Below are 56,558 nucleotides of genomic sequence, written 5' to 3' on the forward strand. Positions count from 1 at the left end.
TGTCGAGCGTGCGATCGATGGAGAAGTCTAACGGCTCCTGCGACCGCAACATTTCAGGAAAGCGTTTTCGCCGCAGCGACGGCAATCAGGGTAAAGATCATGCTCCGCCGCTCAGTGCTTCGTTTCGCGAGAGATCGTAAGGCCAACGTTGCCGTCATCTTCGCGCTCGTGATGATCCCGACGATCTATCTGTTGGGCATGGCGCTCGACTACACGCAAGCCTTGCGCAAGCGCGAGCAGCTTGATGCAGCCGCGGACGCAGCTGCAATCGCGGCCGTGAGGCCGGCGATGCTGACGCAGACCGACTCCACCGTTGTCGAGGCGACCGCGAAGGCCGTGTTTGCGGCGAAGGCTAGTCTTGCCGGTCTGTCGTCAACGCCGGTCCCGACGGTCACAGTCACCGATTCCGGGCTGCAGCGGACCATCAAGGTTACATACAGCGCGCAGTCCATCAATAATTTTCCGCTCTTTCTCGGCAGCCAGACGTGGCCAGTCAACGGCTCGTCGACAGCGCGGGCCTCGAGCGCGCCCAACATGAATTTCTATCTGCTGCTGGACGACTCGCCGTCCATGGCGATTGCAGCGACCAGCAGCGCCATTACCGCCATGATCGCCGCCACAAGTAGCCAGCCTTCAGCCTCAAAGAGCTGCGCATTCGCCTGCCATGAAACAAATCCCAGCAAAGACAGCGGTGCGACCGCATCAACTGTAGACAACCTGAGCATCGCGCGTACGAACAACATTACGTTGCGTATCGATTTCGTGAAGGCTGCGGTCACGCAATTGCTGGCTGGGCCATGGACGTGCCCGCAGGCGGGTGTTTCAGGCGGCGTCATGCAGTGCATGGCGGCGCTCAACAACACGACCTACCAGGCGGCCCTCTACACCTTCGACACCGGCCTCAATGAGATCCAAAAGCTCACCACCCCGACCACCGCCGCCGGTCAGATTTCCAATATTCAGCTCATGACGGTTGATCACCAGAACTGCGTCACCACCACGAGCTGCAACACCGACTACGGAACGGACATCTCGGGCGCGCTCACGACGCTCGGAAAGGACGCCAGTTCCATCATGCCCAACCCCGGCGGTGGCACTAATCAATCGAATGACACCCCGCAGGAGGTGGTCTTCCTCATCACGGACGGGGTCGACGACAAGCTCGTCACGACCAGCACGAGCTGCGACGCGAACGCCACCTATCCGCTTCCGAAGGTCACCGTGAACAAAACTTCGTACTGGCGATGCCAGCAGCCACTCGATGCAACGATATGCACGACCATCAAGAACCGCGGCATTCGCATCGCGGTCCTCTACACCGAGTATTTGCAGCTGACGACGGATGGCTGGTACAACACCAGGATTTCACAGTTCAACAACCCATCCTCGTCGACGGGCACGATCGCACAACGGCTGAAATCCTGCGCATCGCCCGGTCTGTTCGCGGATGTTGACAGCAGCGACAAGATTCCGGATGCGCTGACGAAGCTGTTCCTCAATGTCGTGTCCGCCACGGCCAGCCTCGTGCAGTAGGGAAAGCACCATGAGCGAGCCGGAAGTCGCATCAACGAAGAGACGCAAGGGCTGCGTCGCCTTCCTCGCGGACAACAAGGGGGCCACGGCCGTCGAGTTCGCGCTCGTCGCTGCGCCGTTCCTCGCGCTCATCATCGCGCTCATTCAGACGTTTCTGGTGTTTTTCGCCCAGCAGTCTCTCGAAGCGGTCGTGCGCCAGTCGGCCCGTCTCATCGCGACCGGGCAGGTACAGAGTGCACAGATGACCCAGGCTGCATTCGCGCAGCAAGTGTGCAACCAGGTCGTCATATTCTTCGATTGCCAGGGCTTGATGGTCGACGTGCAGGTTGCCAATTCGTGGACGGCAGCAAACACGAGCACTCCCGCGCTGACGTTCGACAGCCAGGGCAAGGTCACGAATGTCTGGCAATTCAATCCCGGAACCGCCGGCGATATCGTCGTTCTCCGGGTCATATACGTATGGCCGGTCGTCCTGGGGCCGCTTGGTTTCAATCTGTCGAATCTTGCCAGCGGCGGTCGGGAGATCATGGGGTCTGCCGCTTTCCAGAACGAGCCGTCCTCTTAGGAGTTACTCATGATCGCCAGCCTGTCATCTCGCGCGCGGGACCTGTGCACCGACGTCAAAGCCGTGGCGGCGACGGAGTTCGCCATCGTGCTGCCGTTCATGCTGGTGCTCTACGTCGGCGGCGTCGAGCTCGGGAACGGGTTGGCGATGAACGTCAAGGTCAGCGAGACCGCGCACAGCCTCGCCGACATGGTGTCGCAGAATACGCAGGTCACGGACGCCCGGATGCAAGCCATCCTTGGGGCTGCGACGGCCATCATGGCGCCCTATCCGATCAAGAATGCCAGTGGCGCTTCGCTCATTACGATCACGGTATCCGAAGTTTCTACCGACAAAGACGGCAATGCGACGGTTCAATGGAGCGTGTCAAACAGCTCGTCGGCAGCAAGGACCGTCGGTCAGCAGATGACCTTGTCCTCATTCACCGCAGCCGACCCAAAAAATCCGACCAATGCCAACCTCTCGCTCATTCTGAGTGAGGTCTCCTATGACTACACGCCGAATCTGGGCTATTCGATCGCCGGGACCGTAAAGCTTTCCGACAGCTACTACCTGTTTCCACGCTGCTCGACGAATAGCCCCACCACGTCGACCTTTCCCTATTACGACGTCAAATATCCGGCCACGACCATTTGCACCTGCATCCAGCATGTGCAGGAAAAGAGCTGTTAGGTTCGCGCAGTGTCGTCGCCCGATATAGCGGTAACGTCGCTCCGGCCCCGGCGTTCGCGGCCGCTCAGAACTCGCCGTGCAGCCGTCCTGAAAACACCGACACCGGCCCGCGGTCGGCGTTGTAGGCGGGGTTGACGATGAGCTGGTAGTCGGCGGTGAAGGTCAGCGACTTGTTCAGTGCGAGCGCGTAGTAGGTCTCCAGCACGCGCTCGGTGCGGTAGTTGAGCTGGCCGTCGCCGATCAGGGGTCCCAATCCGCCGGCGGCGATGAAGTCGCGGTGATCCTGCGACAGGCCGTTGATGGCGCCGCCGATCGCGACGACGTCGTCGGGCCGGCCCCATTTGGTGCCCTTGACCGACACGCCACCGGACAGGCTGCGATCGATGTCGGTGAACGCCATGATCTCGTTGTGGCCGTCGTTCCAGCTCCAGCGGCCGAACACGCCGATATCGTCGGTGATCGCCTGCTCGAGATTGAAGGCGTAGCCGTATTTGATGCGGCCGCGGCGGGTCTGGGCGATGTCGAGATTGAGCGCGGGATTGTCCAGCGTCTCGCGATAGCTGCCGGAGAAGACACTGTTGACGAAGCCGAGCGTACGCAGCTTGCCGGGCTGGCCGAACAGCGAGTAACGCGTCTCCAGCTCGGCGACGTATTCGCCGCGCTTGGGGATGTTCATGTCGAAATTGTTCGAGTTCGACTCGGCATCCATCAGGAAGTAGCCGGCACGAAGCGCCCATTGTTTCTGGTTCAGTTCGGCGGTCGCGCCATAGCCGAGGCCAAGCTTGTCGGCCGCATAGTCGAAGGCGCCCGAGGCCCAGATCGACCAGTTCATGAAATCCTTGCGCGGGTCGTGCGCGTAGGCATTGCCGTCGAACACGTCGACGACCGAGAATTTGCCGACCTGCACCGTCAGGCGCGAGATGTCGACCTTGTCGGCCAGCTGAAGCTGGCCGCTGGCGAGTTCTTCCTGTTCGCCGCCGAAGCCAAAGGTCTGGCGTAAAAACAACCGCGAGGCGTTGAAATGCGGGTAGGGGAAGCCGGATTTCTGCGCCTCGCCATTCGTGAAGCCCGCGATGCCCGTCGTGTTGTTGAAGCCAAAACCTTGCAGCAGTTCGGGATTGAAATAGACTTCGCCGCCGTCCCAGAGACGCGCGTTGAGATAGAGCGAGTTGCTCCAGGTCTCCTGGTATTGCGGCGCCGGCGTCAGGCTGTTCGGCCCGCTATAGGGCGCTTGAAACGCCGGGTAGCCTTGCGCCACGAAGGTCGACTGGCCGTGGATTTCCCAGCGATCGGATTCGGTGTCCGTGATGCCTGATTTCGGATTGTAGGTCGGCATGCCCGGCCAATCGATCTTGCGATTGAGGCCGAGCCGGATGGTGTGCAGATCCATGGTCGAGGCGTAGTTCACCCCCGACGGGAAGCTGACACTGGCGTCGTCGAACTTGCGATAGAAATATTCGAGTCGCGCGGTCCAGTGCGGCGCGAAGGCATATTCGACGCCGGCGCCTGCAGCCCAGCCGAGCCGCGTATGCAGCCGACGGTCCTCGACATCGTTGATTGGCGTCGAGAGGAAGCGCTCACCCGCAAAGGCAAAACCGCCGGTCGCATAGAACAACCAGGCGCCGGTGGCGTAGCCGAGCCGCGCGCGCAGGCTCGCGAAATAGTCCCAGCGCTCCTCCGCGATCGACAGCGCGGTCGCCGCCGATGACACGACGTGGTTGGACGGCAGATAGTTCGGAAATGAAATGTCGCCTTCGACGCCGAGGAGCAGGCCCGAATTGAGCCGCCAGTTGTAGCCGGCCTGCACGCCGCCGGTCATGCCGTTGAAGACATTGTGGTCGGTGGCGACGGTGGGGTCGGTCAGCGTCGCGCTCGAAGTGCCATACGTGTAGCCGACATGCGCGCCGATATAGAGCCCCGTCCAGTCATAGACGGCCTTGAGCGCAGGCGCCTTGAGCGGCAGATCGGCCGCCTGGCTTACCGTGGGAAGTATCAGCATGCCCGAGGCGATCGCAGCGGCCGTGCGCAATAACCGATATCGGTGATCTCTCAACGTCAAAACGCACGCCCCCAAACGCCAATTGCCCCACCCGCCGCGATATCCCTGCCGATTCGTGGCGATTCTGTCATCAGGTGCTTCTCGTCCACTCGATCGAACGAGATGATCGCGGTGCGACGCGATTTCTTCCCAAGTCCCTGTGCCTGTTGTGAAGCTTATTGCGAATAATTCTCAATAGCAACAAGTGCAGAATGTCGCAGCGGATGGTTCGCATCCTTGTGTGACGGGACTGCAACAAACTCACGCGCCAAAAAAGGTGACCCCGCCCGGGGGGACAACCGGACGGGGTCGGGGCACGACACGGGGTGGATGAGGCGCCCGTGTCGGACGCAGGATCCACTCAGGGATTGGGCCTCAAGGACGTACGATCAGTAGCAAGTGCGGACGCGGCCGAGGTAATGGCCGAAGGCGTCATACTGGGCGACCCAGCCGCAGCGGTGATAGCCGTAGTAATAGGGGTCGTTGCTGGCGGCGATCGCAGTGCCGACGACGGCGGCGGTGGCGATGCCGGCGCCGACGCCCCAGCCCCAGCCGAGCGGCTTGGCCTGGGCGGTCGAGGTGGTGGACGCAACGCTGGCGGTAATAGTCAGGGCCGCAAGAGTAATGGCGGCAATCTTGGTCTTGATCGACATTTCAAACTCCATCCGGGGCGAGGCGGTCCGTTGTGGCCCGCGTGCTCAGTTGGACGGAGGCTTGTGCGTTCGGGTTCGAAGGCCGCCAAGCTGGCCCCGAAATCGGAAAGATAATCCAGTAATCTCAAAGGGATATGGGCTAGGCGAGGGGGCCTGATGCGAGCCTCTTCACGTCGAAGTTATCGACCTCAGTCAGCAGCTCGCAGAAGGCCCGTGCGCCCTGGTCGACGAGCTGCTCGCCTTTCTCGGCAGAGGCCAGCGTTGCGTTGCCGACGGCGCCGCTCGCGTGCAGGTCCTGCGCCTGCCAGGCGAACGGCGCAGGCCGCTGCGTCGACAGCCAGCGATATTGCTGCTCCATCGCGATGCTGCTCGAAGCAAAATCCGCGATCGCATCCTTGCGCACCTCCGACGGATAGCGCGCCAGCATGATCGAGGTCTCGACTGCGCCGCCATGGATGCCGTGCCGCACTTCGTCGGCGGGAAACAATTGCTCCGCGCCGGAGAGGCGCGACCACGACGTCGTCACCACGAACAATTTCTGATGTGCGCGCAGATCCTGCGCCACCAGCATCATCGCCGCGCTGTTGCCGCCATGGCTGGTGACGATGACGAGCTTTTTCAGGCCCGCGCGCGCGACGTCCTCGCCGATTCCCGTCCACCGCTTCAGTGCGGCCTCGGTCGGCAGCGTCTGCGTGCCCGGATAGTCGATATGCTCGGTGGAGATTCCGATCCGCTCGACCCCTAGAAACGTGACAGGAAGATTTTCGGGCGCGAGTTCGCGCACCCGCGCAAGATACGCTTCCGCGATCAGCACATCCGTCTCGAGCGGCAGATGCGGCCCGTGCTGCTCAGTCGCCGCGAGCGGCAAGACCGCAATCCAGCGCGCCGGTTCCGTTGGCGCCACTTCGCTCCAGCGGATGTCGGTCCAGTCACGGGAAGGTCTCATCGTGGTTTCTTTGCGCGAATTTGTAACGTAGTTTGGCGGTCTCGAGGGGACGTGGCCCGGCCGGCCGCGTCCCCGAAATTCTTGTGTTTTATCATGGTCCAGAACGATCGACGGAGTCCAATCATGCGCCCCATCCATCTGCGGCGAGCGTTAACGGCAGGCTTGATGGCCGCATGCATGTCGATCCTGCCGGCGCGGGCGGAGACCCTGGACAAGGTCTCCTTCGGCACCAACTGGGTCGCCGAGGCCGAGCATGGCGGCTTCTTCCAGGCAGTCGCCGACGGCACCTACAAGCGCTATGGGCTCGACGTCACCATCGTGCCCGGCGGGCCCAACGAGAACAACCGGATGCTGCTGATCGCGGGCAAGATCGATTTCTTCATGGCCGCCAACACGCTGATGTCGTTCGACGCCGTCACCAACAACGTGCCCGTCGTGACGATCGCCGCGATCTTCCAGAAGGATCCGCAGGTGATGCTGACGCAGCCGGATGCCAAGGTCGGCAAGATCGAGGATCTGAAGCCGCTGACGCTGTTCGTCTCCAAGGAGGGCATGACCAGCTATTTTCAGTGGCTGAAGTCCGAATACGGCTTCAGCGAGAAGAACGTCCGGCCCTACAACTTCAATCCGCAGCCCTTCATCGCCAATCCCAAGAGCGCGATGCAGGGCTATGTGACGTCGGAACCCTTTGCGGTGGAGAAGGCTGCGGGCTTCAAGCCCAACGTGCTGCTGCTCGCCGATTCCGGCTTCAACACCTACTCCACCCTGATCGAGACCCGCCGCGAAATCGTCGAGAAGAAGCCGGACCTCGTGCAGCGCTTCGTCGATGCCTCGATCGTCGGCTGGTACAACTACATCTATGGCGACAATTCCGCCGGCAACGCGATGATCAAGAAGCTCAACCCGGAAATGACCGACGAGCTGCTCGCCTACTCCGTGGCCAAGATGAAGGAGTACGGCATCGTCGATTCCGGAGAATCGCTGAAGAACGGCATCGGCGCCATGAGCGATGAGCGCTACACCTCTTTCTTCGACAAGATGGTCAAGGCCGGCGTAGTGCGCTCCGACATCGACTATCGCAAGTCCTACACGCTGCGTTTCGTCAACAAGGGCGTCGGCGTCGAGTTGCGTCCGGGCAAGCCGTAACGCATGCCGAGAGTGGTGCGAACCTTGGTGGTGTGGGGGTTCACGTCTCCCCGTTGGGGAGAGGTGGAAATCGCGGCGCCGCCAGACCAAACAACAGCCACCTGCCAATGATAGAGCGCACAGCCTCGTCCGGGAGCGATGTCGGGCTGACGGCGCTGGCCGTCAGTCTGCGCGGCGTGACGAAGGCCTATGACAACGATCTGATGGCGCTGGGGCCGTTCGACCTCGCCGTGCGCAAGGGTGAGTTCATCTCCTTGCTCGGGCCGTCCGGTTGCGGCAAGTCGACGGCGCTGCGGCTGATCGCGGGCCTGAGTCCGCCGAGCACGGGAACGGTGCGGGTCTCGCGCCATGAGGGTGTGGCGCGGCCCGGGCATGCGATCGGCTTCGTGTTCCAGGAGCCGACGCTGATGCCGTGGACCAGCGTGCGCGAGAACGTGCGGCTGCCGCTGAAGCTTGCAGGCGTCGCCAGGGCCGAGGCGAACGCGCGCGTGGATGAGGCTCTTGCCAGCGTAGGCCTTGCCGATTTCGCCGATGCATTCCCGCGTGAGCTTTCCGGCGGCATGAAGATGCGGGTCTCGCTGGCGCGCGCGCTCGTCACTGATCCCGACATCCTCTTGATGGACGAACCGTTCGCGGCGCTCGACGAGATCACGCGCTTTCGCCTCAACAACGATCTGCTCGCGCTGTGGCGGCGCTTGCGCAAGACCGTCATCTTCGTCACCCATTCGGTATTCGAATCCGTCTATCTCTCCCAGCGCGTCGTGGTGATGACGGCGCGGCCAGGCCGGATCGGCGCCGACATCAGGATCGAGACCGTCGAGCCGCGCGGAGAAGAGTTTCGCACCTCCACCGGCTATGCCGATTATTGCCGCAAGGTGTCGAGCGCGCTCGCGCCGTCCTATTCCGGGCAGTCGGTGCTATGAGCGCAGAGCCCGTCGTCCCGGCAAAGAATGGCGCCTTGCGCGCCGCGCGTTTCGCGCTTCCCCTCGTTGTCTTCGCGGCAGGTCTCATCGCCTGGGAGCTCGTGGTCCGTATCAAGCAGATCCCGCCTTATGTGCTGCCGGCGCCTTCGGCCGTGCTCCTGACGCTCATCAAGGACTGGGCCGTGCTGTCAGGGTCGCTTGTCACCACCTTGCTCACCACGCTCGAGGGATTTATCGCAGCCAGCCTCGGCGGCATCGCGCTGGCGCTGCTGTTCAACCAGTCGAAATGGGTGGAATATTCGCTGTTTCCCTATGCCGTCATCCTCCAGGTGACGCCGGTGATCGCGATCGCGCCGCTGTTGCTGATCTATCTCGACCAGGAAACCGCCGTCGTGGTCTGCGCCTTCATCGTCGCGTTCTTCCCGGTCCTCGCCAACACCACGCTCGGGCTGAATTCGGTCGACCGCAACCTCGCGGGCCTGTTCCAGCTCTATGGCGCCTCGAAGCCGCAAACCCTGCGTTTTCTTAAATTGCCCTCGGCCTTGCCCTATATTCTCGGCGGCCTGCGCATTGCCGGCGGTCTGTCGCTGATCGGCGCCGTTGTTGCCGAGATCGCGGCGGGAACGGCCGGGGCCGGATCGGGCCTTGCCTACCGGATCGCCGAATCCGGCTATCGTCTCAACATACCTCGCATGTTCGCGGCGCTGCTTCTGCTGTCGCTTGCCGGGATTGTCATCTATGGGGTGCTGGCGCTAATTTCCCACCTCGTTTTACGGCGCTGGCATGAAAGCGCTCTTGGAAAGGAAAACTGATGACGGCCGCTCCGATTTCGTCCGAGAAGATCGATCTTCTGATCTATGGGCCGGTGCGGCCGATCCTCGAAAACGGCTTCTCCGACCATTTCGTCGTGCACAAGGCCGAGACCCGCGCCGACCTCGAGCGCCTGACGCCTGCCGTCCGCGAAAAAATCCGCGGCATGGCCGTGACTTATCACACCGTGCGGGCCGACAAGGATTCGCTGTCGCATTTCCCGAAGCTGGAGATCGTGGCGAATTTTGGCGTCGGCTACGATCACGTCGACACGGCTTATGCGCGCGAGCACAATATTGTCGTCACCAACACGCCGGACGTTCTGACGGAAGAGGTCGCCGACGTTGCGATGGGCCTTCTGCTTGCCACCTTGCGCGAATTCATCCAGGCCGACCGCTATGTACGCTCCGGCCTCTGGACGACCCAGAACTATCCGTTGAGCGTCGGCTCGTTGCGCGATCGCAAGGTCGGCATCGTCGGCATGGGCCGGATCGGACAAGCGATCGCGCGTCGGATCGAAGCCTCGCTGGTGCCGGTCGTTTACCACTCGCGCAATCCGTCCAAGGAAGTTTCCTACAAGCACTATCCCGACCTGATCGAGATGGCGAAGGCCGTGGACACGCTCATGGTAATCGTGCCAGGCGGCGCCAGCACCAACAAGATGATCAACGCCGAGGTCTTGAAGGCGCTCGGCCCGCGCGGCGTGCTGGTCAACGTCGCGCGCGGCTCCGTGGTGGACGAGGCGGCGCTGGTCCAGGCGTTGAAATCGGGGACGATTCTTGCCGCCGGTCTCGACGTGTTCGCTGCCGAGCCGAACGTGCCGGATGAGCTCAAGACAATGCAGAATGTCATTCTGCTGCCACATATCGGGTCGGCATCCGTGGTAACGCGGAACGCAATGGACCAGCTCGTGGTCGACAATCTCAAGACCTGGTTTGCCGGCAAGCCGCCGATCACGCCGGTCGCGGAAACCCCGGTGAAGAGTCGCGGATGACATATCTTCGGGTCGTTGCGTGGGCAATCGTTGCGGCGCTCGTCGCCGTGACCGGTGTTGCGCAGGCGCAGGATACGACGACCCTGAAGAAGGACATGGTCGGGCAGTGGGAGCTGTCCACCACCGAGCGCAGCAAGACCTGCGTGGTGACGCTGAAGGGCGACGCGGCTGGGCAGGCCTCTAAGCTCGAGCTGGAGCCGGCCTGCAAGACCGCGCTGCCCTTCACCAAGGACATCACGGCCTGGAGCGTCAAGGGGCTCGACATCGTGCGGCTCCAGGATGCGACCGGCGAATCCGTGATCGACTTTACCGAGGTCGAGGCCGGCATCTTCGAAGGCTTGCGGCAAGGCGAGGGCGTCTACATCCTGCAAAATCTCGCCGCCGCCCGCTCGATGGCAAAGTCGATGGACCAGATGATCGGCGACTGGGCCATGGTGCGCGGCAACGGCCAGCCGGTCTGCACGCTCGTGCTGACCAACACCGAAGCGGGTGCGGACAATTTCCAGGTCTTCCTCAAGTCGAAATGCGACGCCGAGATCGCACAGTTCAACCCGACGCAATGGCGGCTCGAGCGCGGCCAGATCATCCTGATGTCGAAGGCCGGCGAAGCCTGGCAGTTCGAGGCCGACGACAACGCGCAATGGCGCCGCGTGCCCGACACGGCCGATCCCCTGATCCTGTTGCGGCAATAATTTTTTGTTCACGCATGTCGATCCGGCGTGAGCTGGATCGTCACTCCTATAGCGAGCCGGTTTGCGGCCAAAACGGCTGCTCCTCGCTCCAACGGGAGTTTTGTATGCGTTTCATGTACATCGTCACCTCCAGCCGGCCGATGTCCGCCCCGACCCCGGCGCTGATGGAGGCAATGCAGAAGATATCCGAGCGGGAGATCAAGGCCGGGCGGATGATCGACAATGGCGGTCTGATGCCGCTCGCGACAGGCGCGCGGGTGCGGATCGCCGACGGCGAACTCAGCGTCATCGACGGCCCCTTCGTCGAGGCCAAGGAGGTGATCGGCGGTTACGCCATCTTCGAGCTGCGTGACAAGGAGGAAGCGCTGGCCATGGCCAGGGAATTCATGCAGCTGCACCTCGATCACATGCCGGGCTGGGAAGGCACCTGCGAATTGCGGGCCTTCGCCACGCCCGACATGGAGGGGGCGTGCCAGGTCGACGCGCATTCCAAGGTGGCCGCTCACGCCTGATGGACACCACCGCTCATCCCGGTCGGCGGCGATGACGGCCGCCGATATCGATCGTGCGATCCACGCCACGATTCGCGCTACCTGGCGCATCGTGCAGCCGCGGCTGATCGCCACGTTGTCACGGATGCTGCGCGACGTGCCGCTGGCGGAGGAATTGACCCAGGACGCACTGGTCGCCGCGCTGGAAGCCTGGCCGCTGAGCGGCGTGCCGGACAACCCCGGCGCCTGGCTGGTTGCGACCGCCAAACGCCGTGCGCTCGACCATCTGCGTCGGGCCAGAATGCTCGCCCACAAGCACGAGATGCTGGCGCGCGATCTGATGCAGGAGCAGGAGGCCGTGCCCGATTTCGACACCGACCTCGACGACGACATCGGTGACGAATGGCTGCGGCTGATCTTCACGGCGTGTCATCCGCTGCTGCCGCGGCAGGCTCGCGCGGCGCTGGCGTTGCGCATGATTTGCGGCCTGACCACGGATGAGATCGCACGCGCCTTCCTGGTCACGGAGGCAACCATTTCCCAGCGCATCGTGCGTGCGAAGCGGATGCTCTCACGGTCGGGCCTTGCTTACGAGACGCCGAGCGGCGAGGACCTGTCCGCGCGACTCGCTTCGGTGCTCGAGGTTGTCTATCTCATCTTCAACGAGGGCTATGCGGCCTCACGCGGCGAGGAATGGCTGCGGCCTCAGCTTTGTGACGAGGCGCTGCGCATGGGGCGCGTGCTGGTCGGGCTGGCGCCGCTGGAACCGGAGGCGCACGGGCTCATGGCGCTGATGGAGCTGAACGCCGCGCGAATGCGCGCCCGCGTCGGCGCCGATGGCGAGCCTATCCTGCTCATGGACCAGGACCGCGCGCTCTGGGATCGGCTCCAGATCCACCGCGGTCTTTCGGCGCTCGGTCGTGCGCGCGAACTCGGCGGTGGCGGGAAATTCTACACGCTGCAGGCCGCGATCGTCGCCTGTCACGCCACGGCGGAGACGGCCTCGGCGACCGACTGGCGACGCATCGCGGGGCTCTATGGACAGCTCGCGGCGCTGGTGCGCTCGCCCGTGATCGAGCTCAACCGGGCAGTCGCGCTCGGCATGGCCGAGGGGCCGCAGGCCGGTCTCGATCTCGTGGACCTGATCGCGGACGAGCCGGTGCTTAAGTCGTATCACCATCTGCAGGCCGTCCGCGGCGACCTCCTGCAAAAACTCGGCCGCATCACCGAGGCGCGGCTGTCGTTCGAGGCGGCCGCGCGTCTCGCCACCAACGCGCGCGAGCGGGCGATGATGGGGCGACGCGCAGCAGCCATGGCCGATCTCGACGGCGCGGCCTGAGGCGTACCGGAGCCGGCGCGGCGCCGTTGTCGTTGGCGCGCGACATGACCGCGTGCGTAGGAACCAGCCGGGTGGATTGGCCGTTGGCATCACGGCGAAAGACCGTGGTGGGAATTTTGCGATGGCCAAGCGCGTGCTCGCGATCGGCATCGAGCCCGGCAGTGCGGATTACAGCGCATTCCCGCAGCTCACGCCCGAGCTCGTGCGCAAGTATATCGACGCGCAGTTCCTGCGCCTCACCGATCTCGGCTACGACGTCACGAGTTGCCTGATCGATCTCGACGAGACTGCGGAGGCGGCGGTCACGTCAGCCCTGCGCGAGGCGAGCTTTGACTGCGTGGTGATCGGCGCAGGACTGCGCGAGCCGAAGGAGCGCCTGCTCTTGTTCGAGAGGGTGCTCAACCTCGTGCACCAGCTCGCGCCGAACGCTGCGATCTGCTTCAACACCAACCCGGGCGACACGGCCGAAGCCGTGCAGCGCTGGATCGCGTTATGAAGGCGGGCTGCCTCACTTCGGCACGGGCGAACCGTGGACCGCGATCGCCTGCTGATCGCCATCTTGGCCAACCGCGTCGCGGGCATGTGCAGAGCGCGTCGCTTCGGAGATGAAACCGAAGCAGGCCGAAATCCCCTGCACTCATCTCCTGCTAGAATCGCTCAAAAGTTCAACCGCTTTACCATTCGTTAGGACATGCTCGCATAAATGGCAGCAAAAACTATCTGCAACCAGAAAGTTCCAGCGCTATACGCTGGGAGCATGCCCTGTGAATGTACCCGCGCTTCTGATCGCCACCAGCATTGGTGCCGCATTTCTCACCGCCGAATATGTCTGGTACTACCAGCCCCAGCTGATCAATCCGGACCTCGTCCTCAATCTCTTCTCCATCGATCACATGAAAGCCCGCGCCGCGGTTCGGCGCGTGCTGATCGATCCGGCTTCGGCGCAATTCGGCACATTGCGCTCGGTCGAGGCAGGCGCGTCGCGATATGTCTGCGGCGCCGTCAAGGCAAGGGACAAGTCCGGCCAGCTTGCCGAAGCGGCCTTCGTCTATGCCGTGGCCGTCGATTTTGCGCGCATCGACGACAATGATGGCCGGATCACGCAGCAGCGCACTAAGTTCCAGTCCTGCCCGCTGGCGAACGAGGAAACGATCGCGCAGCAAGACACGGCGATACCCGCCGGCGCCTTGTCGATGGCAAAGACCGTGCAGAAGATCGTTCCCAATGTGGGGTCGCCGTCGGTGTCGACGCCGACAAAGCTTGCGCCTTCGGCAGCACAGGGATCGGCCGGCGGCACAATGGAGCAGCAGCTCCGCCAGTTCGTGGGACAGACGACAAATGGCGTGTCCGTCCAGGAGGACGAACAACGTGGCGGACAGCAGGGCGCGCTGCACGCAAGTCCGGCGGGCGAGGGAGCCCGGCACGATGAGTCCGCGTGGCGGGTCGATCAGCCGCCGGACGCATGGCCGATATTTCCCCCGGATCATCCGCTCGCCAGGCCGACGCGGAAACGAGCGCCGGTCGAGGTCCTTGCCTTGGCGAGAGATGTCGAGGAGCGTTGGGAGAAATCGCGGTCGTCGGGAAATGCGAGGATGCGTCCATCATCGGAGGACATCCAGGAGGCATGCCGTGCGCTGCTCACGATCGATCCCAAGGATAAGAAATATCCGAAGGCTTGGGCGGCCTTCGTGCGGCTGCGAAAGGTCGACCGGGACATGGTCGGTTGACGGGCGTGCGACCGCGCCGGACCAGCGCCGTGACAACGGGCTGCCTCACTTCGGCAGGGGCGAACCGTGGTGCTGGGCCACCCGCCATTTGCCGTCGACCTTGACGAAAGCGAGCGTCAGGCGGAACGGCAGCACGGTGCCGTTGGGAAGCGTGAAGTCGGCAAAGCCCGAGCTGAGCACGACGTCGGGGCCGGCCGCGATCGCCTGCTGATCCCCCATCTTGACCTTGATGCCTGCGGGCAGCTTGCTGAAATAGGTGCGCGTCCGTCGGTGCCAGTGAAGAGCTGCGCGGTCGAGCCGAACAGCATCGCGTCTTTGGTATAGAGCGCGGCAAACTTGTCGGCATCTCCGGCATTGTAGACCTGCTCCCAGCTCGCCCGCGCCGCCACCGCGTCGTCGTTCGGTCCGGCATTTGCGGCGGAGATCGTCAGCAGCACCAGGCCGATCAGCACCAGAAATTGACGCATCATGTCGTTATCCCTCACGAATGAAACATTTGGAAATTCTCGGTCGCCCGTTCGGCCAGCACAACCTACGTTCTGTAGCACGCGCGTTCCCTAGCCGGTATGAAATCTGAGACCAGGGCGACATCGAAATGGCGCCTCAAGCCTGACGGTGGGCGATTTGGTCTGGCCCGAATCCGCCGCCGGCGATATGAAGTGCAGCGTCACACTGGAGGATCGAGATGCTTCGAGGACTTGGAATGGCGGCCTGCCTGGCGGTTGCGATGATGGTGCCGGTGCATGAGGCTGCGGCGCAGGACGCCATCGGCGGCGCGATCGTCGGCGGCGTCGGCGGTGCCATTCTCGGTGGCGCCATTGGCGGCAGCCGCGGTGCCGCGGTCGGTGCGATCGTCGGCGCCGGCACGGGCGCTGCCATCGCCTCTGAAGGCGAGCGCCGCCGTTCCGGCTACTACGCCTATCAGCGCGGCTGCTACATGCAGCGCCCCGACGGCGCCTATGTGCGCGTCGATCCGCGCTATTGCTACTAGCTTTGCTCTGACTTGAAACCGGCGCCACGCGTGCGAGAGGTCGTCGCGCCAAACTAGAGCATGATCCGGACCCGAAGGGCCGCGTTAGCGCAAAGTGTGGAGCGGTTTTCCCTCGCGACAAACGCGGAGCGCGTTTGCGCGGAGATCATGCTCAAACAACAACCCAAAGCGCGATGACGATTCATCCTGATCTCATCGCGCTTTAGTCGAGGCGCGCTTCGACTTGCCTCTCCTGGCACGACATCATGTCGATCCGAGCCGGCATCATCATTGGGCTCATTTTCTCGATCTGGTCGAGAAGCCAGTCGACCAGATGACCCGGGCTCAGCAATGATAGGCCCGTGCTCCAGATGCGCTCTACTGTCTGATTCATCATCGATCCCCTTTGCTTCGATGATGAATAATTGTGACACACATTCCCGCAGCACAAAGCGAAGAGTTAATAGATGGTAAATGGCCGGCGGATCATCTGCATCGGCCCACATCCCCGCAGGCTCGCATGCCCAGCTCGGTCGACAATGATGTGGTCGTGCACGGCGACCCTGACGACTTTGCGACGAGGTTCTATGCCCCCACCTTCGCCAGAACGTCCGCGCGCAGAAAGCGCTCGATGAAGAGCATGAACAGCACGGATGGCACCAGGAGGATCAGTGCCGTGATCGAGGCGACCTGGTAGTTTCCGCCCATCGCCGCATTGTAGAGCAAAAGCGGCAGCGTCGTGACTTGCGGAACGCCGACGAAGAACGTGCCGGTGAACTCGTCCAGTGATTCCAGGAAGACGAAGATGCCGCTGGCGATGACACCCGGCGCGGCCAGGGGGAGCGTCACCGTGAAGAAGGTGCGCAGCGGCGAGGCGCCGATGTTCCGGGCCGCGAGTTCGAGATCCCTGTCGACTGCCGCGAAAGCCGCGGCCGCGATCCACACGGAATAGACCAGGCCGTGAGCGGCGTGGACCAGCACGACGCCGAGCACCGTGCCGTTGATGCCGAGGCCGTAGAAGATCCGCGCCACGTTGATGTAGATCGCCACCGAGGGAAAGGCCTGGGGCAGCAGAAACACGATCATGAACAGCGAACGCACCGGCAGCCTCAGGCGCGCCAGCGCGTAGCCGGCCGGCACGGAGAGCGCGAGCGCGACGACGACCGTCAACACCGCAATCGAGACCGAGGTCGCGAGCGAGGCCATAGCATCGCCGGTCGGGCGGAAGACCTGCTCCCAGTAGCGGGTGCCGTAGGTGACCGGCAGCTTGTAGGGCGTGTACCAGCGCTCGGCCACCGACCACAGCGCCAGATTGGCGAGCGGACCGATCAGCGCGAAGGCGAAGGCCGCAAGCAGAACGCCCGCCAGCGAAGCGCGCAGCAAGGATGCGACGCGGCTCATGGCGCGCCCTCCTTCGCCATGCCGTGCCGGAGATAGAGGATCGCAGCACCGGCGCTGATCAGGTAGGTGATGACGCCGAGTGCATTCGCCGTGGCATAGTCGCCATAGGCATTGATGCGGAAGGCCATGTCGACGGTCAGCATGGTCGGTTGCGAGCCGGCCACCATCATCGGCACCGAGAGCACCGAGAGCATCGTCACGAACGACAGGACGAGCGCGACGAGCAGCGTCGGCATCGCCTGCGGCAGCGCCAGCTCGATCAGAACCCTGAGCCGCGAGGCGCCGAGATTGCGCCCGGCCTCGAGAGTCGCGCGGTCGAGCGAGGCCAGCGCGCCGGCCAGCAGCAGGGCGACGAACGGGGTCTGCTTCCACACGAAGGTGATGATGATCCCGCGCCAGTCGAGATAGCTCACTGCCTGCAACGGCTCCAGTAGGCCGAGCGAGACGAAGGTGTTGTTCATCAACCCGTTTTTGGCGAGGAAGGTGCGCATGCACTGCGCGGCCACGATGAAGGGAATGAACAGGGGCCAGCGGTAGAGCGCGCGCAGCGTTCCGACGACCCATGGGTTCTCGCCGAGCGTCAGCGTGCCGGCGATGGCGATCGCCGCCAGCGCCGTCAACGCGCAGGAGCTCACCACGATGACGATCGTGAAGAGGATGTCGCCGGAATAGAGCTCGAAGGCCTTGCCGAAGGCCTGCAGGGAGAACCCTCCCTCAGGAGCGGTAAAGGCCGAGACGAGAGAGAAGCAGAGCGGATAGAGGAACAGCGCCGCGACGAGCGCGAGTCCCGGCGCGATCAGTAGCAAGGCGAGCTGGCGCTGGGACAGGCTCATGATATGGCGCGGCGTTCCGGACGCCATTCCGCAACGCGTCTCCTCAGTTCGCGACCTTCTTCTCGTAGCCCTCGAGAATGTCGTTGAAATAGGGCGCGATCGGGAAGGGTTTCGCGTTCTTGGACAGGTCGGCCGGGGTGATGTCGGTGAAGAGCTTGTCCCACGCCGCCTTGTCCAGCTTGCCTTCGAGGTTCTTGGCGTCGATGCCCGGATACCAGTTGAACTTCTTGACGATGCCGTCCGCCTGGACCTGCGGGCTGGTGGCGAGCGCGATGAACTCCTCTGCGAGCTTCGGCTGCGCCGCCTTCTCCGGCACGGCGTAGTACATCGGCTGGCCGGGCATGCCGGGCGAGGCGAGCTTGAGCTTCATGTTGGGCGGCAGCTTGCCGTCAGCCTGCCAGGAATAGAACATGTCGACCCAGACCGGGCCCATCGCGATCTCGCCGCGGTTGAGCATGTCGAGCGTGCCGGCATTGCCGGGCGTGATGACGATGTTCTTGTTGAAGTCCTTCAGCTCGCTGAAGGCTGTGTCCCACTTGGCCTTCTCGGCCGGGTCATACGGCCCCTCGATCAGTTTGCCGGCGTCGCCGCCGAAGGCATAGATCCAACCTGCGACGAAAGCCACGCCGGACATGCCGCCCTTGATGCCATTGTAGCCGAACTGCTTGGGGTTCTTTTTCACCCACTCCTTGAGCTCGGCGAAGTTGTCGGGCGGGATCTTGAGCATATCGGCATTGTAGGCGAGCGCGGTCTGCGACTGGAACATCGGGATGACGTAGCCCGAGACGTCGGCGCCGAGCGAGTTCTTGGCGGTCTCGCTGGAAACCAGTTTCGCGGTGTCGACCTTGTCAGTGTATTTCGCGAGCAGCCCTTGCTTCACCATCGTCCCGGCGGCCTTCTGGTGGATCACGACCACGTCGAAATCGGTGGTCGCGGCGCCTTTCTGCGCGTCGAGCTTCTCAAAGATCTTCTGGGAGCCGGCATCGCCGGGACCGGTGCCGACGGAGACGACCTTCACGCCGGGATGGCTCTTCTCGAACATCGGGCCGAGATAGTCCTTGACGTAGTCGACCATATTCTGGTCGCCGGCCGAGGCGACATTGAGGGTCTGTGCGGCGAGAGGCGACGCTGAGAGCAGCGCCGCAAGGGAGCAGGCTAGGTTGAGAATGCGCATGGGTCTGGCTCCTGGTCAGGCGGCGGTGGTGGCTTCGGCCGCGGGAAAGATGTGAAGACGTCGCAACGGGATGCGCAGGCCGACGGCGGCGCCCGGTTCATGGCGTGCTGCGTCGTCGACCGTGATCTGTCGCCCGACCGCCTCGACGCGATAGCGATAGAGGCCGCCGGGATAGCTGCGCGCGGCGATGCGCCCGGGCACGAGGAGATCGCCCTGTGGCATCGCATCGGGCGCCGCGAGGCTTGCGACATCGTCGCGGAAATAGGCCACGGCCTCGCCTAAGGGCAGCGCCGTGGCATCGTCGTGCACGAGCCGGGCGACCGCGTGTCCGGCACTGACGGCCGTCCCGTCCTCGTTGCGCACGACATGCACGGGCAGGACGTTCTCCGCACCCATGAAATTGGCGATAAAGGCGCTCGCCGGCCGATCGTAGACCTCCTCGGGTGTGCCGACCTGGGCGATCCGGCCCGCCTGCATGATGACGAGCCGGTCCGCCATGGTCATGGCTTCCTCGCGATCATGCGTGACGTGGATGGCCGTGACGCCGAGCCGCTGCTGAATCGCGCGGATCTCGTGGCGCATCGCCATCCGGATCTTGGCGTCGAGATTGGACAGCGGCTCGTCGAGCAGCAGGATGCGGGGGTCGACCGCAAGCGCCCGGCCGAGCGCGACGCGCTGCCGCTGCCCGCCCGACAGCGCCGTGACCTTGCGCTGCTCGTAGCCGCCCAGGCCCAGCATCGTGAGCAGCGAGGCCACCTTGGCAGCGATCTCGGCCTTGGCGGTGCCCCGTAGCTTCAGCCCGTAGCCGATGTTCTGCAGCACGGTCATATGCGGCCACAGCGCGTAGGATTGAAACACCATCGCCATGTCGCGCTTCTCTGGTGGCAGCAGAGCGACGTCACGGTCACCGACCACGATCGAGCCGGAGCGCACCGGCACGAAGCCGCACAATGCGCGAAGAAGGGTGGTCTTGCCGCAGCCGGAGGAGCCCAGGAGAGCGGTGAAGCTGCCGGGGGCAAAGTCGAGGCTGACGCCGTGCAGCACTGGCGTGCCGCCATAGGCAACGTGCAGGTCCCGCACCTGGATAGCCGCGCCGGCGCTCGACACGCCATGCGTTTCCGCCTGCACGATTCGTTCCCTCCACGCCGATGTCATTCTGCCAGAATGGAATTGTCCTTCCATTCCGCGACCGGCTTGGAATAAACGTATCGATCCGTAGCGTGCTGATGCAACAGATTTGTGAAACCCAAGATTTGTGAAGCCAGGATTTGTGAAACCATGCCTGCCGACGCGCAATCGACCTGGCTCATGCCAAACAGCGACGACGAAGTCTTGCTCCCGTGGTTGATCCCTGATCTTGCGGAGCGCTTTGGCACCCCGGTCCCCACCGAGGTTGTTGGACGATGACGCCGGCGGATCTTGCAATGCGGCGTTATGCCGTCCAGGGCCTTGTCGCCGAGGCCGGGCGACTGGCGCTGGACTATTTCGGCAAGCAGGACAGCCTCGGCGTCACCCTGAAGGGCGCTCAGGACTGGCTGACGGTTGCCGACGGAGCCGTCGAGGATTTCCTGCGGCAGCGGCTGGCCGTGCTCTTCCCGACCGATACGGTGATCGGCGAGGAGGGCGGCGGCGCAGCAAGCGATGCGGTCTGGATCATCGATCCGATCGATGGCACCGCGAACTTCGCCCGCGGCGACCGCAACTGGTGCATCTCGATCGGATTCCTGCACAATCACGTTCCCACCATCGGAATCGTGGCCGCACCGGCGCTGGACGAGCTCTACGTTGCCCAGCGCGGACAGGGCGCAACGCTGAACGGGCGGCCGATCACCGTCTCGGGCACCGAGGACCTCAAGAGCGCCTATGTCGAGCTCGGCTGGTCGACCCGCATTCCCTTCGAGCGCTACCTCGCCGTCCTCCAGCGCGGCAACGCCGCCGGCTGCGCGGTGAAGCGCTCCGGCTCGGGTGCGCTCGGGCTCTGCCATGTCGCGAATGGGCGCACCGACGCCTATCTCGAGCTGCACATCAATGCATGGGACGTCGCGGCGGGCATCGTCATCGCCGGCGAGGCGGGCGCATCGATCAATGATTTCTTCGCTGGCGACGGCATCAGCAAAGGAAATCCTATTCTCTGCTCCACTCCCGCGCTTGCTCCGCAGCTACGCGAAATCGTGGGGATTTCGTAAAGCAGGATCCAGAAAGCGCGATAAAATAAGGTGCGGCCGGCTGCCCGCTTCACCTCTCCCCAGCGGGGAGAGGTCGGATTGTGAAGCAATCCGGGTGAGGGTCCGCAGCGCTCAGTAGGACCGTAACCCCTCACCCAGATCGCATCTTGCGATGCGATCTGACCTCTCCCTTCGGGAGAGGTGAACTGTGTCCTCGGCTCGCACCCTCTCAAGGCTGCTTGTCCGGCTTCTCCGGCATGATCTGGAGCAGCGGCTCGGGTCCGATCGAGATCTGGCCTGCGAATGGCCGGTCGTGCGCGGCGATCAGGAGCACGGATGCCGAAACGCCGGTCGCAAACAGGCCCATCGCGATTGTCGCCGCGAGGCGGTTGTCGCAATGGACGAGGCCTATCACCACAAGCGCACACGCCGCCTGCAAATAAAGACACCACCATTTGACGGCATTCACCGCGGTAAGGCTGATGATGATGCGCTGCCGGCGCGCATCCAGCGCCTGCTCCAGCGCGTTGATGAGCTCGCGCTGCACGGTCGCCTGACCCGTGCCCTGCGGCGTCATCGCGACGACGAGCTGCAAGGCTTCGGTAAGCGCCGACGGCGTCGCTTTCAGGGAGACCTCCCGCTGCGCCATCATCGGCCACTCCACGGTGGCGGCCTGCCCGACATAGTCTCGCACCAGTCCGCGCAGGTGCGCGTCCTGCTCCGCTGGCAGGCCGGCGGCGAGCAGCTCGACGCTCCTCAAGGCACTGGCCTCGCGGCTCACCGCGGCGCTGGCGCGATCGCTATCGCCCCACACCTGCGCCGCCGTGAAGGCAACGAACAGGCCGAAGATGATGCCGAGCACCGGCAACATGCCCGGCGAGATCGTCTTCAGTGATTTCGTGCGCGCCTCCGTCGCGAACACCATGACCGCCGCGAACACCGTCGCGGCCAGAAAATAGGTGAAGCCGAAAATCACCAGCGCCATCCACGGCACCGGCAGGTTATGCAGCCAGTCGCTCATTTCATCTCATCACTTGTTTGGAAGGTCTTCAGATCAAGCGCAAGCCGCGCAGGCTCGCATGCCCGCCTTTGCCTACGATGATGTGGTCGTGCACGGAAATGCCGAGCGGCTTGGCGATCTCGATGATGGCCTTGGTCATCTGGATGTCGGCCTGCGAGGGCGAGGGATCGCCGGAGGGGTGATTGTGCACGACCCCGCTCTTCTTGAGTAACGTGTTGAAAATAAATGAATTTGGAGAAGTGATTGACCTGCGAGGGGACGGCGATTGGGGGCGGCTTTGCGTGCTCCTCCGTGATCATCACGCTTCTTTACCATCATCCACGTTGGGTCTCTTTGAAGCTCGGCACGAGACCGTGTTCTTTTGATCCCAAGCATCAAGTTCATTCGTTGGGTACAAAACAGCCTTACCAATTTTGACGAAGGTTGGTCCGATCCTCATCGCTCGCCAATTTCGAAGAGTGCCAACTGAGACGCTGCCACGATATCTTTCGGAGACCTCTTCGGCGGTCAGAAATTTATTGTCAGACATCAACTTCCCCTACGTTAGCCGACAAAGCGATCACATTTAGGAAGGCTATAGAGCTTCCAATCATGCTCGTGCACGGTTTGGTGCAACGGCCGCGCATCTATTAAAAGGGGAGGATTGTCGCCGTCGCGAAAACGGATGTCGCGGGATAGACAAAGGAAGGGCTGTTTTTTCGCTACTTAGCCTTGTGCGTGCGCTCGAAGATCGCCACTGCTACGAGATCGAGACTAGGAATCTGAGGGGCGGACGTTCGAATCGTTCTGGGCGCCGTTTCCTGAAAAAACAATCGATTTTGAAATTGGTCCGCAGCGACCTCAGACTAAAATCTCGGTTTAGTCAGGGGAAATTTTTGGCCGGCAAGCTCCGCTGCTTTCCATTCCGGATTGGAAGCGTGACCGCTCCCAATCCGCCTTTGTCTACTTGGAGAGCCCAAACCGGGGCGGCGTCAGGCCGTCAAGGCCGAAGCCGCGAAGCGGGGGCGCGATAGCGCAATCCATTGCGGCTTGGTTCACCGTCGTCGGCAGCACGCGACGCCTGCCTTATCGAACCGCATCGAACTCGCGCTTCGGTCGCCATGCGACGGGGTCGGCCATCCAGCGGTTGATGTCGGACTCATGCCAGCCGCTCCCGTTGACGCTGATCCTGATCTGCGGCGGGAATGTGCCCTCGGCGATCTTGCGGTAGATGGTGGACCGAGACAGCCCAGTCCGGGAAAGAACGGTTCTCAAGCGGATGATACGGTCAGGTTCGCGCATGGCCGCACTGTCTCCTGCTGGCTGTTTCTGACGGCTTCTGAGACCAGACAGGACAAGCAGTTGCAGTTGGGCAAGAGGATTGTTCGACTCGTCATAGCGTGGCGTAGAGACGGCGGCAGATGGATGCATCAAATTCCGATGCCCCGGCCTCTGCCGATGTCGATCCCGTGAGTGAAGGCCAATTCCTGGCTGAGCCGGCGGCCTGATTCAAACGCGATGCCGAGATCCCGCTTGCGGTTGGCGAGGATGGATTCCAGTTGCGGATCGCGTTCGAGGTTTTTGGCCATGTCGCCCATCGCCGAGCGCGTCGCCTTGTAGCCGGACATGTCGCCAGCCTGATACTGGCGCCGGCTGGTGTGGTCGAGCGTCTGCCAGCGTTCCACGAAACGGTCAGCGCGGCGGCTCGGATTGGTGCGCAGTTCGGTTTCGAGCTGGAGCGCGCGGATGGCGCAGTTGATTCGTCCGCCAGCGGCCTCGCTGACAAGCTCAGGATTCTTCTTGTAGGCGGCTTCGGCGTCGTATGAGCCATGGGGCCGCACCTTCTCGAAGACCTTGCGGGCCTCCTGCAATTCCTTCAGCTGATCCGGGCTGGCCTTGCTTCCTCGCTCCTGCGTCTCGAAGATCGCATTGACGGCGCGGGCATGACGGACAAGCGCCTTCGAGCGGGCCTTACGCAGCGCCGCTTCAGGCTCTTCCACCACCTTCCTTTCCGGCGTTTCCCGTAGCGGCCTCCGCGCACTGTCCGTGCCAGGTACAGCTTCGGCAGACGGGCGCAGGCCATCGAACATGTTGCGCACCCTCTCGGGCACGACCTTTCGCACGATCTCGGCGACGCGCTCGCGAAACGTGATCCCACGCCGCTCGGCATAGTTTTGGGCCGGATCGGCGCGTTCGTAGTCCGAGGCCATATCCTTGGCCCGGTCGCGCGAGAGGGTGCGGACCAGCCGGTCCTGACTGGCAAAATCGTCACGGCCAAAATGCAGGTCCACGCCGTCGCGATGCCGCGACAGGGCGACATAGCTGCCATGGGCGTCCATGCCCGGTGTCGCCAGCACATGGACGCGGTCGACCGTCAAGCCCTGAGCCTTGTGAATGGTCGCGGCATAGCCATGGTCGATGCGGTTATAGTCCGTGAGGTCGAAGCGAGCGGTTCGGCCATCGTCGGTCTGCACGGTCATGGATTGCGCGCTGACCTGTTCGATGGTCCCAAGCGTGCCGTTCTTCACGCCGAGCCCGCGTTCGTTTTGCAGGAACATGACGCGGTCCCCGCTGGCGAAGTGGCGCTCGCCGCGCTCGACCGTAAGCCGCACCTCAACGCCCAGATCACCTGCAGCCCGCATCCGCTCCCGTGCGGCCTCGTTCAGCGCGCGCACTTCGTCATTGGTGTGGGTGAGAATGATCCGGCTGCGCTCCGGCGCTGCCTGCCGGTTGCGGTCCCAGCGGTCGATCAGATCGCCACGCGCCTGCTTGCGAGTCTTGGCCTCATGCACCATGCCGTGGGAGCGGTACGCTTCCAGCGCATCGCCGGTTCTGCCGGTCGCCAGATCGCGCGTGGCGTCCCGCTGCCAGTCCTCCCGTTGGCGGCGCACCTCGCCGATTTCCGCGCCGCCGTGTCGGTCATAAATCGACCGAAACGCCGCGCCCGCCTCGATGGATTGCAACTGCTTGACATCGCCGACCAGCACCACCTTGGCTCCGGCCTCAGCCGCATAGGACAGCACCCGTTCCAACTGCCGCGTACCGACCATGCCGGCCTCGTCGATGACAAGAACATCGCGCGAGGTGAGCAGGTCGTGGCCTTGTTCCCAGCCATGCTCCATGCCGGCGATCGTGCGGGACGATATGCCCGACCCGCTTTCGAGGTTTTCTGCCGCGATGCCCGACAGGGCAACGCCCCGGACCTCGTAGCCCGTCGCTTCCCAGGCCTCTCTTGCCACGCCCAGCATCGCGCTCTTTCCCGTTCCGGCATGGCCGACCACGACGCCCAAATCGTGCCCATCCGTGACAAGCGCCAGCGCGTCGGCCTGCTCGCCCGAAAGGACAAGACCGCGCGCTTCCGCACGTGCAAGAGCCGCTCGGCGATCCCTGTCATTCACCTCATGGCGTTCCCGTTCCGCCATCACCTCAGCGGCACGGTGCAGGCGCTGTTCCGCCTCGATCATGGCGCGGGTGGTGAACCGATCCTCGCCGCGAGCGTCATTGCCGAGTTCGACCAGATCGGACGCGCCGCGCATCGCGCGAATTAGTTTGTTGGACTGCTCCATCCCGTCACTGTGACGATGCGCGAACTTCTCCATGTCGCGCTGCGTGAAGGTCGATTGCTGATGCGTGATGGCGTCCAGTCCGAGGGAAGGATCGGCAATGATTCGCACGCCATTGCTGCGCGCGATCTCCCGGTGCAGCTCGGCGCGGTCGGCCTCGGTCCCTTCGCCCTCGATGCCCCGTCCCTCGATACGTTTGGCGGGCGCGCCGATCTGGCTTTGCGGCTCAAGCGCGATGCCCTGCGCTTCAAGACTGCGATGGTCGATGCGCGCATCGATGTCGAGTTCGGCCAGGCGTTCATTGGCAAGTTCGGCCCAGCGTTCACGCCAGCGTTCGACCATCTCGATGCGGTTCCAATCCCGCACCTTCGGACCGAAACCGTTCTCGTCCCCATCTACGTTCACTTGGCGCATGGTAAGCATGACGTGGGCATGGGGTTTGGCCAGGCCATCTTCGCCGATGTCCCGATGCACGTTGAGATCGGCGATCATGCCCCGATCCACGAATTCGCCCCGAGCGAAGTCGCGGGCCAGTTCGATGCCCTGCGCCTGACTCAACTCGCGCGGAATGGCGAACTCGACCTCGCGGGCAAGCTGGGCGTCCTTGCGGACCTCGAAGGCTTCGACATCGTTCCAGAGCCGTTCGCGGTCACCCCATGCTTCTGGCGCATGTTCGGGTAGCAGCACCTCGGAATGGACGACGCCGCGCTTGGCAGAAAAATCGTGGCTGCGATCAAGTCGCTCGTCGCGCAGCCGCGAACCCGAACGGTAGGCGGCCGACGCCACCGCGCTGGAGCCAGACTTGCGGCCAATGACCTTCACGTGAAGATGATAGATCGCCATCGCGATCGGATCAGTGGCACGGCAGAGCGCACGTCGGAACGACGTATAAGCGCGCCCTCCCTCGAAAAATTCTCGGGAGGGACTATCCCGTCTCACCTCGTCCTGACGACGTTGCAGCATTGTGCCGGGCGTTCAACTATCATCGCTCCATCAACACTTGTGGAGAATGTGATGCGCAAGCCGAGGGACTTTGATGCCGAACTGAAAGCACTTGGGGATAAGGCACGCGACCTCAAGGGCCGCAAAGTGCAGCAGCTCGGCGAACTGGTGATCGCAACCGGAGCTGACACCCTCAGCCCCAATGAATTGGCGGGCGCGCTGATCGTGCTGGCCGAGACAAAAGAAACCGGAAAGAGGGAGGCATGGGCCAAGCGCGGGGCCGCTTTCTTTCAGGGACGGTCGCGGCGATCTGCTCCGGCACCAGATCGCGACGTTGTTGTCGCTCCGGTGCAACCGGGCGGCGCGCAACCGGCACCAGGCCGCAAAGGCGCGGGATGACATGCGTGCATGGCAAGTTGATCGCCGCAGGCGCACGCGGCACCTCATCGAACTCGGCGGTCTGATCGTCAAGGCCGGGCTCGTCGAGCTGACCGGCGACGACCGCGCCACCATCTTCGGCGCGCTGCTCTGGATGGCCGATAAGCTCAAAAGTGATCAGGCAGACCAGGCGCGGGTGCTTTTGGCCGCAAAGGGGAAGCAAGCGTTTGAGGCGGACCCGGCGACACACAAGGGGAGAGATCAAACGGCTCCCGCAGCTCGTCGCTAATGCACGACAATGGCGTGTCAGCCGCAGCGACTACGTGCCCGGAGACGTTCGAGCAGCGATGGGCGTTGGAAGCGGGCGAGGGAATTCGCGATCCGTCAAATTCGCCTGCCGATCGGGCTACTGCACGTCTTTCGTCCGGCTGTAAATCGAGTGCCAGAAATCTTGATTATACTGAGCCGCAGTAGAAGGCCCTCCGCGGGTCTCGCACTAGTCTAAAGCCCGCGTGCGTGTAAACGCGACCCGGCGAGTAGCGGCTTAGCGGAGCCTCGTCTACCCCCTCTTGTAATATACCGAGCGATTTCGCCTACTCGTGTTCGTCGTAATCCACGACACGCCATATTCCATGAGCCGCCTCCAGCGTCCACGTCTCGGAGGCAGCAACTGACGAGCGAGCACGATACGTTCGGAAGCCGTCGGGTGTCCGTTAGCGCAAAAATCGGACAGGCGGTTCAGCCAGTATCATCCCTAGATCTCACAGCAACTAACGCTCAATAGCCCAATTCGGGATGGTCGATGCGCCGCGTGAGCGGTCGCTGTTCGACGCCGGTCGCTGTTCGATGCATTCGTTCGTATCGCGAGCCTGTCACCCGCCGCACAATTTCTCTCGCTCCTGTGCGGTTAGGAAGCGTGTATCCAGCGCTTTGGTCCAATCCCAGGAGCGCAAGGTGAAGGCTCGTTTGATGCAGTAGTATTCTTAGGGCGCGTGTTCTTAGATCTTCGTCGATGTCCGCTTCGGTCCCGACAGCGCCCGCATTTGTGCAGAAGCAGCAAATGACGCGAGGGGCCAATTGCCGAAGTCGGCTCATTCCGGCATTCCCGCCTTGCGCAAGGCATCCCCAACGAATGCCCGGGCTTCAGGCGTGTCATGGGGCAAGAAGTAGTTGGAAATGCGCCGATGAGGCCTGATCTGAAGCAGCCGTCTCATGGCATCTTGCGCTCCGTCACGGTCACCAGCAAGCACATTGGCAATCGCCAGCGCCGCCAGAGCTTCACCTTGGTTTGGCTGGTCGCGGACCGATTTTTCGGCCCGCGCGATAGCCTCCTGATAGCGACCCGCGGCAAGATGTGCGTACGCAGTCGCGGCTTCCATGGCGTGGAATGCAAAATCTAGCGGGCTCAGCCGCATCGCTCGCTCGAGGTGCTCGATCGCCAAGTCGGGCTGGCCGAGAAAAAGCCTCACCCAGCCGCTCAGATTCCACGATCGGGCAAGGTTGGGATTGAGCAAGAGTGCTTGATCGACAATAGCCGCGCCTTCCCTCACCTCAGTCTTCGTCCGGGCGAAAAAGGCTAGAGTAGATCCACCCCAGGCGAGCGAAAAGCCATCATCCCTTCCAAACTTGATGGCTTCGCGCGAAAGTCTCCTGGCTTCATTCAGCTCGCAATCCGGCATGCGGCCGACCGACCAGCGCCAAACGTAGCAATAGGCCGCGAAGGCGTAGGCTTGAGCATATTCCGGGTCGAGCTCCATCGCCCGATACAACAGCCGGAGCGCTTCTTCGTGGCTCTCGTCTGTCCATCGGTAAATAAGGTCCGAGGCGCGCAAGAAGCAGTCGTAGGCGTTTAGATCTGCTGGCGCCTTGCGCTTGACGCGCGCCATCTCGGCCGCCAGCAGCTTCGGGTCGATAGCTCCGACAACGCCGCTCGCCACCTGATCCTGAAGCTCAAAAATGTTTTCGAGCATGCCGTCGAAACGGTCGGCCCACAAATGCGCACCCGTTGTCGCATCAATCAATTGTCCCGTGATGCGCACCTGGTTGCCCCACTTCCGCACGCTACCTTCGAGCAGGTAGTGGACGCCAAGTTCACGGCTAACCCGTTTCACATCGACCGCGCGCCCCTTGTAGGCAAACGTCGATGTGCGCGCGACGACGAAAAGCCAATGAAACCTGCTGAGCGCGGTGGTGATCTCCTCGACCATACCATCGGCAAAATACTCTTGCTCTGGATCTCCACTCATATTCTGGAAGGGCAGGACCGCGACGGACGGTTTGTCTGGCAAAGGAAGTGGGGTGGCGGCCTCTGCCGGCGACTTAGTGGTTGTCGCAGCCGAATATGCAGCCGAGCGCACGGCATAAATCCGCACCGGCCCGACGATATTCTTCAGCGATTTTTCGCCGACATCATCGAACGCAAAAGCCGTCTTCCCGCGCACCTGGCGATAGGCATCATCCGAAAGATAAATGCCTCCCGGCTCGCATTCATTCTCGACGCGAGCGGCCACGTTTACGCCATCGCCAAAGTCGCTGTCGATGATAATATCGCCAACGTTTATTCCAACCCGGAACTGAATGCGAGGGCCGCTGCCGTCGGCCGTTCGCTCCGCCATCTTCTCCTGAACCTCAACCGCGCAGGTCACCGCATCCACGGCGCTGGCGAACTCGACGAGCATGCCGTCGCCGGTGGTCTTGACGATCCGCCCGTGATGCTGGGTGATGGCGGGATCGATGACTTCGCGGCGGTGCGCCTTCAAGCGGCGAGCGTGCCGACCTCATCAGCGCCCATCAAACGCGAGTAGCCCGCGACATCGGCCGCGAGGATGGCTGCAAGCCGGCGTTCGACCCGCGCCTCGGCCATGTGGTGCGCTCCGGTCCAGGGTGGAGGCAAGTCTATGTCTCGGAACCCGAACCTGTCTATCGAGTTCGCGATGTCGGCTCCGGGGCAGACTCGGAAGTCTCTACCAGCGCGAACGTAGTCCGTTTTCCTCCAGCAACCGACGTAGACCCGACACAGCCAGTTCGTCAGGTGAATGTCGGCTTCCGGGGATGGAATAGCTCTTCGACGGACTGTTTCGGGTCCTTGATCTGAGAGCGGTCCTTGCGATCGTTCTTTTGTGCTTCGAGCTTCTGTAGGAAACGGAAACGCGGCGATCGGGTCGCATGCCCTGATCGGCCGTGCTTGGTCATACCAAAGCCCTTTTTGGCCGCTGTGCGTCATTTGGCGGTGCCTTGGCTTGGCCGGCGATCTCCTAAGTTGGATCGCAGTCGCTCGAAGTTGACCGACCGCAAGCCCGGACGGGTGACGCATGGAAGACTACACCAATCCCTCAGACGAGCAAGTCGCCGAGGCTGGCTGATAGCAAAGGCGTATGGTCCGCTCGGTCAAAGCGGCTGTGGATGCGACTGTGGATCGATGTCCGGCGTACCGCTGACAGCGGAAGTGACGACCATCATTGGCCTGTTCGGCTCCGGGCCCAATAGGCGACATCACTCGATCACCTCGTCGGCGCGGGCGATGAGCGAGGTTGGGACCGTCAGGCCGATTTCTTTGGCCGTCTTTAGGTTGATGACCAGTTTGAACCGAGTCGGCTGCTCAACGGGCAGCTCGGCCGGTTTGCCTCCCTTCAGAATCTTCGAGACGTAGTTGGTCGCTAACACTGCCATTTCCGGAAGGTCGGGACCGTAGGAGATGAGACCGCCCGCGTAGACACCTTCGCTGAAGGAATGCAGCACTGGGACCCGCTCTCTGCGCGAAAGCTCGGCCAAGAGCTTCGCGTAGGCGATCGAGCGCTGCTCGGTCAGGACGACGAGGCCATCCGGGCGATCGGTCGCAAAGGAGGAAAAGGCGGTCTCGATGTCTTCGGCCGTGCGGAATTGAACAGCTTTGGCGTCAAGATACAACTCCTTCGCGAGCTCGACAGCGCGAGCGGCCTCAGGTGGCTTACTGACGTTTTCCGGGTTGTAAAGGACCACAAGGCGGGAAGCAGACGGCAGAAGCTCGCGAAATACCGCCAGGCGCTTCGGCAGAAGCTCGGAGGTGATACAAGTCACGCCGGTAATATTGCCGCCTGGATGGGCGAGGCTCGCGACGAAGCCGGTGGTGACCGCATCGCACGCAGACATAACGATGGGAATGGTGCGCGTCGCGTTCTTGGCTGCCACAATCGCCTCGTCGCCGGACGCCATGATGACATCCACTTTCGCGTTGACGAGTTCGCGGGCGAGGCGCGGCAGCTCTCCCGGACGTCCGCCGGCAAAGCGATATTCGATATTGACGTCCTTGCCCTCGGACCATCCGAGCTCTTTCATGCGCTTTTGGAAAAAAGTTGACGGAGTGGCGGCGCCAAAACCAAGGTACCCGACTTTCGGAAGCCGCTCTGTTTGCGCAGCAGCCAGCTCAAGATTTCCGAGTAGCAGAACAGCGGCGACAAGTGGAGCCGACAAGGGACCGAGCCATTTTAGCTTGAGGGTTCGAAGCGATATGTCCACAATCCCCTCCTTGTCAGCTCGGAAGTGGCGCTAACTATGCATATATGAGCCCTTGTGGACGCGCTGGGCTCTGGCGAAAATACCATATCTTAGTGCGCCCGAAGACTGGAATGTGGATGCTGGTCGCGCTGAGCTTCTAAAGCCCGCCGACGTGTAAGCTAGAGGCAACGGTTGCCCCATGTTGCCAGCGTGATGGCGAAAAAACGATAGCTCGCGTTGGGAGACGTTAGCGAACGTTAGCGTCGCATGTCGGCGTGCAGAAAACAGAGAAACCGACGTTCGTGGATCAATCTAGTTACCCGCTAGTTACCCGTACAACCTGGGCGGGGCCCGAGAAGCGGTGGATTTATTCGCAACGAGCCGACTCGACCTACGGTTTATATAACCGCGGGTCGAGGGCCACCGGGGGTAAGGCGATTGAATCAAGGATCTGCTCGTTCTGTAAACGTGCGAGGTGACGGGCGGCTTAGCGGAATTCATCTACCCTCTCTTGTAATATACCGAGCGATTACGCCTACTCGTATCTTCGTCTTCTAGTGTCCGACAGAAGCGATAAGCCCGTTCAGTACCCGTCATACCCGTCTCCAGAACAAAACCGACGAGCAACAACGATAGGTTCGGAAGCTGTTGGATGTCAGTCACCAAGAAATCGATCACGCGCTGGAGGAAGCCGGCGTCGTCTGTCGTAGATCTCCCGATAGTGCACGCTGAATCGCTCAATTCAGGTACGTTGATTGTAGTTCGATGCGTTCGCTCCTATCCTCCTATCGCAAATCTCTTGCTGTCCTTTGTTTTTTGAAAGCGCCTGTTCTCGGTACGATATCTCTTTGAACGAACGTGTATGACCGGAAAGTGCGCCGGGCCCGGGTACCTTGGCTCTTTCGCGGTTCTGCCACGAAGCGCGGCGGCGCAGGGAAGGCGCAGGGAGTGTGTTCGACCTCGCCCGCCTCCTCCTAGCCCCTCTCTCAGTAAACGAGCCGGTGCGCTTCTAAAGCCCGCCGGCGCGTAAGCTAGAACGGGGGTTACCTCTTTTCCCTATCGTCGGCGGCTATCTCAAAAATGATACCGCGCCTCAACGAGCGCTCTCGGTGCTTATCGGTTCTCTCCGGGCGGAAAGAAGCGAAGCGTCATATCCTGCTTAGTAGCTCGGGGCGACGCGGTTGATCAGATCGCCGCTTGTTGGCGAGCTAGGAAAATTCTGAACCTGTTCGCGGAGAGCCAAGCGTGTCGCTCTTGAAAGTACGGTTGGTACCGGAAAGCAAATATCTGGCCTGAAATCGCAAGCCTTATCACCGCGTGTCCGATATAGGGTTGGGTGCCGCAAGATAGCGTGTTGGCTTCCCACAGTCCAACCGATGAACCGTTACGACATCATATTCATGCTGTCTGTCACTTGGTTCGCTGTGTTCAGCGCACTGATGATTTGGGTATTCTTCTGGCGCAATGAAAGACGTTCAAGTCCAACTGGAAAAAGCTGCGAACGGATGCCGTCGAATGGGCACTGATCCGCGACCTCGCGACTGATCCGAAGAAGCGTGAGCTTTTCACAAGGTGATTCTCTGGTGCTGGCGTCGGAAGTCTAGCGCGTGATCGTTGCGGATCCGCAAAGCACGGTCTGATGTTGCGCCTTGTTTCGTGTGCATTTGGAGCAGAGGCATGCAAACTCGCTACCCCACATTCAAGCGTTGGACAGCCGAAGACCACGAGCGGCTTAGAGTCCTGGCCGCATCGGGTCATCGTCCCGACCGAATTGCCCACGAATTGCAAAGGACCGAGGCAGCCGTGCGATCGCGCGCGTGGCAGTATAACATTGCCCTGCAGAAAAAGCAGAATAGCACCTAGGCTATAGGTCGGGCGAGAAAGTACCGATGCGCCGGAGAGGGGCGGACTGCCCCGTATTAGCGATGAAGCGGGGTAATGCCCGTGGAGCAAAGGGGGCAGGTCATCGCCATTGGATCGGGTCAACCAGCAATCGGAGGAACTCTATTGTCAATGGAAGGCGGCAGCCTTCATGCGATGATACGAGCCGGATGACGCGAGAGTGTCAGGTCCGGATCTGTGAGCGGCTCGGGTTGAAATTCCCGGGCCGACTCGGCAAAAGCAGTAGTGCATGCGAGCATGAATCGGCGTCCGGTATACCTGCTAAAGCAGACCTATCCACACTCATGACGCCCAGTGGTCCGGCGGCGAACCAATCCCCCATCCATTGACAATCTGACAACCGGCAGCGCCCCGCGCTTGAACAGGGCTGTGCCTCATCTGACCCGCCGCTGCGATCGCAACGCCCGACAGGAAAGCTGGCTGATCTACTACGGCGATGCCCAGGTCGCGAGCATCGGCCTGCGCGCAGGCAATCCGACCGAGAGTGACCCGTGGCAATGGCGGTGCGGCTTCTATCCCGGATCACGTCCGGGGCGAATGCACTACTCGAACCGGCTTGTTTCCACGCGACCACTTCCTATCTGGAGCGTATGCAACTCTCCGACGTCCACGACCACGCAATCCAAGCCCGAATGGCGCTCATCGTCGGCGCAAGGATCTTCGACCGTCTGTTCGCGGGCGTGCGCTTCGATGAGGTCGATGGTGACATCCTGTTCGTCTACGCGAAGAACGAGGACACGGCGGCGAAAATCGAGCACGAATTCGCCCTGCATATTTCGATCGTCGCATCCAAGATACTGGAGTGCGAGATTAACATCGTGATGGTGTTGCCAAGGCAGCTCGTAAGTTAACGGCTGGATGTACGCGAGGGGTCCGAGGGCAGACGGCGGGTTATCTTCTCGGCGTAGTAGGCCAGAAGCGGAAACTCGCGGTTCATTCGATCACTCGGTCTGCGCGCGCCACAAAGGCAGGTGACAATTCGAGGCCGATGGCTTTCGCTGTTGCGAGGTTGATGACCAACTCGAACTTGGTTGGCTGTTGCACTGGAATTTCTGCGGGGCTTTCACCATTGAGAATGCGCTTCACGTAGGCGGCGGCTCCAGTATAGAGCGGTCGCCACTCCGCCGCGTAAGACATCAATGCACCAATCGTCACGAATTGATCGGCGGGTGCAAGTGTCGGGAGCTCATGCTTGCGCGCAAGCTTGGCGATGCGCTTCGCTTCGATGAAATACATTGGCGTTTGCGATATGATTGCTCCATCAAATCCGCGCTCCTTGATCTCCGCAAAAGCGGCCTCAAGCCGGTCCGCGTCCCTGCATTCGACGGGCACTACCGTCATGTCGAACGCTTTCGCTGGAACAACATATTCCTGCACTTGTCTTTCGGTTTCCTTCGCAGTCGGTGAATTCAGAAGAAGGGCGATACGTGACAGTTTTGGCACGGCTTCTCGAAAGAGCTGAACTCTCTTGGAAACGACATCGTATCCCATCGACGAGAGGCCGGTGAGGTTTCCGCCGGGACGAGCGAGAGTGGCGACCAGTCCTGCCGCGACAGGATCGAGTATCGGAAGAAAAACAATCGGGATCGAGGATGTCGCCCTTTGGCAAGCCAGGGCCGAATGTAGTGAAATCGCGAGAACGACATCAACCTTGATCCGAACGAGATCTTCGGCAAGAGCCTTAAAGCGTTCAGGCTGTTCATCGGGATAGCGCTCCTCGAACAGGACGTTCTTGCCGGGGACGTAACCAAGATCCGTGAAACCTTGCATCACCCATTCGTAGTAGACGCCGCCATAGTTCGCCCACAACCGGTACCTTCTTCGATGCTTGCGCCTTTGGCAGACACACCGCAGCGGTAATGGCCGTCAGGATGAAATCGCGTCGCTTCATATCCAAGGCCCCGAGGCTCCGGTGGATAGTATCCGCTCCAATCCGTCGAGCAAGCAGTTGGGTAGTCCGATCAGGGTCGATTCTGTTGAAAAAGGCCTTTGTCGCGAGCATGCCCATTTTCTGAAGACTTCTGATGCGTTTGACGCAGCGGGACGTGGGGGATCGCGTCAACCTAGTCAGGATCGCTAGGTGATCTTCCTAGCTTTACTACGAAGGCTTTTCTTGCCGGAGCTCGCTCTAAGTTAATTTCAGCGATGTTTTTGCCGTGGCGTTACTTTCGCCTTTTTCAACAGAATCGGTCACAAGCGGCCGTTGAGGCAAGCGCGGCCCGCCGACAGCCGGCATCACAATGGCTAAGCGCTGTTCGGCTTGGGGCCGATTCCGTTGAAAAAGTCCCATGTGGCGCGCACGCCGATTTTCTAAGGGCTACCGGTGCGGTCGACGCCGTTAGACAGTGGGGACCACGTCAATCTACACTGGATCGCTCTGTGGTCTTCCTAGCTTTGCCGTGAAGGCTTTTCTTTCCGGAATTCGCCCTGAGCTGATTTCAGCAAGATTTTTGCGCTGGTACTCTTTTCGACTTTTTCAACAGTATCGGCCACGTGAGGACGTATGGCGCCGCTAATCGATCACCTCATCGGCCCGCCCAAGCAACCCGAGCGGAACTGTAAGGCCAAGCGAGTTTGCAGTTCTCGCGTTGATGACAAGCTCTATCTTTGTAACTTGCTGCACGGGCAGGTTCTCAGGTTTTTCGCCCCTCAGTACGCGCCCAACAAAATCGCCAACTTGGCGATAAGCGTCGGTGTAGTTTGGCCCGTAGCTTATCAAGCCACCTTCTGCGGCGTATTCGCGAATGAAATACATCGCGGGTAATCTGTAGCGAGCCGCCAGCGCAATTATCTTCTGACGGTTGTTCAAGAATACAGCATCGCTATGCACAATTAGCGCGCCAGCGCCTTCACCTTCCGCCTTTGCGAAACTCTCATCGAGATCACTGGCACCGGCTACGTTAAGGAAGATCAATTTCACGCCGATCGCTTCTGCCGTTTGTCGCAAGTTTTCGTAGGAGAGATCTCCCGATTTGATGGCGGTTTGAGTGTAGAGGAATGCAGTGGTCTTTGCTGTCGGGACCAGTTCGTGAAGGAGCTCCAGCCGCTTGAAGATCAAATCCGGAGCTAGAATAAACACGCCGGTGATATTGCCACCCGGTCGGTTCAGGCTGTTCACAAAGCCGCTTGCGACCGGGTCAAAGCCGGTAAAGAAGATGACGGGGGTCGATGTGGTCGCAGCTCTGGACGCAGAAGTTGCTGGCCCGGACATCGCAACAATGACGGTTACCCGGCGCTGTACGAGGCCAGCGACTAGCGCAGGCAGCCGATCCAACTGATCGTCTGCGCCGTGGTACTCAATGGTCAGATTGCGTCCTTCGACATAACCCATTTCTGCCAGCCGAGCTTTTGCCGCCGCAAAATTCATTCGACCGGCTTGAGGTGATCCGCTTCCAAGAACGCCCACGACTGGTGAAGCTTGCTGCCCTCGCGCCGCGGGTAACCACAGCGCGGCGCTACCAACCGTCAGGATGAAGTTGCGTCGCTTCATATCCATCGCCCCTAGGCTCCAGCTGATGGTATCCGTTCCATTCCGTCGGGCAAGCGGGTGCAGGTCCGCTGCCGGTTAGCGGCGGTCGAGGCAAGTCCGGCCCGCCGTCTCACCGCCGACTGGCGGCGTGACAAGGCTTGAGCGCTGTTCGGAAGACTTGGAGCCAACAGGCTGTGTATTTTCGCGCGCATATTAACGCCGCGCGCCAATTGGCGGCGACCCGATGACATGCAATAATCCCCGAATACTTGATCAAGTTTAATGAGGCAATTGCGTCATGGGTATTGAAGGGCTGAGCGACGAAAGCGTTTTGCGTCTGTACGAAAACATTAAGCAGCAGGTCTCGGCTGACAATTTCAATGGAGGCCGTCACCGCCTGATAGGTGAGGCCGCCAAGCAGCAGGCCGAGCGGCTGCGAGAAGAAATCGACCGCCGACGCTTGCGGTACAGTCCCATAGACTGGTGAGTCTGGGTGCCCTTCACCGACCCGTAAATTTCTCAAGTGGTCCGACCGTCGTCGGTCGGGGAGCGGTCGCTTGCCATGCGAACCCATGACGATACCAAGCTACCTCCGGCGTGCGAGAAGTGCGCGTGCGAGATGATGCCGGTGGGACGATTGCCGGCAATCGGAAATCGCAGACCCGTCCAGGTCTACAAGTGCCTTCCCTGCCGCCGGATCACCTCAGTGCCCGTGAGCTGTTGAGTGCAAGAGCCGGAAGAGCCGATCCGGCATCCATTGCGGTTGGTGGGTTGCTGTAGTGCGTCGCAACAACCTCAATGGATCGCGGGGGCTTAACCGGGGGTTGTCGGTGCTGCGCCGCGGATTTTTGAGTCAAATCAATCGAGGTAGGCGGCTAAAGCGACCGCCTGCCGCCCAACTAAAACGCGGGCGCCGGCGGCGGCGCTGCTCGCGGCCGCAGCCGACGTGAATGAATAAACCGGAATGTTGCCTTGTGGCCACTCGCGCTATTTGCTGCGTCTGCTCGATGCGGGCGCCATCGGGACCGAAGCGGACATCGATCGGTAGCGAGCACTGCCCGGCTCAGTCGCGAAAGACCCACAAGAGACATTAGCTCCGACTGACAGCCCTACCGTCGAGCTTTTACGGTTCACGCTGCTGGCGTGGCGTTCGACGCCTGTGTTGGACCTTGATCCGGCGCTTTGGGCGATCGTTGAATGGCGTCGTGGAAGCGAATGCCGCTTGGCAGCGCTCACCAGGGAGACTGGCTGATGTCCGGCCTCCGCAACGTCTGCCCTGCTACAAGACCCACTGCTAGCGCCCGCTACGCAAGGCGCGTAGACTGTGCTCTAGCCATCCGGGAGCTCAGCATGGGCACGGAGCGCCTAGAGCGACGGCTCACAGCCATCCTCGCCGCTGATGTCGCGGGCTACACTAGGCTGACTGGCATGGACGAGGAGGGCACGCACCTTCAGTTGAAGGAACATCTGCGTGTTCTCGTTGATCCCAAGGTCGGCGAGCATCGAGGACATGTTGTCAAGAACACTGGCGACGGAATATTGGCCGAATTCAACAGCGTAGTCGACGCCGTGCGCTGCGCCATCGACGTTCAGCGCGGCATGGCTGAACGCAATGCCAGTCTGCCGCAGGAGAGGAGAATCGAGTTCCGCATTGGCATCAATGTTGGTGATGTCATCATAGATGGCGGTGACATATTCGGTGATGGAGTAAACGTAGCGGTGCGTCTGGAAGGTATCGCGGAGCCGGGCGGCATCTGTGTTTCGACACCAGTTCGGGAGTACGTACGAGGCCAATTCGAGGTTTCCTTTGAGGACGTAGGCGAGCAATGGCTCAAGAACATTGATAGACCAGTACGTGCCTACGCGATCAAGATTGGTGCGCAGGCCTCGCTTGCGCCAAGCAACGGCATGCCCCCTGTACCGAGCGTGCCACGCCTTTCCATGGTCGTGCTGCCGTTTGTCAATCTCAGCGGCGATCCAGGGCAGGATTATTTCGTAGATGGCGTCACCGAAGACCTTACCACAGAGCTATCCCGACTCGCCGGCTCCTTCGTGATCGCGCATAGCACTGCCTTTACCTTCAAGGGCAAGTCGGTGGACGTAAAGCAGGTCGCGCGTGAACTCGGCATTCGCTACGTGATTGAAGGCAACGTCCGAAAGACGGGTCAGCGCGTGCGGGTTGGCGTCCAGCTGATCAATGCCGGAACCGGTGCTCATCTATGGGCTGATCGATTCGATCGAGAAATTTCAGAGCTTCTCGAGCTGCAGGATGCAATCACCGTCGAGCTCGCGCACGCGCTCGACGTGCAGCTTATCGAAGCCGAGAGCCGTCGCAGCGAGCGTTCGACAAACCCAGATGCGGTAGACCTGGTGATGCGCGCTCGCGCACATCTCTACCACGGTGTGTCTCGCACAAACTCCGTCGCGGCGATTCAGCATTATAGAGCGGCGTTGCAACTCGCCCCTGACGACGTTCGGGCGCTAGCAGAGTTGGCGGACGTGCTAGCAAGTAACATCGCGAGCTTGTGGAGCGAAGCGCGCGATGAAGACCTGCGTCAGGCTGAGGCCATGTCGGCACGGGCTCTGGCCCTGGATCCATCTGACGCGTACTGCCACCACGTCGTGGGGATCGTGCTTTCTCTACAACGGCGCTTCCGGGAAGCTATCGACGAATTCGAAGCGGCGATCCGGCTCAACCCGAATTTGCACTTCGCGCACTGTGGCCTTGGTTCTGCGAAGGTTCTTTCGGGTCTCGGTGAAGAGGCCCTGGTACATTTCACCGACTTCATCCGCCTCAGTCCACGCGACCCGTTTCTGTTCCGAGGGTACAGCGGCATTGGCTGGGTCCAATTTCTGCTTGGCGACGATGTCAGAGCAATTGCGATGCTGCGCAAGGCGATTGGCTTGAGCCCAAACTATTCTTTGGCTCACCTATGTCTCGCTGCCGCTCACGGCATGCAGGGTCACGCCGACGAAGCGGACGCTGCACTCGTCAACTATCTCCGGACTGGCCCGTCCGCTCGGACGATTCGCGAACTACAATTGCTTCGTCCATCCAAGAATCCATCTTACCTGGCAAGGTGCGAAAGATTATACGAAGGGTTGCGCAAGGCGGGGATGCCGGAAAGGTGAACCCGCTACGCCGGACCGCCGTTGAATCGCGTGCGATTGTCGAAGAATAGTCCTACAGGGATAGCACACAGGAACGGCCGCTTCTGGGCCCTTCGCGACATAACGACCTTGGTCGCTAACAGGGCATAGCGGAAATCGACAGGCCGCCGTCTATTGCAGAGGGCGACGCTCGTGACCCCATTTCGGACATAGCGGCCCTTGTCTTCGGTTCGTGTGTCCGCTTCAATAATTGTAGGCGGCGCAGGGTGGGGCTCGATGGTACCACCGATACCGACCCAGTCGCGACGAGGTGATTTTGAATGAGACGGCGGGAGTTCATTCGGGATTTCAGCTTATGGGGCGCTGCAACTGCAGGGGCCGCCCTACTGCCTTGCCGAAACTCAACGGCACAATCTGAGATCAAGCGTCCGTTAATCGCCTGGGCTGGTGCACCGCCCCCGGGGAGGAGCCTTCCACCATTCATGGTCGAGTCGACCTTTAACAACTTCATGCGCGGCCTGTCTGACGCCGGTTATGTTCAAGGACGCAATATCAACGTGGTCCGGCGGGCCGAAGTGCTTCCCGACCGCGCATCGAGGAGATGATCCTCAAACTCTCGCCCGACATTGTCCTCGCGCCTTCGACATTGGAAGCGGTCGCTGTGCGCAAAGCGACGTCGAGCATACCGATCGTTTGCCCTGCACTCGCTGATCCCGTCCACTTAGGGCTGATAGCCAGCGAAGCTCGCCCCGGGGGCAACGTTACAGGGATTGAGCCATACGTTGCGGGCCTGCCAACCAAACAGATCGAACTTGCACGGGAAATCGTCCCCAACGCGAGGCGTGTCGGCTTGCTCACAAACTTGGCTGATCCAAAGGGGCCCCCTCAAATGGGGGACTTAAGAGGGGCTTGCCGAACACTCGGACTAACCGTGGTCGAGGCGGACGCCAGTAGTCCTGACGACATTTCCGCCGCCCTTGGTACTCTTGCACGCGAACAGGTCGATGTGGTCGTCGTGCGCCAGACAAGTTTCTTGCTTTTTTCTAGCGAGCGGATTGCAGCTTTCGCGCGGGAGGAACGGCTACCGACCGTTTTTGGATACCGCGAACATGTCGCGATGGGTGGCTTGGTCAGCTATGGCGTTGATCTGCGCTGGTGCTATCGGCGCGCCGCCTATTTCGCCGACAAGATACTGAAGGGCACACGCCCCGGTGATCTTCCGATCGAATTTCCAAGCAGATTTTGGTTGGCGGTCAATCTCGGTACGGCCAAGCTTCTTGGCAGGCAACTTCCGACGCCGCTATTGACGCGCGCCGATGAGGTCATCGAGTGACAGCTGACGTAGCTTATTGGCCCAAAACGGAGTGCGCCAGGAAAGCTGGCAAAGAATAGGAGGTGAAAGTCCCCCATGGGGTAAGGACTAGCCATCCACCCCGACCCCGAGTGATGCGCGGCGTCCCGCAAGGGCCGACGTGAAGCGTTCACAGGGGAGACCACGGGCCAAGCATTGAGCTGCGAAACGGGTCTAATTTCGAGGTGCCGATCTCGTTCCGTTGAAGAGAAGGCTGCATCGTCCCATGGCGAATGGCTTGCATGGGAAGAACCTCGCGCAGTCGGAGACCTTGTGCACGTGGAGAAGTTCTTTGCACGGAACCTGGGAAGTCTCATCCGTGTCCGGACAGGCAAGCCGGGCCGGTTCATGAAGGCAACAGCCGAACGATGAACATGCACGCGGATGAGAATTCGGACGGGGTTATAGTACCCGAGAAGCGACCGAACAAAGAGGGCTTGCCCTCCGCGGAGGCCGTGGAGGGAAGGACCCCGCCCAAGGGAAACGGCGGCGAGACGGCCGCGGCCCGGACACTGCGCCGGGACACCGCGTCGAACGGACTCATCGCCGTGCGCCAAGCGGCGCGACAGAGCAAGAGTGTACGGTTCACTGCGCTGCTGCATCACATCACCGTCGATCTCCTGGAGCAGAGTTACTGCTCACTTGAGCGAGACTCGGCGCCAGGTATCGACGGCGTGACGTGGCAGGCCTACGGAGAAGGCCTCGAAGAGAAACTGACGGACCTGCACGATTGCATACACAAAGGCAGCTACCGCGCCCGCCCGGCCCGACGGACCTACATCCCGAAGGCGGATGGATCTCAGCGGCCACTCGCCATCTTGTGTGTAGAGGACAAAATCGTCCAACAAGCGGTCGCGACAGTCCTAGAAGCCATCTACGAGGAAGACTTCGTCGGCTTTTCCTACGGATTCCGACCGGGACGCGGGCAGCACGATGCGCTGGACGCCCTGCACGTCGGTATCCTCAGGAAACGAGTGAACTGGGTGCTAGACGCGGATATCCGGGGCTTTTTCGATGCCATGTCCCACTCATGGACACTCCGCTTTCTCGAGCACCGTATCGCGGACAAGCGCATCCTGCGCCTGATTGCGAAGTGGCTCAAGGTCGGCATCATTGAAGATGGACGCGTGACGCGCAGTCAGTGCGGCGCTCCGCAAGGGGCGGTGATCTCACCAACGCTTGCGAACGTCTACCTGCACTACGTGTACGATCTGTGGGTCCACAGATGGCGCCAGACCAAAGCGACCGGCGACATGATCGTCGTGCGTTTTGCCGATGATACGATCGTCGGTTTTGAGCATGAGCACGAGGCAAAGGCCTTTCTGCAGGACTTGCACGAAAGAATGCGCTCGTTCGAATTGGCATTGCACCCGGATAAGACCCGACTGATCCGCTTCGGTCGCCGCGCGGCCAAGCAACGTGAAAGACGTGGGGAAGGGAAGCCCGAAACATTCGATTTTTTGGGCTTTACCCACTTCTGCACGCGATCATACAAGTGGGGCTCATTCGTCATCGGGCGCAAGACGATCAAGAAGCGCATGCGAGCCAAGCTCAAGGCGATCAAGATGGAGTTGCGCAAACGTATGCACGACCCCGTCGCGAAAACCGGAGCTTGGGTGAAGCAGATGCTGCAAGGGCATCTGAACTACTATGCGGTCTCGGGTAACCACCCGAGCATGTGGTGGTTCTGCAATCAGGTGCGAAGGCTCTGGCTTACGACGCTTCGGCGTCGGAGTCAGAAGGCTGATCTGTCCTGGGAGCGCTTCATCCGCCTCGTCGATCGCTTCTTTCCGCCAATCAAGACACTACACCCGCTGCCCTGTCACCGCTTCGACGCCAAAACCCGAGGGAGGAGCCCGGTGCGTTAGCAGCGCTCGCCGGGATCTGGGTGGGGGGCGAGGAGCAATCCTCGTCCCTACCACGACCCTGCTGGGCCGACCTGACTATGTCCGTTGATGGGGGGTAGAGCGGAAGTCGGCGGTACGCGGTCAAACCGACGCGATTGACCCACAAGAGACATCCGCGCAGAGACAGAACGAATTGGTTGTAGCGGCGCATTCACCGTTCGACCGTGAATATGCGCCATTTGCCGGGAACACCCTTGAGCGAATGACTGCCGCGGTCACCAAAGCGCAAGCCGGAACCCGCGACCAAGTCCTTAACCGTGCCCGACACCAACACCTCGCCCGCGCCGGCGAGCGAAGCAATGCGCGCTCCGATGTGGACGGCAATGCCGCCGACATCATCGTCAATCATTTCGCACTCGCCGGTATGCAGCCCAGCGCGGACCTCAATTCCGAGCGGCCTGATTTCGTCTGCGATGGCGCAAGCGCAGCGCACGCCGCGCGCCGGGCCGTCGAAAGTGGCAAGCACGCCGTCGCCGGTCGTCTTGATCTCGTGGCCGCGGAAGCGAGTGAGGGTGCGCCGGATCGTGGTGTGATGAGCGTCAAGGAGGTCGCGCCAGCGATGATCGCCGAGCGCAGCGGCTTTCTTGGTCGAGCCGACGATGTCGGTAAAGAGCACCGTGGCAAGCACGCGGTCGACTGTGACGGGCGGACGCGAGCCGGTCAGAAACTCCTCGATGGCATCGGCGATGTCGCCGGCATTGTCGCCGACGAAGGGGAGGTGGTCGACCCCTGGGACCTCGAGATAGCGGGCGCCGGGAATATGCGTAGCGAGAAACCGGCCACCCTCCACGCTGACGTTCTTGTCGTTTGTCCGGTGGATGACGAGGGTCGGGACCCGGATCGTCGAGAGGATGTCGCTGATGTCAATCAGACGGTTCATGCGCGCGTACGCGGCGGCGCCAGCAGGGCTATTGGACACTCGCTCGTTCTTGCCCCACCAGCGTTTGAACGCCGAGTCGTTCACGCGGGAGGGCGCAAACCTTGCCAGGCTGCCGCCGCTGCCCCAGTCACGCTCGATATAGTCAAGAGATTGCTCCAGCGTCGAAAAAGCAAATGTCGATGCCGGATAGGCATTGCAGAGCACCAGTGCCCGGCAGCGACTAGGATAGGTCGCGGCGAACAGCGCCGACATCGTGCCGCCTTCAGAGATGCCAAGAAGCGCCGCCTGTTCTATGCCTGCGGCGTCCGTGACCGCCCGCAGGTCGTCCATGCGCTGGTCTAGGCCCGGGAAGTCAGCGACCCGATCCGACAGGCCCGTGCCGCGCTTGTCGAACATCACCACCCGGGCATAGCTCGCCAGGCCCAGCAGCCAACGACTCACCTCCGGTTCGTCCCACCAGTGCTCGACGTTGGTGAAGCCCGGCGGAGCGAAGACAACGTTGAGTGGACCCTCGCCGAACACTTGATAAGCGATGTGAACGTCGCCGCTCCTGGCGTAGCGGGTGTCTGGCTGCATTGACGACGCCTCACGCTCGCCGGAATTTCCGTCGGGAACTCACCTGCACTATAGCAACGGCTTTGACTATCAGGAACTGCCCAATGTCTCCTGCTGGCCCTTCGCGTCATATTACGGCCCACGCCAGCTCGGTCGCAAATGGGACGAAGCGGACGCCGGATGTCGGCCATGTTAGGCGGGATCGGTCGAGAATGACCCAAGGCGGACTTCATCGCCCCGCCGGAGACGTGGTGCGGACAGGTTGCACTCAATCCTTCACTTACGCGCGACGAGGAAGTTGCTTTCAATCGGGAAGGCTAGCCCTTGGTCGTCCACGTACTTCGACAATGCCAGGCTGACATCATCGAGCAAGGCGGACTGGGCCCTTTCATCGGCTGTGGCAAAAAATCCGCCCAACGCGGAGCCGGTCACGTAGCGGAGTACGAAATCCTGCGGTGATGGATATTGAAGCATCTTGGTCGCCGTACGAATGTCCACGTCTCTGAAGTTCGCATTGGCAACGAGAGTGCGTAACTCCTCGGCTCGGCTCAGAGCAAACGGTCCCGATGTCATGAGCGCACCCGCCTCCGCACTAATACGGTGCGTTAACGCGTCGGCCAGCAAGGCAAAGCCCGGACTTCGGTCGATGCCAGTCCATACGCTCAGCACCAAGCGTCCACGCGATCGCAAGACCCGATGCATCTCGCGCAAGGCGGCCGGTCGATCGGGAAAGAATTGAAGCCCTTGTTGGCAGAGCACGACGTCGCATGTTGCATTGATCAGCGGCAGCTTAACCGCGGTACCCTCCTGCCACTTGATGGATAGGCCCTCGGCGGCCGCGGCTGAGCGCGCGACGGCAAGCATGGGCAGACTGACATCCAATCCGATGATGCTGCCACTGCCACCAAGTTTCAGCGCCACGGTCCGCGCCACGATTCCGGTTCCGCAGGCTATGTCGAGAACGCGTTCCCCCGGCTGCGGCCGAGCAAGTTCGACCAAGTCCTTAGCCCAGGGTCCGAAGATACTTGGAACCAAGTAGCGCTCATAGTTCTCGGGCACGTTTCCGACGAATTGCCATTGCGGTTGTGTGCTCATCCGAAGTCTCTCATTCCGAGCGTTCCGGTAACTTTATGCCGACGCCTGATCGCCCAAACCGGGAGGTCGAGTTCGTGAAGACTGGCGGCCTTACAGTGTAGGACAGCGCATTGCTTCAGCTTAGGCGGACATTCCCTGGCTATCTTTCATCGTGCGATCATGGGCTCGAAGTCGTGATCGATCCCTCCGGGTCCAAGCATGATGTGGCGCGCCGACTTTTCAGCAAGTCTATTTTCTGTACTGGTTGGTTCAGCCTCGACGTGATTTAATTGCGCCCATGCGCACCGGATACGGTCAGTTTTGCCCCGTCGCAAAGGCGTCCGAGGTCGTCGCCACTCGCTGGACGCCGCTAGTCCTGCGCGAGCTGATGTCCGGCAGCCACTCGTTCAACGACATCCATCGAGGCGTGCCGCTGATTTCGCGGGCGTTGCTGGTCACCCGGCTTCGCGATCTCGAGACCCACGGCATCATCGAACGGCGAAGGCGCATGGACGGGCTGGGCCGCGCTTATTGGCTCACGCCGGCGGGCGAGGCGTTGCGCCCGATCGTGGGGGCACTCGCTCAATGGGGACTGACGCATGCCCGCGATTGGCTGACGCCTACCGACCTCGATCCGACGATCCTGATGTGGGGTTTGCGCAAGCGCGCGGATGTCCGTGCAATGCCGGACCATCGCGTGGTCGTGCGTTTTGAATTCTCGGGCGTGCCAGCGAACCGCACGAAATTCCGTATCCTGTGTCTTATTCTTGAACGATCGGGCGTCGACGTGTGCCTCAAGGATCCGGGCTTTGTCGTCGATCTCATATTCCGTAGCGATGTGCGTGATTTAGTTGCAGTCTATCTCGGCTATGTAGAATGGCGCGACTTCGCTCGGAAGAGATTGCCGATCGAGGGGGACCCTCGACTCGCGATGCAGTTACCGCGGTGGCTCAGACTCGATAAGGTAGTTGGCCGAGACTTGCCGGTCCTGCCCTCCGCGGCTTAGCGCTCGCAACCAACGTTCCGATTAGCCTCCGGGCACCTGCGTTGAAAGAGCCAGCTCGGCACGTTGCATGAGCGCATGAGCCATCGTTCATACTCACGAAGCTACCGACTTCCGGTATTGGGCCCGTTTGAGATATGCCGACGGACACTAACAATGTCTGTTTATTGGTGTAGACAGGAAGTGATCGACGATGGTCAAATCGACGCAAATGACCCTGTGAGTGACGTAAGGCCGCACCAATCAAATTGCTTTGACGAATCTAACGATCAGTTCGATCGCTCCCTCGTTGGTCAATCCCTGGCGGCGGAGTGAGCGCCACGCAAAAAAATCGACAGCGTGTGCAAGTGCAGCCATTAGAAATTTTTGTTGTGGGCCGCGATCGGGCCATGCGCTAGCGAGCACATCGCGCACGCGCTGCCGATGTGCGATCCGATGGGCAGCAAATGGGCGAAGCTCGGGCATGTCTTCGAGGTCTCGCAAGATTTTCCATAGTCCTGGTTCGTGGTCCGAATAATAGGTGTAAAGCTCCATCAATCCTTGCCGCAGTCGCGCTTCAGGATCATTGATCTTCAGCCAAGGCTCCGGGTCGGGCGGCGGATTTTGCGCCCAGTGGTGACTGGAGCAGGCACTGAACAGGTCCTGCATAGTCGAGAAATGCCGGTAGAGCGTTGGCCGCTCGACCCCGGCACGTTCGGCAATCGCCACCATGCTGGTGTGCGCGGGACCAAGCGTGGTGTGCAACTCGACCGCCGCTTCCACAATCCGCTGCCGAGTCTGCGCTTGGCGCTCTGCGCGCTGCTTGAGCCGGTATTTGCGTGCCATATCTGCCATCACAAATTCAAATACACCCATGTAACATGATATTGACGTGCATGCCAACGACGGGTAAATTTCACTTTCCATATATGTATCGTCAAAGGAGCTGCCAATGGAAACGTTAGCGCCAAAGGTCGTGGGGCCACATGACGGCAAAGCGGGATTCCTGGGAAGCATTGGGGTGCGGTTTATGATCGATGGCGCGGAGGCCAGTAACCGTTTCTCCCTTGTGGAGCATCCAATGTCGGCACACGCGCTGGCTGCGCCGATGCACAGGCACGCCCGCGAGGACGAGTATTCTTATGTTCTCGAAGGCAGCATCGGTGCGCTGCTTGGCGACTCTGTGGTAATCGGCAAGCCTGGCGACCTCGTGTTCAAGCCTCGCAACCAGTGGCACACGTTCTGGAATGCGGGCGATAAACCCGCGCGGATCTTAGAGATCATCTCGCCCGCCGGCTTCGAGAATTTCTTCCGGGAGCTCGTGGACCTCGGAGGGGTAGCTAAGGCGCATCCGCAGGCTCTGGGTGAGCTTTGTGGTCGCTATGAACTTGAGATGGATCCCAACAGTATTCCGAAGTTGATAGAGCGCTTCGGAGTACAGTTCCCCGGAGAGCCAATCCGATAGATTGCGGCCACTTAATGCTGCCTTCGCGGACTTCGCGACGGCAGCATCGACGGCAGCATCGCGGATATCGAGCTTCCGAAGGCGTTGCCAATTTTTAGGCGCATGGCGGCGCGGAAGCCGACGAAGCTCAACGCGCCCGCCACGGTGACGGCAATCCAGCTCGCCCAGAATGGCACATCGACGCCATTCAAGGTGACGGACCACCCCATCACAATCCGGATCAACTGCAGAAGTGCGATCAGGGCAAAGATGGCGGCGGCAAGCGTGCAAAAGGCTCTTATTGTCATTGCCCGTCTCCGATGGCACACGAGGACGCGCTCGTCCCGCGCAGCCTAAAATGGGGAGGGGCCGGCGCCGCGGCCACTCCCTTAAGCAGGGAAGTGGCGTAACAGAGCCATTCTCGATGTGTCGCACAATCGCCGTTTCGCGACGCCGCGAGTCGGGATCACTTCCGCCTTTGGCCCCTCGCGTCATTTCCTGCGTCTGCTCAAAAGCGGTCGCTATCGGGACCGAAGCGGACATCGATTGGTAGCGTGCACTGTCGGCTCAGTCGCGAATGACCCATCTCCGACATCACCCCTCCGGCCCCCACGCATGCCCTGATACATGAGTTCGCCCTTGGCGAGTTAAATCGTCACCGCCGTCCTACAAAGTGCTAGGCTGCCATAGGCGTGTTTCCAACTATCTTGAGGCTGGACGAGTCACCTGCGGAATAGTCCGGCCACGCCCCCCACTACGCTGTGCACCGCGCCGCCGATCGCGCCGATTGGACCGCCGACACCACGCGAATAGCGAGCACGGCTCCCAGCGCGACGACGGTCTTGATGCTCAGATTTGCCAGCCTCCGTCGCGGCGTCCATTAGTACCTTGTGCTGGGCGGCGTTGAGGAAGCCAGTCGTAGGATAGCCGTGCTCCTCCTGCCAGCGCGCGATGACGGCGCGAGTCGATTCGTCGAACTTCCCATTGACCTTGGTGTCGAACCCGAGCCTTGTTAGCCCACGTTGCACTTCACGACGCTTTGCCTTGGTGAGGCCGATCTGATCCTCGGTCTCCTGAGTCGCTTCGTCGGTAGCGATCGCCGTATCGGCGGGCGCCAACGTTTCGCGGGGCATGCTGCTCAGACCAGCCTTAGCAACGTGCGCGCTGTCGACGATCGCTAGGATGGACAATGCTAGGATCAAGGCGCGCATGGCCTTTCCTCGCCCTCAAGCCTGCCGATGATTCAGTTTAGAAAATAAAGATACACCGCGCCGCCCTGAACTATCAACATCCGGCGGCGTCACTCCGCTTCGTCGCGGGGTAACTGTTGTCCGTGGCACACAGTTCCCTAGCCTCGCTTACTCCGCATTGCCCGCGGGGGCATGGGATCGGTAACCCTGCACGATCGTATACGAGACATCACGACGTAAGCGGGGCCCGTGTCAGGTTCATGGAATAGAACAAGAGCTCCGCTTCAAGCGCCTGGCGAAGATGTGCGGACTGACGAAATCCGTGCTTCTCGTCCTGGAATATAAGAAGACAGGTCGGGACGTTTCGTCGTTGAAGCGCGGAGTACATGCTTTGGGCCTGATTGATCGGCACGACAGGATCGTCCTTACCGTGAAGAAATATCACTGGGGCGGAGAGCCTGTCGGCGAAATTGATCGGTGAACGGTCGTGGTAAAGTGCGCTGTTGGACATAAATGGCTCAATGAGCCAGTCGGTGTAGTGTAACTCGAACTTATGCGTCTCGGTCGCGAGTGCAATCAGATCACTGATTCCGTAGTAGCTCGCACCGGCGGCAAACTCGGTATGAAAGGTGAGCCCGCACAGCGTCGTGTAGCCGCCAGCGCTGCCGCCCCTGACCGCTAACCTTCGGTCGTCGACATCACCACGAGCGGCAAGGAATTTCGCGCCCGAAATGCAATCTGCGACGTCAATGACACCCCATTGGCCGTAAAGCCTTTCCCGGTATTTCCTTCCATACCCGGTGCTTCCGCGATAGTTCACATCAAGGACACCGAATCCCCGACTGGCCCAGAATTGTACCGAAAGATCGAGCGCCGAATCGGTCGCGGTGGTTGGCCCGCCGTGGCTTTTCACGAGTAACGGAGGCCTTTCCGAGGCTGGCGCCCGCCAGTCTGGATTGTAGGGAGGATAATAGAAGGCATGGGCAATTTCGCCATCGCCTGTTCGAAATTCGATCGATTGCGGCGTCGAAAAGTAGTTCTGGAAATCTTGCAAGCTGGCTGATGAGACCAAGAGCTTGATCGGCGAAACCGCTCCCGTGTTCACATCGACGGTCGCGATGGCCGGCGGCGATGTCATGGTGGCATAACGGATCACTATTGTCGTCGCCGTCGCGTGCACACCCGACAAGGAGGAAAATTCCATCGGATAGTCGTGAGCGATCAATGTCGGCAGTTCTAGTCGGCCTAGGCGCCAGCTACCGTTTTGGACAAACGAGTAGATCAGAATCTCGGGTGACATAAACGCGTAGGTCGAGAGGCCGAGCAGCCACTGAGGGACACCGAATTCCGCGTCTCGAGCCAAGATGTGCTCCACGCCGGAGGCGTTCCAACGGTACAGGTTCCAGAAATCTGTGCGGTCGGAAATGAAGTAGAGTCTCCCGTCCGGCGACCATTGTGGCTGAAATATCGATTCGGAACCGCCCTGGACAATTTGTTTGTCTGTCAACGTGCCTGCCTCATCGAGACCTGCGACATTCAGATTAGTGGAAGTCCACGGCATGTTTGGATGTTGCCAGCTTAGCCACGCAAGTTTTGATCCATCGACGTTGAGCGTCGGCGAGGAGTAGAAGTCACATCCGCTGTCGAGCGTTGCTTCACGGCCCGTCGCGATGTCGATGGCGACCAGCGTATGGATCGCTTTAATGACGTCACCGTTCGGGCGTTCCTCTTTGATCGCGATTAGCCGATTTCGAGCGGCGTCGACGCAAATGTCTGCAAACAAGCAATTCGCACTCGACGTGATTTTCGTCGGAGCGCTGCCCGCAACCTGCTGGTAGATTTGATTGTCGCCGAAATTGACGAAATACATGACGTCGTTGCTGACGGCGTAGGCGCCCCCACCGTAGCTATACACCTGCGATCTCACGCTGAAGGGGGAGGGCGTAACGTCTCTGATCGTGCCGTCGGCGGCTCTGGCCACGACAATGTTGCGGCCCTTCTCTAGGGGTCTTCCCTCGATCCAGTAGATATTGTGGCCATCAATCCGCGGCTCTGAGAGTGATCCGGTTTCGGCCACAGCCACGCCGGCTGTGATGGGGGAGGTCCACGATCCGAAACTACTGATCTGCTGACCCACCATGAAGCTTCTCCGTCGCCGTTGGGTTCACGAACGCCATTAACGGTCACTCACTGGAAGTCAAATGAACCCCCGTAAGTGTCGCAAACCAGCCTCTTTGCGCCCGACGCTGGGTTTAGATTCGCGGATCACGCTGATCGATCGTGGGGGATTAGCGTTGCAGGAAACCCAGCGGCCGTTCAGCAAGTATATCGATCGTGATATGTGTAACAGCGAAACTAATGTACACGTCAGGCCAGCCATAACTCCACTGAGGTGGCGGGAGATTCCCGAGATGGGAATAAGGAGCTTTATCCGACTGATATTTGGATCAGACACTGCCGCTCCGCCGGATGCCACGAAGCTCGACGGAACAACCGAGGCCACGCTTGCTCGCTGCTTGTCGGCATTGCCACCGGAAGAGCGGGGGTGGGTCACGTTTGCCGAGGCGAGCATCTTGTTCTCGACGAAGGGCGCACAGTACGCGTTCGGGGAAACGGACCAAAACGGCAGAAGAAACATCGAATCGTTCGCGGCGCAGCACCGCTCCGTTATCAACTTCATGCCCGTCGAGGGCCGGGTCTATTTCGTCCGCGATCCCATCGCTGTGACGAGCATTACTTAAGATCAGTTTCGGAGGTGGAGATGAGGGCTTGAGGGCGCCGGATTCATGCTCTCCTCTTTGGCGAGGCTCGGTCGATCGCGTCGAACTCGGTCTCGCTCAAGCGCCAACGGAGTGCATCGAGATTGGCCCTGGCGTGATGAGGCTTGGTCGCGCCTGGGATCGGAATCACGTGACTGTCGCGTGCTAAAAGCCAGTTCAGGGCGACCTGGCTGATGCTGGCGTCGTGCGCGCGGGCAACATCGGCGAGACACGTCAGCAGCGCTTTCGCGCCCATGTTGTCCGACGGCTGCGTGAGGCGGCGGGACGCAAGGGGGGGTGTCCCAATTCCCACACTGCGACTGAAAAGGCGTCTGTTTGTCGGCTTTTGGACAGACAGGCGAGGGCCATCCGTTCAAACCTTGCGGCGTTTCAACCGATTGATATTTGCGATCCGCTACAGCTGAGAGTGGCTCTGCAATTCTACCGTGGCATCGAGCACTTGGAAATATGGAGCGCAAGCAGCGACGGCTTTTCGTTCGTAATGATCTATGAGAGCCCCACTGGCCCCGGCTTTCACGGAAGCCTCGACTATGTCGCGTCATGGCGCCCGCTTTACCAGAGCCGTGGTGCGATCTCGCCCTTCAAAACGTTCGTTGACGCCGAGGAAGCCTGCAACGCCATGCTAATACATCTGACGAGGGAAAGCTGAGGAGGGCCACCTCGCAGACAAGAAATCGCGTTCCATGACGCGCTGGCCGAGAACGAGAGCGCGCGTCGGCTCTAAGTTGACCACGTACCGTTGATCACGCGGAATAGCGCAACGATCGCGGCTTGGTGTGAAGAGGTTGTACCCGGAGAAGACCAGACGCCTACGCACTCGATCTTAGATCGTCCGCTCCTTGGTATCCCGCACCTTCCGCATGTAGTAACCTTGTCTCTGAACCACTGACTTAATCTCGTCGCTGACTTTGAACACTCTCTTCCTGCTCTTCCGCCACTTGCTCGGCGAGCCAAGCGTCGGCATCGAAGAGCCCCTGCTCAGAACCAGCAGGTCTCGTTTATGATTGAAGTAAACGTCGAACATGCTCCACCCCCGACCATCCAGCATGTTTCAGGAATGTGTATGAGTTGTAAATATCAAATCGTTACCAGCATTCACCCTGTTCCCCTCAGGGGTAATTGCCGACGCCCTGTGAATTGCGGGGATGACGCCCCGGCTTTAACCTACCTGCCTAATATTCATGCTTGAATGTTGCTCGCATGTCACGCGCACACACCAACATCTTTCCGCATCGCGTCGCGGCCTCTAGGCTTGCGCCCCAGCTAAGGGAATAGGCTGTGGATTAGAGGCAAGTGGTCTCAGTTTAGCCCACTGGCGCGGTTGATGGAAACCGACGCAGTGGGAGCCAACGATGCCGATTAATGACTTGATAGACAGATTGATCGAAGAATGCCGCGGCGACATTCACGGGGCTCTACAGGCGCTCCTCTTGATCAACGAGCGTCTCGAAGCCGAGCTGCAATACTTCTATGAACAATCCAACATCGATCCACCGCACCGAGGCACGCTGCACTAGCCCTCCATCAATGCGAAGACTTTCCCGGTATTTCCGTCAAGCGATAATGGCGCAGATGGCCCCTCGCGCTATTTGCTGCGTCTGCTCGATGCGTGCGATATCGGGACCGAAGCGGACATCACTTGGTAGCGAGCACTGCCCGGCTCAGTCGCGAAAGACCCCGAAGCGGTCCTTCAAGCACCTCACAGCCCCATGACAACGTGCTAAGCTCCCCCTCCCACAGGCGTGGTCCTTGAAGGGAGGGGCACGTGCGACGGCGGGACCTTCTTGCAGGTTTGTTGGCCACCACAACGGCAAGCGCGCTGCGGGCCGCTGAGTCGAACAAGGTCTACCGGCTTGCGATTGTGTCAACAGTTGCCGACCTAAGCGAGAGCGGTCTGTACAAACCGTTGTTTGTCGAGTTGCGGCGACTTGGTTACGTTGAAGGAGAGAACCTCGTTGTTTTGCGCTTCTCGGCAAGGGAAGATACCTCGCGCTACGACACAACGGTTCGCGACGCCGTCAGCTCGTCCCCGGACCTCATTTTCGTTACAGGGACTAGCCATCTACTTCTTCGAGTAAAAGCGCTTGTACGCTCCATTCCCGTCGTCGGGGGGATGAACGATCCCGTTGCACTCGGGATCGTCAGCAATCTTGCTCGACCGGAAGGAAATATAACCGGGATCAGCGTCGATGCCGGCATCGAAATTTTAGGCAAGCGGCTCGGGATACTTTTAGAGGCTGTTCCGACAGCTAGTCGCGTAGGATTTCTTTGTACAGAAGCGTTCTGGAATAGCGCCGGTGGTGACGCGATGCGCGCGGCAGCTCGCAATTTTTCAGTCAAAATTGTGGGTTCGCCGTTGCAGGGGGCAGCTCAAGAGGCCGAGTATCTACGCGTTCTAGATGATCTTCTCCAACGTGAACACGCCGATGGCATGCTTGTCACCGATGGGCCACAACACTTGGCCCACCGCGATGTTATTGTGGATTTCGCAGAAAGGGGTCGGCTCCCAGCGATCTATCCTTACCGGGAGTATGTCGAAATCGGAGGATTGATGGCCTATGCCATCGATAGGCAAAAACTATACCGTCAACACGCGCATTACGTTGATATGATTTTTAAGGGCGCCAAACCCAGCGAATTACCGATCTATCAGGTGGACAAGTACACGGCCATCATCAACCTCAAAGCTGCCAGGACGCAGGGCATCACGATTCCCGCGTCACTGGTCCTTCGCGCCGACGAGGTGATCGAATGAGGGCGCGCTCTTTTGGTGCGGTGCATGAGTCCGGAAGTGATGCTGTGGACGGCTCCTCCACCGGCACGAGAGTGCCAAGGAGTGGGCGCCGTTTTGAGGCTCCCACGATTCGGAGGAGCAGCCTATGCAGTCAATTTCAACGATCGGTCTGGATATCGCGAAGTCGGTCTTTCAGGTGCACGGCGTTGATGCAGCCGGCCAGGTGGTCATACGCTGTCAGTTGAGGCGCCGGCACGTGCTGGCATTTTTCCAGAAACTGCCGCCATGCCTGGTGGGGATCGAAGCTTGCGCGTCGTCGCATCATTGGTCCCGTGAACTCCAGGCGTTGGGGCATACGGTGCGATTGATGCCTCCGGCCTATGTGAAGCCCTACGTCAAGCGGCAGAAGAACGACTGCACCGATGCGGAGGCGATTTGCGAGGCGGTCACGCGACCCACCATGCGGTTTGTGCCGACCAAGACGGTCGAGCAACAGAGCTGCCTGATGCTGCATCGAGCCCGCCATCTCTTCATCCGCCAGCAGACCGCGGTCATCAATTCAATCCGCGCCTATCTTGCCGAGTTCGGGATTTTCGCTCCCGTCGGGCGCCGGGGTGTCGAGCAATTGCTGGAAGTCGTCGCCGATACGGCTGACCGCCGGCTCCCAGAGGTGGCCCGCGCATGTCTTGCGGCTCTCGGCAGTCAATTGCGGGCGCTGAAGGCCCAAATCCTGGAGTTCGACCGACGCATCATCGTCTGGCATCGATCAAGTGCGACGAGTAAACGGCTGGACGCGATCCCTGGCGTTGGGCCGGCGCTGGCGACAGCGCTGGTCGCGAGCGTTGCCGATGCCAAGACCTTTCGATCGGGTCGGGATTTCTCGGCCTGGGTTGGGCTCGTGCCGAAGCAGAACTCGAGCGGGGGCAAGGACAAGCTTGGCGGTATCAGCAAACAAGGTGATCCCTCCGTTCTTCCCATTGACTCGGAGGCGGGTCTTTTTCTCGGTGTAGATGCTGTTCAAACAATTCAATTTTGGCAGGCGGCCTTTATGAGAACTCCATTTCAGCTGCACATCGAAGTCTCGATATTGTTCGTATCACTGCTCACGTCGTCGAACTCGGCGTTAGCTCGCGATCCCGGTGGGAAATATGCGCAAGCCGATCCAGAAATGCACAAGTGGTTCGAGCAGCCAAAATCCGAAGGGGGAGAGGCTTGCTGCGCCCTGAGCGATGGCAATACCTTGCGGGATGCCGACTGGCGAAGCAGCAGCGGTCACTACCAAGTCTTCCTTGCGAACGAATGGATTGATGTACCGGACGCGGCTCTCGTCACCGCGCCCAACCGTTTCGGACAAACTGTTGTTTGGCCATATTATGAGGACGGCCATCCCACCGTTCGCTGCTTTATGCCCGGAAGCATGACTTGATCTGATATGACCCGCGAATCGCCCGTATCTCCGCGAACGACGCCTTTCCGTTCGTCTCGGGCGCGAGAGCCGATTGCACCCAACGGCGAGTGCATCGCCAGATAAGTCATTTCGCGTTGTAGTTGGATTTTTGGCCGCGGGACCGCGCTCTTTGGTTGAAGAACGAAATCTTGCTGAAACAGAAGGCTGCTACTAGTGAGTTCTAACGGTTTTTGGCTGCGTCCCATTTCGCATCGGCAGAACACTTGGATTGCTTTTTTGAGCTTGCGATGTGTGAAGGGGTTCACATTGGGCCGCCGCCAACGGCGCTAAGTTTGATGCGGAA

General features: G+C 60.8%; 51 protein-coding genes and 2 pseudogenes. 27 read left to right on the plus strand and 26 right to left on the minus strand.

Annotated elements, in window-relative coordinates:
* Nucleotides 1-99 precede the first annotated feature (99 nt).
* From NLN62_RS20145 to NLN62_RS20155, 3 genes are read left to right on the plus strand one after another with little or no spacing between them, the layout of a single operon-like run.
* Nucleotides 100-1,533: a TadE/TadG family type IV pilus assembly protein gene (locus NLN62_RS20145; RefSeq protein WP_027520902.1), complete on the plus strand. Its 1,434-nt coding sequence runs from the start codon at nt 100-102 to the stop codon at nt 1,531-1,533.
* Nucleotides 1,534-1,543: 10 nt separating this feature from the next.
* The gene (locus NLN62_RS20150; protein WP_027520901.1) at nt 1,544-2,098 is read left to right on the plus strand and encodes a TadE/TadG family type IV pilus assembly protein; all 555 of its coding nucleotides are present in this window, start codon (nt 1,544-1,546) and stop codon (nt 2,096-2,098) included.
* A gap of 9 nt (nt 2,099-2,107) precedes the next feature.
* Nucleotides 2,108-2,770 carry a TadE/TadG family type IV pilus assembly protein gene (locus tag NLN62_RS20155; protein WP_027520900.1) on the plus strand — a complete coding sequence of 221 codons (663 nt, stop codon included), beginning with the start codon at nt 2,108-2,110 and terminating at the stop codon, nt 2,768-2,770.
* A 64-nt stretch (nt 2,771-2,834) separates the two neighbouring features.
* Here NLN62_RS20155 and NLN62_RS20160 read toward each other — a convergent pair whose 3' ends face one another.
* The 3 genes from NLN62_RS20160 to NLN62_RS20170 all read right to left on the minus strand — a co-directional run bounded on the left by NLN62_RS20160 (nt 2,835) and on the right by NLN62_RS20170 (nt 6,407).
* A complete protein-coding gene (locus NLN62_RS20160; protein WP_051389596.1) occupies nt 2,835-4,769 on the minus strand; it encodes a carbohydrate porin in 1,935 nt (644 codons plus the stop codon).
* A gap of 428 nt (nt 4,770-5,197) precedes the next feature.
* Complete coding sequence (locus NLN62_RS20165) at nt 5,198-5,461, minus strand: hypothetical protein (RefSeq protein ID WP_027520898.1); 264 nt, start codon at nt 5,459-5,461, stop codon at nt 5,198-5,200.
* 139 nt (nt 5,462-5,600) lie between these two features.
* Nucleotides 5,601-6,407: a creatininase family protein gene (locus NLN62_RS20170; protein ID WP_027520897.1), complete on the minus strand. Its 807-nt coding sequence runs from the start codon at nt 6,405-6,407 to the stop codon at nt 5,601-5,603.
* A gap of 123 nt (nt 6,408-6,530) precedes the next feature.
* Between NLN62_RS20170 and NLN62_RS20175 the strand changes: the two genes are divergently transcribed.
* The 9 genes from NLN62_RS20175 to NLN62_RS20215 all read left to right on the plus strand — a co-directional run bounded on the left by NLN62_RS20175 (nt 6,531) and on the right by NLN62_RS20215 (nt 14,529).
* Nucleotides 6,531-7,553, plus strand: a complete 1,023-nt coding sequence (locus NLN62_RS20175) for an ABC transporter substrate-binding protein (protein WP_027520896.1) — start codon at nt 6,531-6,533, stop codon at nt 7,551-7,553.
* Between the two features lie 107 nt (nt 7,554-7,660).
* A complete protein-coding gene (locus NLN62_RS20180) occupies nt 7,661-8,476 on the plus strand; it encodes an ABC transporter ATP-binding protein (RefSeq protein WP_027520895.1) in 816 nt (271 codons plus the stop codon).
* Entirely contained in the window at nt 8,473-9,288 is an 816-nt protein-coding gene (locus tag NLN62_RS20185; RefSeq protein ID WP_027520894.1) for an ABC transporter permease, read from the plus strand. The genes NLN62_RS20180 and NLN62_RS20185 overlap by 4 nt, the downstream gene beginning before the upstream one ends.
* Entirely contained in the window at nt 9,288-10,280 is a 993-nt protein-coding gene (locus tag NLN62_RS20190; protein ID WP_254109931.1) for a 2-hydroxyacid dehydrogenase, read from the plus strand. The genes NLN62_RS20185 and NLN62_RS20190 overlap by 1 nt, the downstream gene beginning before the upstream one ends.
* Nucleotides 10,277-10,972, plus strand: a complete 696-nt coding sequence (locus tag NLN62_RS20195; RefSeq protein ID WP_254109932.1) for an AprI/Inh family metalloprotease inhibitor — start codon at nt 10,277-10,279, stop codon at nt 10,970-10,972. Before NLN62_RS20190 ends, NLN62_RS20195 begins: the two co-directional genes overlap by 4 nt.
* Nucleotides 10,973-11,085: 113 nt before the next feature.
* Nucleotides 11,086-11,484, plus strand: a complete 399-nt coding sequence (locus NLN62_RS20200) for a YciI family protein (protein ID WP_254109933.1) — start codon at nt 11,086-11,088, stop codon at nt 11,482-11,484.
* Nucleotides 11,485-11,515: 31 nt separating this feature from the next.
* Nucleotides 11,516-12,802, plus strand: coding sequence for an RNA polymerase sigma factor (locus NLN62_RS20205; protein ID WP_027520890.1), 1,287 nt, complete (start codon nt 11,516-11,518; stop codon nt 12,800-12,802).
* Between the two features lie 121 nt (nt 12,803-12,923).
* Nucleotides 12,924-13,298 carry a hypothetical protein gene (locus NLN62_RS20210; protein WP_027520889.1) on the plus strand — a complete coding sequence of 125 codons (375 nt, stop codon included), beginning with the start codon at nt 12,924-12,926 and terminating at the stop codon, nt 13,296-13,298.
* A gap of 268 nt (nt 13,299-13,566) precedes the next feature.
* The gene (locus NLN62_RS20215) at nt 13,567-14,529 is read left to right on the plus strand and encodes a hypothetical protein (protein ID WP_254109934.1); all 963 of its coding nucleotides are present in this window, start codon (nt 13,567-13,569) and stop codon (nt 14,527-14,529) included.
* Nucleotides 14,530-14,574: 45 nt separating this feature from the next.
* Here the strand turns inward: NLN62_RS20215 and NLN62_RS52985 are convergent, their stop codons facing one another.
* Entirely contained in the window at nt 14,575-14,988 is a 414-nt protein-coding gene (locus tag NLN62_RS52985) for a nuclear transport factor 2 family protein (RefSeq protein ID WP_371933126.1), read from the minus strand.
* 226 nt (nt 14,989-15,214) lie between these two features.
* Here NLN62_RS52985 and NLN62_RS20225 point away from each other — a divergent pair, with 226 nt between their 5' ends.
* Nucleotides 15,215-15,520, plus strand: a complete 306-nt coding sequence (locus tag NLN62_RS20225) for a glycine zipper domain-containing protein (protein ID WP_027520886.1) — start codon at nt 15,215-15,217, stop codon at nt 15,518-15,520.
* 202 nt (nt 15,521-15,722) lie between these two features.
* Here the strand turns inward: NLN62_RS20225 and NLN62_RS20230 are convergent, their stop codons facing one another.
* The 5 genes from NLN62_RS20230 to NLN62_RS20250 form a co-directional block, all read right to left on the minus strand.
* Complete coding sequence (locus tag NLN62_RS20230; RefSeq protein ID WP_156944043.1) at nt 15,723-15,893, minus strand: hypothetical protein; 171 nt, start codon at nt 15,891-15,893, stop codon at nt 15,723-15,725.
* 191 nt (nt 15,894-16,084) lie between these two features.
* Entirely contained in the window at nt 16,085-16,900 is an 816-nt protein-coding gene (locus NLN62_RS20235) for an ABC transporter permease (protein WP_027520885.1), read from the minus strand.
* Entirely contained in the window at nt 16,897-17,727 is an 831-nt protein-coding gene (locus NLN62_RS20240) for an ABC transporter permease subunit (protein ID WP_027520884.1), read from the minus strand. The genes NLN62_RS20235 and NLN62_RS20240 overlap by 4 nt, the downstream gene beginning before the upstream one ends.
* Nucleotides 17,728-17,776: 49 nt before the next feature.
* The gene (locus tag NLN62_RS20245) at nt 17,777-18,907 is read right to left on the minus strand and encodes an extracellular solute-binding protein (protein ID WP_027520883.1); all 1,131 of its coding nucleotides are present in this window, start codon (nt 18,905-18,907) and stop codon (nt 17,777-17,779) included.
* 15 nt (nt 18,908-18,922) lie between these two features.
* Nucleotides 18,923-20,035 (minus strand): ABC transporter ATP-binding protein, encoded by a 1,113-nt coding sequence (locus NLN62_RS20250; RefSeq protein WP_254109936.1) that lies wholly within the window; start codon nt 20,033-20,035, stop codon nt 18,923-18,925.
* Nucleotides 20,036-20,331: 296 nt separating this feature from the next.
* Here NLN62_RS20250 and NLN62_RS20255 point away from each other — a divergent pair, with 296 nt between their 5' ends.
* Nucleotides 20,332-21,093, plus strand: coding sequence for an inositol monophosphatase (locus tag NLN62_RS20255; RefSeq protein ID WP_035660950.1), 762 nt, complete (start codon nt 20,332-20,334; stop codon nt 21,091-21,093).
* Between the two features lie 208 nt (nt 21,094-21,301).
* Here NLN62_RS20255 and NLN62_RS20260 read toward each other — a convergent pair whose 3' ends face one another.
* From NLN62_RS20260 to traA, 5 genes and pseudogenes are all read right to left on the minus strand, one after another.
* Nucleotides 21,302-22,093, minus strand: a complete 792-nt coding sequence (locus NLN62_RS20260; RefSeq protein WP_254109937.1) for a DUF4239 domain-containing protein — start codon at nt 22,091-22,093, stop codon at nt 21,302-21,304.
* A 28-nt stretch (nt 22,094-22,121) separates the two neighbouring features.
* Nucleotides 22,122-22,286 (minus strand): annotated as a pseudogene (locus tag NLN62_RS20265) (JAB domain-containing protein); the annotation flags it as partial.
* A gap of 105 nt (nt 22,287-22,391) precedes the next feature.
* Nucleotides 22,392-22,622, minus strand: a complete 231-nt coding sequence (locus NLN62_RS20270; RefSeq protein WP_254109938.1) for a helix-turn-helix domain-containing protein — start codon at nt 22,620-22,622, stop codon at nt 22,392-22,394.
* Between the two features lie 536 nt (nt 22,623-23,158).
* Nucleotides 23,159-23,374 (minus strand): AlpA family transcriptional regulator, encoded by a 216-nt coding sequence (locus NLN62_RS20275; protein ID WP_254109939.1) that lies wholly within the window; start codon nt 23,372-23,374, stop codon nt 23,159-23,161.
* Between the two features lie 128 nt (nt 23,375-23,502).
* A complete protein-coding gene (gene traA, locus NLN62_RS20280) occupies nt 23,503-26,478 on the minus strand; it encodes a Ti-type conjugative transfer relaxase TraA (RefSeq protein WP_254109940.1) in 2,976 nt (991 codons plus the stop codon).
* Nucleotides 26,479-26,649: 171 nt separating this feature from the next.
* Here traA and NLN62_RS20285 point away from each other — a divergent pair, with 171 nt between their 5' ends.
* The gene (locus NLN62_RS20285) at nt 26,650-26,976 is read left to right on the plus strand and encodes a conjugal transfer protein TraD (RefSeq protein ID WP_254109941.1); all 327 of its coding nucleotides are present in this window, start codon (nt 26,650-26,652) and stop codon (nt 26,974-26,976) included.
* A 1-nt stretch (nt 26,977) separates the two neighbouring features.
* On the plus strand, nt 26,978-27,244 hold the full coding sequence (locus NLN62_RS20290) for a conjugal transfer protein TraD (protein WP_254109942.1): 267 nt from the start codon (nt 26,978-26,980) through the stop codon (nt 27,242-27,244).
* 802 nt (nt 27,245-28,046) lie between these two features.
* On the opposite strand, the gene NLN62_RS20295 is transcribed toward NLN62_RS20290, so the two are convergent.
* Nucleotides 28,047-29,714 carry an adenylate/guanylate cyclase domain-containing protein gene (locus NLN62_RS20295; protein WP_254109943.1) on the minus strand — a complete coding sequence of 556 codons (1,668 nt, stop codon included), beginning with the start codon at nt 29,712-29,714 and terminating at the stop codon, nt 28,047-28,049.
* 733 nt (nt 29,715-30,447) lie between these two features.
* On the minus strand, nt 30,448-31,449 hold the full coding sequence (locus tag NLN62_RS20300) for an ABC transporter substrate-binding protein (RefSeq protein ID WP_254109944.1): 1,002 nt from the start codon (nt 31,447-31,449) through the stop codon (nt 30,448-30,450).
* Between the two features lie 2,372 nt (nt 31,450-33,821).
* Between NLN62_RS20300 and NLN62_RS20310 the strand changes: the two genes are divergently transcribed.
* On the plus strand, nt 33,822-34,181 hold the full coding sequence (locus tag NLN62_RS20310) for a hypothetical protein (protein WP_254109946.1): 360 nt from the start codon (nt 33,822-33,824) through the stop codon (nt 34,179-34,181).
* 82 nt (nt 34,182-34,263) lie between these two features.
* Here NLN62_RS20310 and NLN62_RS20315 read toward each other — a convergent pair whose 3' ends face one another.
* Together NLN62_RS20315 and NLN62_RS20320 are read right to left on the minus strand one after the other, a co-directional pair.
* Nucleotides 34,264-35,139, minus strand: a complete 876-nt coding sequence (locus NLN62_RS20315; protein ID WP_254109947.1) for an ABC transporter substrate-binding protein — start codon at nt 35,137-35,139, stop codon at nt 34,264-34,266.
* Between the two features lie 703 nt (nt 35,140-35,842).
* Entirely contained in the window at nt 35,843-36,826 is a 984-nt protein-coding gene (locus tag NLN62_RS20320) for an ABC transporter substrate-binding protein (RefSeq protein WP_254109948.1), read from the minus strand.
* Nucleotides 36,827-37,097: 271 nt separating this feature from the next.
* Between NLN62_RS20320 and NLN62_RS20325 the strand changes: the two genes are divergently transcribed.
* The 4 genes from NLN62_RS20325 (at nt 37,098) to ltrA (ending at nt 43,129) form a co-directional block, all read left to right on the plus strand.
* Entirely contained in the window at nt 37,098-37,286 is a 189-nt protein-coding gene (locus NLN62_RS20325) for a hypothetical protein (protein ID WP_254109949.1), read from the plus strand.
* Between the two features lie 863 nt (nt 37,287-38,149).
* Nucleotides 38,150-39,931, plus strand: coding sequence for an adenylate/guanylate cyclase domain-containing protein (locus NLN62_RS20330; protein ID WP_254109950.1), 1,782 nt, complete (start codon nt 38,150-38,152; stop codon nt 39,929-39,931).
* 580 nt (nt 39,932-40,511) lie between these two features.
* Entirely contained in the window at nt 40,512-41,243 is a 732-nt protein-coding gene (locus NLN62_RS20335; protein ID WP_254109951.1) for an ABC transporter substrate-binding protein, read from the plus strand.
* Nucleotides 41,244-41,629: 386 nt separating this feature from the next.
* Nucleotides 41,630-43,129, plus strand: a complete 1,500-nt coding sequence (gene ltrA / locus NLN62_RS20340) for a group II intron reverse transcriptase/maturase (RefSeq protein WP_371933003.1) — start codon at nt 41,630-41,632, stop codon at nt 43,127-43,129.
* Nucleotides 43,130-43,319: 190 nt separating this feature from the next.
* Here the strand turns inward: ltrA and NLN62_RS20345 are convergent, their stop codons facing one another.
* Nucleotides 43,320-44,624, minus strand: a complete 1,305-nt coding sequence (locus NLN62_RS20345; protein WP_254109952.1) for an adenylate/guanylate cyclase domain-containing protein — start codon at nt 44,622-44,624, stop codon at nt 43,320-43,322.
* Nucleotides 44,625-44,879: 255 nt separating this feature from the next.
* Nucleotides 44,880-45,698 carry a class I SAM-dependent methyltransferase gene (locus NLN62_RS20350; protein ID WP_254109953.1) on the minus strand — a complete coding sequence of 273 codons (819 nt, stop codon included), beginning with the start codon at nt 45,696-45,698 and terminating at the stop codon, nt 44,880-44,882.
* A 277-nt stretch (nt 45,699-45,975) separates the two neighbouring features.
* On the opposite strand from NLN62_RS20350, the gene NLN62_RS20355 reads away from it, so the two are divergent.
* Entirely contained in the window at nt 45,976-46,683 is a 708-nt protein-coding gene (locus NLN62_RS20355) for a helix-turn-helix domain-containing protein (protein WP_256575932.1), read from the plus strand.
* A 240-nt stretch (nt 46,684-46,923) separates the two neighbouring features.
* Here the strand turns inward: NLN62_RS20355 and NLN62_RS20360 are convergent, their stop codons facing one another.
* Complete coding sequence (locus tag NLN62_RS20360) at nt 46,924-47,535, minus strand: TetR/AcrR family transcriptional regulator (protein ID WP_254109954.1); 612 nt, start codon at nt 47,533-47,535, stop codon at nt 46,924-46,926.
* 76 nt (nt 47,536-47,611) lie between these two features.
* Between NLN62_RS20360 and NLN62_RS20365 the strand changes: the two genes are divergently transcribed.
* Nucleotides 47,612-48,124, plus strand: a complete 513-nt coding sequence (locus tag NLN62_RS20365) for a cupin domain-containing protein (protein WP_254109955.1) — start codon at nt 47,612-47,614, stop codon at nt 48,122-48,124.
* 11 nt (nt 48,125-48,135) lie between these two features.
* Here the strand turns inward: NLN62_RS20365 and NLN62_RS20370 are convergent, their stop codons facing one another.
* The 3 genes from NLN62_RS20370 to NLN62_RS20380 form a co-directional block, all read right to left on the minus strand.
* Entirely contained in the window at nt 48,136-48,411 is a 276-nt protein-coding gene (locus NLN62_RS20370; protein ID WP_254109956.1) for a hypothetical protein, read from the minus strand.
* 414 nt (nt 48,412-48,825) lie between these two features.
* Entirely contained in the window at nt 48,826-49,314 is a 489-nt protein-coding gene (locus NLN62_RS20375) for a peptidoglycan-binding domain-containing protein (protein ID WP_254109957.1), read from the minus strand.
* A gap of 208 nt (nt 49,315-49,522) precedes the next feature.
* Nucleotides 49,523-51,433, minus strand: coding sequence for a S9 family peptidase (locus NLN62_RS20380; protein WP_254109958.1), 1,911 nt, complete (start codon nt 51,431-51,433; stop codon nt 49,523-49,525).
* A gap of 61 nt (nt 51,434-51,494) precedes the next feature.
* On the opposite strand from NLN62_RS20380, the gene NLN62_RS20385 reads away from it, so the two are divergent.
* Entirely contained in the window at nt 51,495-52,034 is a 540-nt protein-coding gene (locus NLN62_RS20385) for a hypothetical protein (protein ID WP_254109959.1), read from the plus strand.
* A 43-nt stretch (nt 52,035-52,077) separates the two neighbouring features.
* Here NLN62_RS20385 and NLN62_RS20390 read toward each other — a convergent pair whose 3' ends face one another.
* Nucleotides 52,078-52,308: an aldo/keto reductase gene (locus NLN62_RS20390; protein ID WP_254109960.1), complete on the minus strand. Its 231-nt coding sequence runs from the start codon at nt 52,306-52,308 to the stop codon at nt 52,078-52,080.
* A 588-nt stretch (nt 52,309-52,896) separates the two neighbouring features.
* A complete protein-coding gene (locus NLN62_RS20400) occupies nt 52,897-53,097 on the minus strand; it encodes a hypothetical protein (protein ID WP_254109962.1) in 201 nt (66 codons plus the stop codon).
* Between the two features lie 328 nt (nt 53,098-53,425).
* On the opposite strand from NLN62_RS20400, the gene NLN62_RS20405 reads away from it, so the two are divergent.
* The 3 genes and pseudogenes from NLN62_RS20405 to NLN62_RS20415 form a co-directional block, all read left to right on the plus strand.
* The gene (locus NLN62_RS20405) at nt 53,426-53,590 is read left to right on the plus strand and encodes a hypothetical protein (protein WP_254109963.1); all 165 of its coding nucleotides are present in this window, start codon (nt 53,426-53,428) and stop codon (nt 53,588-53,590) included.
* 248 nt (nt 53,591-53,838) lie between these two features.
* Nucleotides 53,839-54,828 carry an ABC transporter substrate-binding protein gene (locus NLN62_RS20410; RefSeq protein ID WP_254109964.1) on the plus strand — a complete coding sequence of 330 codons (990 nt, stop codon included), beginning with the start codon at nt 53,839-53,841 and terminating at the stop codon, nt 54,826-54,828.
* A 124-nt stretch (nt 54,829-54,952) separates the two neighbouring features.
* Nucleotides 54,953-55,771, plus strand: a pseudogene (locus tag NLN62_RS20415) (IS110 family transposase); the annotation flags it as partial.
* Between the last annotated feature and the right edge of the window lie 787 nt (nt 55,772-56,558).

The organism is Bradyrhizobium sp. CCGUVB23, from assembly GCF_024199885.1.
In the GTDB taxonomy this organism is placed as follows: Bacteria; Pseudomonadota; Alphaproteobacteria; order Rhizobiales; family Xanthobacteraceae; genus Bradyrhizobium.

Excerpts from the sequence above, each read along its gene's own strand:
- NLN62_RS20145 (WP_027520902.1), top strand. The coding sequence starts at position 100 with ATGCTCCGCCGCTCAGTGCTTCGTTTCGCGAGAGATCGTAAGGCCAAC.
- NLN62_RS20150 (WP_027520901.1), top strand. The coding sequence starts at position 1,544 with ATGAGCGAGCCGGAAGTCGCATCAACGAAGAGACGCAAGGGCTGCGTC.
- NLN62_RS20155 (WP_027520900.1), top strand. The coding sequence starts at position 2,108 with ATGATCGCCAGCCTGTCATCTCGCGCGCGGGACCTGTGCACCGACGTC.
- NLN62_RS20160 (WP_051389596.1), bottom strand. The coding sequence starts at position 4,769 with ATGCTGATACTTCCCACGGTAAGCCAGGCGGCCGATCTGCCGCTCAAG.
- NLN62_RS20165 (WP_027520898.1), bottom strand. The coding sequence starts at position 5,461 with ATGTCGATCAAGACCAAGATTGCCGCCATTACTCTTGCGGCCCTGACT.
- NLN62_RS20170 (WP_027520897.1), bottom strand. The coding sequence starts at position 6,407 with ATGAGACCTTCCCGTGACTGGACCGACATCCGCTGGAGCGAAGTGGCG.
- NLN62_RS20175 (WP_027520896.1), top strand. The coding sequence starts at position 6,531 with ATGCGCCCCATCCATCTGCGGCGAGCGTTAACGGCAGGCTTGATGGCC.
- NLN62_RS20180 (WP_027520895.1), top strand. The coding sequence starts at position 7,661 with ATGATAGAGCGCACAGCCTCGTCCGGGAGCGATGTCGGGCTGACGGCG.
- NLN62_RS20185 (WP_027520894.1), top strand. The coding sequence starts at position 8,473 with ATGAGCGCAGAGCCCGTCGTCCCGGCAAAGAATGGCGCCTTGCGCGCC.
- NLN62_RS20190 (WP_254109931.1), top strand. The coding sequence starts at position 9,288 with ATGACGGCCGCTCCGATTTCGTCCGAGAAGATCGATCTTCTGATCTAT.
- NLN62_RS20195 (WP_254109932.1), top strand. The coding sequence starts at position 10,277 with ATGACATATCTTCGGGTCGTTGCGTGGGCAATCGTTGCGGCGCTCGTC.
- NLN62_RS20200 (WP_254109933.1), top strand. The coding sequence starts at position 11,086 with ATGTACATCGTCACCTCCAGCCGGCCGATGTCCGCCCCGACCCCGGCG.
- NLN62_RS20205 (WP_027520890.1), top strand. The coding sequence starts at position 11,516 with ATGACGGCCGCCGATATCGATCGTGCGATCCACGCCACGATTCGCGCT.
- NLN62_RS20210 (WP_027520889.1), top strand. The coding sequence starts at position 12,924 with ATGGCCAAGCGCGTGCTCGCGATCGGCATCGAGCCCGGCAGTGCGGAT.
- NLN62_RS20225 (WP_027520886.1), top strand. The coding sequence starts at position 15,215 with ATGCTTCGAGGACTTGGAATGGCGGCCTGCCTGGCGGTTGCGATGATG.
- NLN62_RS20230 (WP_156944043.1), bottom strand. The coding sequence starts at position 15,893 with ATGAATCAGACAGTAGAGCGCATCTGGAGCACGGGCCTATCATTGCTG.
- NLN62_RS20235 (WP_027520885.1), bottom strand. The coding sequence starts at position 16,900 with ATGAGCCGCGTCGCATCCTTGCTGCGCGCTTCGCTGGCGGGCGTTCTG.
- NLN62_RS20245 (WP_027520883.1), bottom strand. The coding sequence starts at position 18,907 with ATGCGCATTCTCAACCTAGCCTGCTCCCTTGCGGCGCTGCTCTCAGCG.
- NLN62_RS20255 (WP_035660950.1), top strand. The coding sequence starts at position 20,332 with ATGCGGCGTTATGCCGTCCAGGGCCTTGTCGCCGAGGCCGGGCGACTG.
- NLN62_RS20260 (WP_254109937.1), bottom strand. The coding sequence starts at position 22,093 with ATGAGCGACTGGCTGCATAACCTGCCGGTGCCGTGGATGGCGCTGGTG.
- NLN62_RS20270 (WP_254109938.1), bottom strand. The coding sequence starts at position 22,622 with ATGTCTGACAATAAATTTCTGACCGCCGAAGAGGTCTCCGAAAGATAT.
- NLN62_RS20275 (WP_254109939.1), bottom strand. The coding sequence starts at position 23,374 with ATGCGCGAACCTGACCGTATCATCCGCTTGAGAACCGTTCTTTCCCGG.
- traA (WP_254109940.1), bottom strand. The coding sequence starts at position 26,478 with ATGGCGATCTATCATCTTCACGTGAAGGTCATTGGCCGCAAGTCTGGC.
- NLN62_RS20285 (WP_254109941.1), top strand. The coding sequence starts at position 26,650 with ATGCGCAAGCCGAGGGACTTTGATGCCGAACTGAAAGCACTTGGGGAT.
- NLN62_RS20290 (WP_254109942.1), top strand. The coding sequence starts at position 26,978 with ATGCGTGCATGGCAAGTTGATCGCCGCAGGCGCACGCGGCACCTCATC.
- NLN62_RS20320 (WP_254109948.1), bottom strand. The coding sequence starts at position 36,826 with ATGGATATGAAGCGACGCAACTTCATCCTGACGGTTGGTAGCGCCGCG.
- NLN62_RS20325 (WP_254109949.1), top strand. The coding sequence starts at position 37,098 with ATGGGTATTGAAGGGCTGAGCGACGAAAGCGTTTTGCGTCTGTACGAA.
- NLN62_RS20330 (WP_254109950.1), top strand. The coding sequence starts at position 38,150 with ATGGGCACGGAGCGCCTAGAGCGACGGCTCACAGCCATCCTCGCCGCT.
- NLN62_RS20335 (WP_254109951.1), top strand. The coding sequence starts at position 40,512 with ATGATCCTCAAACTCTCGCCCGACATTGTCCTCGCGCCTTCGACATTG.
- ltrA (WP_371933003.1), top strand. The coding sequence starts at position 41,630 with ATGAACATGCACGCGGATGAGAATTCGGACGGGGTTATAGTACCCGAG.
- NLN62_RS20345 (WP_254109952.1), bottom strand. The coding sequence starts at position 44,624 with ATGCAGCCAGACACCCGCTACGCCAGGAGCGGCGACGTTCACATCGCT.
- NLN62_RS20350 (WP_254109953.1), bottom strand. The coding sequence starts at position 45,698 with ATGAGCACACAACCGCAATGGCAATTCGTCGGAAACGTGCCCGAGAAC.
- NLN62_RS20355 (WP_256575932.1), top strand. The coding sequence starts at position 45,976 with ATGCGCACCGGATACGGTCAGTTTTGCCCCGTCGCAAAGGCGTCCGAG.
- NLN62_RS20360 (WP_254109954.1), bottom strand. The coding sequence starts at position 47,535 with ATGGGTGTATTTGAATTTGTGATGGCAGATATGGCACGCAAATACCGG.
- NLN62_RS20365 (WP_254109955.1), top strand. The coding sequence starts at position 47,612 with ATGGAAACGTTAGCGCCAAAGGTCGTGGGGCCACATGACGGCAAAGCG.
- NLN62_RS20370 (WP_254109956.1), bottom strand. The coding sequence starts at position 48,411 with ATGACAATAAGAGCCTTTTGCACGCTTGCCGCCGCCATCTTTGCCCTG.
- NLN62_RS20375 (WP_254109957.1), bottom strand. The coding sequence starts at position 49,314 with ATGCGCGCCTTGATCCTAGCATTGTCCATCCTAGCGATCGTCGACAGC.
- NLN62_RS20380 (WP_254109958.1), bottom strand. The coding sequence starts at position 51,433 with ATGGTGGGTCAGCAGATCAGTAGTTTCGGATCGTGGACCTCCCCCATC.
- NLN62_RS20385 (WP_254109959.1), top strand. The coding sequence starts at position 51,495 with ATGAACCCCCGTAAGTGTCGCAAACCAGCCTCTTTGCGCCCGACGCTG.
- NLN62_RS20390 (WP_254109960.1), bottom strand. The coding sequence starts at position 52,308 with ATGGGCGCGAAAGCGCTGCTGACGTGTCTCGCCGATGTTGCCCGCGCG.
- NLN62_RS20400 (WP_254109962.1), bottom strand. The coding sequence starts at position 53,097 with ATGTTCGACGTTTACTTCAATCATAAACGAGACCTGCTGGTTCTGAGC.
- NLN62_RS20405 (WP_254109963.1), top strand. The coding sequence starts at position 53,426 with ATGCCGATTAATGACTTGATAGACAGATTGATCGAAGAATGCCGCGGC.